The organism is Neomicrococcus lactis (assembly GCF_014200305.1).
GTDB lineage: Bacteria > Actinomycetota > Actinomycetes > Actinomycetales > Micrococcaceae > Neomicrococcus > Neomicrococcus lactis.
Window position 1 is genome coordinate 2,241,499 of the sequence record NZ_JACHBL010000001.1, and the last position, 57,671, is coordinate 2,299,169.

The 57,671-nt window shown below is 57.6% G+C and carries 54 protein-coding genes (2 of these 54 only partly in view); 30 read left to right on the plus strand and 24 right to left on the minus strand.

From position 1 onward, the window contains the following. A protein-coding gene (locus tag BKA12_RS10135; RefSeq protein WP_183643352.1) for an MATE family efflux transporter crosses the window boundary here: on the plus strand, positions 1-1,260 show its 3' portion. It extends 54 nt beyond the left edge of the window; the window shows 1,260 of its 1,314 coding nt (coding positions 55-1,314); the start codon falls outside the window, past its left edge; the stop codon is at positions 1,258-1,260. 13 nt (positions 1,261-1,273) lie between these two features. Here the strand turns inward: BKA12_RS10135 and BKA12_RS10140 are convergent, their stop codons facing one another. Further along, entirely contained in the window at positions 1,274-1,921 is a 648-nt protein-coding gene (locus BKA12_RS10140; RefSeq protein ID WP_183643355.1) for a TetR/AcrR family transcriptional regulator, read from the minus strand. 290 nt (positions 1,922-2,211) lie between these two features. Between BKA12_RS10140 and BKA12_RS10145 the strand changes: the two genes are divergently transcribed. Beyond that, a complete protein-coding gene (locus BKA12_RS10145) occupies positions 2,212-2,787 on the plus strand; it encodes a hypothetical protein (RefSeq protein WP_183643358.1) in 576 nt (191 codons plus the stop codon). 38 nt (positions 2,788-2,825) lie between these two features. Beyond that, positions 2,826-3,146, plus strand: a complete 321-nt coding sequence (locus tag BKA12_RS10150) for a hypothetical protein (RefSeq protein ID WP_338087500.1) — start codon at positions 2,826-2,828, stop codon at positions 3,144-3,146. A 95-nt stretch (positions 3,147-3,241) separates the two neighbouring features. Here the strand turns inward: BKA12_RS10150 and BKA12_RS10155 are convergent, their stop codons facing one another. Together BKA12_RS10155 and BKA12_RS10160 are read right to left on the minus strand one after the other, a co-directional pair. Beyond that, positions 3,242-3,586 (minus strand): hypothetical protein, encoded by a 345-nt coding sequence (locus BKA12_RS10155; protein ID WP_183643360.1) that lies wholly within the window; start codon positions 3,584-3,586, stop codon positions 3,242-3,244. Positions 3,587-3,643: 57 nt separating this feature from the next. Then, complete coding sequence (locus BKA12_RS10160; RefSeq protein WP_183643363.1) at positions 3,644-4,189, minus strand: CGNR zinc finger domain-containing protein; 546 nt, start codon at positions 4,187-4,189, stop codon at positions 3,644-3,646. Positions 4,190-4,283: 94 nt separating this feature from the next. Between BKA12_RS10160 and BKA12_RS10165 the strand changes: the two genes are divergently transcribed. Next, complete coding sequence (locus BKA12_RS10165; RefSeq protein ID WP_183643366.1) at positions 4,284-5,282, plus strand: EamA family transporter; 999 nt, start codon at positions 4,284-4,286, stop codon at positions 5,280-5,282. A 64-nt stretch (positions 5,283-5,346) separates the two neighbouring features. On the opposite strand, the gene BKA12_RS10170 is transcribed toward BKA12_RS10165, so the two are convergent. The 6 genes from BKA12_RS10170 to BKA12_RS10190 form a co-directional block, all read right to left on the minus strand. Then, a complete protein-coding gene (locus BKA12_RS10170; RefSeq protein ID WP_183643369.1) occupies positions 5,347-5,766 on the minus strand; it encodes an alpha/beta fold hydrolase in 420 nt (139 codons plus the stop codon). Between the two features lie 123 nt (positions 5,767-5,889). After that, positions 5,890-6,024 carry a hypothetical protein gene (locus tag BKA12_RS12540; RefSeq protein WP_276510688.1) on the minus strand — a complete coding sequence of 45 codons (135 nt, stop codon included), beginning with the start codon at positions 6,022-6,024 and terminating at the stop codon, positions 5,890-5,892. Between the two features lie 361 nt (positions 6,025-6,385). Further along, positions 6,386-7,888 (minus strand): HNH endonuclease signature motif containing protein, encoded by a 1,503-nt coding sequence (locus BKA12_RS10175; protein WP_183643372.1) that lies wholly within the window; start codon positions 7,886-7,888, stop codon positions 6,386-6,388. Positions 7,889-8,082: 194 nt separating this feature from the next. Further along, positions 8,083-10,437, minus strand: a complete 2,355-nt coding sequence (locus BKA12_RS10180; protein WP_183643376.1) for a heavy metal translocating P-type ATPase — start codon at positions 10,435-10,437, stop codon at positions 8,083-8,085. Between the two features lie 39 nt (positions 10,438-10,476). Next, positions 10,477-10,797: a heavy-metal-associated domain-containing protein gene (locus BKA12_RS10185; RefSeq protein ID WP_246361666.1), complete on the minus strand. Its 321-nt coding sequence runs from the start codon at positions 10,795-10,797 to the stop codon at positions 10,477-10,479. Between the two features lie 12 nt (positions 10,798-10,809). After that, complete coding sequence (locus tag BKA12_RS10190; protein WP_183643379.1) at positions 10,810-11,121, minus strand: metal-sensitive transcriptional regulator; 312 nt, start codon at positions 11,119-11,121, stop codon at positions 10,810-10,812. Between the two features lie 154 nt (positions 11,122-11,275). Here BKA12_RS10190 and BKA12_RS10195 point away from each other — a divergent pair, with 154 nt between their 5' ends. The 12 genes from BKA12_RS10195 (at position 11,276) to BKA12_RS10250 (ending at position 30,474) form a co-directional block, all read left to right on the plus strand. After that, positions 11,276-12,835 (plus strand): long-chain-fatty-acid--CoA ligase, encoded by a 1,560-nt coding sequence (locus BKA12_RS10195; RefSeq protein WP_183643382.1) that lies wholly within the window; start codon positions 11,276-11,278, stop codon positions 12,833-12,835. Between the two features lie 175 nt (positions 12,836-13,010). Then, a complete protein-coding gene (locus BKA12_RS10200) occupies positions 13,011-14,117 on the plus strand; it encodes a DNA cytosine methyltransferase (RefSeq protein ID WP_183643385.1) in 1,107 nt (368 codons plus the stop codon). 106 nt (positions 14,118-14,223) lie between these two features. Then, positions 14,224-17,574 carry a sacsin N-terminal ATP-binding-like domain-containing protein gene (locus tag BKA12_RS10205; protein ID WP_183643388.1) on the plus strand — a complete coding sequence of 1,117 codons (3,351 nt, stop codon included), beginning with the start codon at positions 14,224-14,226 and terminating at the stop codon, positions 17,572-17,574. Between the two features lie 2 nt (positions 17,575-17,576). After that, on the plus strand, positions 17,577-19,115 hold the full coding sequence (locus BKA12_RS10210) for an ATP-binding protein (RefSeq protein ID WP_183643391.1): 1,539 nt from the start codon (positions 17,577-17,579) through the stop codon (positions 19,113-19,115). Between the two features lie 14 nt (positions 19,116-19,129). Further along, positions 19,130-20,137 (plus strand): PD-(D/E)XK motif protein, encoded by a 1,008-nt coding sequence (locus BKA12_RS10215; protein ID WP_183643394.1) that lies wholly within the window; start codon positions 19,130-19,132, stop codon positions 20,135-20,137. Next, complete coding sequence (locus tag BKA12_RS10220) at positions 20,137-23,232, plus strand: Z1 domain-containing protein (protein ID WP_183643397.1); 3,096 nt, start codon at positions 20,137-20,139, stop codon at positions 23,230-23,232. The genes BKA12_RS10215 and BKA12_RS10220 overlap by 1 nt, the downstream gene beginning before the upstream one ends. 94 nt (positions 23,233-23,326) lie before the next feature. Next, positions 23,327-24,469: a peptidoglycan bridge formation glycyltransferase FemA/FemB family protein gene (locus BKA12_RS10225; RefSeq protein WP_183643400.1), complete on the plus strand. Its 1,143-nt coding sequence runs from the start codon at positions 23,327-23,329 to the stop codon at positions 24,467-24,469. 133 nt (positions 24,470-24,602) lie between these two features. Next, complete coding sequence (locus BKA12_RS10230; RefSeq protein ID WP_338087501.1) at positions 24,603-25,394, plus strand: NUDIX hydrolase; 792 nt, start codon at positions 24,603-24,605, stop codon at positions 25,392-25,394. After that, entirely contained in the window at positions 25,391-26,716 is a 1,326-nt protein-coding gene (nadA, locus tag BKA12_RS10235; protein WP_183643403.1) for a quinolinate synthase NadA, read from the plus strand. The genes BKA12_RS10230 and nadA overlap by 4 nt, the downstream gene beginning before the upstream one ends. Next, positions 26,713-28,362: an FAD-dependent oxidoreductase gene (locus BKA12_RS10240; protein WP_183643406.1), complete on the plus strand. Its 1,650-nt coding sequence runs from the start codon at positions 26,713-26,715 to the stop codon at positions 28,360-28,362. The genes nadA and BKA12_RS10240 overlap by 4 nt, the downstream gene beginning before the upstream one ends. Next, positions 28,362-29,234 (plus strand): carboxylating nicotinate-nucleotide diphosphorylase, encoded by an 873-nt coding sequence (gene nadC, locus BKA12_RS10245; protein ID WP_183643408.1) that lies wholly within the window; start codon positions 28,362-28,364, stop codon positions 29,232-29,234. Before BKA12_RS10240 ends, nadC begins: the two co-directional genes overlap by 1 nt. A 34-nt stretch (positions 29,235-29,268) precedes the next feature. Then, positions 29,269-30,474 (plus strand): aminotransferase class V-fold PLP-dependent enzyme, encoded by a 1,206-nt coding sequence (locus BKA12_RS10250; RefSeq protein ID WP_183643411.1) that lies wholly within the window; start codon positions 29,269-29,271, stop codon positions 30,472-30,474. Positions 30,475-30,559: 85 nt separating this feature from the next. Here the strand turns inward: BKA12_RS10250 and BKA12_RS10255 are convergent, their stop codons facing one another. Beyond that, positions 30,560-30,916, minus strand: a complete 357-nt coding sequence (locus BKA12_RS10255; RefSeq protein ID WP_183643414.1) for a hypothetical protein — start codon at positions 30,914-30,916, stop codon at positions 30,560-30,562. A 160-nt stretch (positions 30,917-31,076) separates the two neighbouring features. Here BKA12_RS10255 and BKA12_RS10260 point away from each other — a divergent pair, with 160 nt between their 5' ends. Further along, on the plus strand, positions 31,077-31,214 hold the full coding sequence (locus BKA12_RS10260) for a hypothetical protein (RefSeq protein WP_183643417.1): 138 nt from the start codon (positions 31,077-31,079) through the stop codon (positions 31,212-31,214). A 17-nt stretch (positions 31,215-31,231) separates the two neighbouring features. Here the strand turns inward: BKA12_RS10260 and BKA12_RS10265 are convergent, their stop codons facing one another. From BKA12_RS10265 to glyA, 6 genes are all read right to left on the minus strand, one after another. Continuing rightward, a complete protein-coding gene (locus tag BKA12_RS10265; protein WP_246361668.1) occupies positions 31,232-31,747 on the minus strand; it encodes a VOC family protein in 516 nt (171 codons plus the stop codon). Positions 31,748-31,821: 74 nt separating this feature from the next. Then, a complete protein-coding gene (locus tag BKA12_RS10270) occupies positions 31,822-32,457 on the minus strand; it encodes a sarcosine oxidase subunit gamma (protein WP_338087502.1) in 636 nt (211 codons plus the stop codon). Then, positions 32,447-35,359 (minus strand): 2Fe-2S iron-sulfur cluster-binding protein, encoded by a 2,913-nt coding sequence (locus tag BKA12_RS10275; RefSeq protein ID WP_183643419.1) that lies wholly within the window; start codon positions 35,357-35,359, stop codon positions 32,447-32,449. Before BKA12_RS10275 ends, BKA12_RS10270 begins: the two co-directional genes overlap by 11 nt. 1 nt (position 35,360) lies before the next feature. Next, positions 35,361-35,651 carry a sarcosine oxidase subunit delta gene (locus BKA12_RS10280; protein ID WP_183643422.1) on the minus strand — a complete coding sequence of 97 codons (291 nt, stop codon included), beginning with the start codon at positions 35,649-35,651 and terminating at the stop codon, positions 35,361-35,363. 35 nt (positions 35,652-35,686) lie between these two features. After that, the gene (locus BKA12_RS10285) at positions 35,687-36,907 is read right to left on the minus strand and encodes a sarcosine oxidase subunit beta family protein (protein ID WP_183643425.1); all 1,221 of its coding nucleotides are present in this window, start codon (positions 36,905-36,907) and stop codon (positions 35,687-35,689) included. 2 nt (positions 36,908-36,909) lie between these two features. After that, positions 36,910-38,283, minus strand: coding sequence for a serine hydroxymethyltransferase (gene glyA, locus BKA12_RS10290; protein ID WP_183643427.1), 1,374 nt, complete (start codon positions 38,281-38,283; stop codon positions 36,910-36,912). A 255-nt stretch (positions 38,284-38,538) separates the two neighbouring features. On the opposite strand from glyA, the gene BKA12_RS10295 reads away from it, so the two are divergent. Then, positions 38,539-39,198 (plus strand): GntR family transcriptional regulator, encoded by a 660-nt coding sequence (locus BKA12_RS10295; protein ID WP_183643430.1) that lies wholly within the window; start codon positions 38,539-38,541, stop codon positions 39,196-39,198. 22 nt (positions 39,199-39,220) lie between these two features. On the opposite strand, the gene BKA12_RS12655 is transcribed toward BKA12_RS10295, so the two are convergent. Next, positions 39,221-40,726: a PucR family transcriptional regulator ligand-binding domain-containing protein gene (locus BKA12_RS12655; protein WP_183643433.1), complete on the minus strand. Its 1,506-nt coding sequence runs from the start codon at positions 40,724-40,726 to the stop codon at positions 39,221-39,223. A gap of 128 nt (positions 40,727-40,854) precedes the next feature. Here BKA12_RS12655 and BKA12_RS10305 point away from each other — a divergent pair, with 128 nt between their 5' ends. The 5 genes from BKA12_RS10305 (at position 40,855) to BKA12_RS10325 (ending at position 46,880) form a co-directional block, all read left to right on the plus strand. After that, positions 40,855-42,441 (plus strand): purine-cytosine permease family protein, encoded by a 1,587-nt coding sequence (locus BKA12_RS10305; protein WP_221228078.1) that lies wholly within the window; start codon positions 40,855-40,857, stop codon positions 42,439-42,441. Next, entirely contained in the window at positions 42,434-43,222 is a 789-nt protein-coding gene (locus BKA12_RS10310; protein ID WP_183643436.1) for a creatininase, read from the plus strand. Before BKA12_RS10305 ends, BKA12_RS10310 begins: the two co-directional genes overlap by 8 nt. Positions 43,223-43,391: 169 nt before the next feature. After that, positions 43,392-44,639, plus strand: a complete 1,248-nt coding sequence (locus tag BKA12_RS10315; RefSeq protein ID WP_183643440.1) for an aminopeptidase P family protein — start codon at positions 43,392-43,394, stop codon at positions 44,637-44,639. 285 nt (positions 44,640-44,924) lie between these two features. Then, positions 44,925-46,448 carry an acetaldehyde dehydrogenase ExaC gene (gene exaC / locus BKA12_RS10320; protein ID WP_183643443.1) on the plus strand — a complete coding sequence of 508 codons (1,524 nt, stop codon included), beginning with the start codon at positions 44,925-44,927 and terminating at the stop codon, positions 46,446-46,448. Positions 46,449-46,472: 24 nt separating this feature from the next. After that, positions 46,473-46,880, plus strand: a complete 408-nt coding sequence (locus BKA12_RS10325) for a DUF779 domain-containing protein (protein ID WP_183644997.1) — start codon at positions 46,473-46,475, stop codon at positions 46,878-46,880. Positions 46,881-46,965: 85 nt separating this feature from the next. Here BKA12_RS10325 and BKA12_RS10330 read toward each other — a convergent pair whose 3' ends face one another. Further along, positions 46,966-48,162 carry an MFS transporter gene (locus tag BKA12_RS10330; RefSeq protein WP_183643446.1) on the minus strand — a complete coding sequence of 399 codons (1,197 nt, stop codon included), beginning with the start codon at positions 48,160-48,162 and terminating at the stop codon, positions 46,966-46,968. A 66-nt stretch (positions 48,163-48,228) separates the two neighbouring features. Between BKA12_RS10330 and BKA12_RS10335 the strand changes: the two genes are divergently transcribed. Then, positions 48,229-48,966, plus strand: coding sequence for an IclR family transcriptional regulator domain-containing protein (locus BKA12_RS10335; protein WP_183643449.1), 738 nt, complete (start codon positions 48,229-48,231; stop codon positions 48,964-48,966). Between the two features lie 179 nt (positions 48,967-49,145). Further along, entirely contained in the window at positions 49,146-50,498 is a 1,353-nt protein-coding gene (locus tag BKA12_RS10340) for an MFS transporter (RefSeq protein WP_183643452.1), read from the plus strand. Positions 50,499-50,644: 146 nt separating this feature from the next. Here the strand turns inward: BKA12_RS10340 and BKA12_RS10345 are convergent, their stop codons facing one another. The 3 genes from BKA12_RS10345 to BKA12_RS10355 are packed head-to-tail and all read right to left on the minus strand — an operon-like array spanning position 50,645 to position 51,860. Beyond that, a complete protein-coding gene (locus BKA12_RS10345) occupies positions 50,645-51,109 on the minus strand; it encodes an ATP-binding cassette domain-containing protein (RefSeq protein WP_183643455.1) in 465 nt (154 codons plus the stop codon). Continuing rightward, positions 51,094-51,720 carry an ABC transporter permease gene (locus BKA12_RS12660; protein ID WP_338087503.1) on the minus strand — a complete coding sequence of 209 codons (627 nt, stop codon included), beginning with the start codon at positions 51,718-51,720 and terminating at the stop codon, positions 51,094-51,096. Before BKA12_RS12660 ends, BKA12_RS10345 begins: the two co-directional genes overlap by 16 nt. After that, entirely contained in the window at positions 51,717-51,860 is a 144-nt protein-coding gene (locus BKA12_RS10355) for a hypothetical protein (RefSeq protein ID WP_183643458.1), read from the minus strand. The genes BKA12_RS12660 and BKA12_RS10355 overlap by 4 nt, the downstream gene beginning before the upstream one ends. An 81-nt stretch (positions 51,861-51,941) precedes the next feature. Between BKA12_RS10355 and BKA12_RS10360 the strand changes: the two genes are divergently transcribed. Together BKA12_RS10360 and BKA12_RS10365 are read left to right on the plus strand one after the other, a co-directional pair. After that, positions 51,942-52,139, plus strand: coding sequence for a hypothetical protein (locus tag BKA12_RS10360; RefSeq protein ID WP_183643460.1), 198 nt, complete (start codon positions 51,942-51,944; stop codon positions 52,137-52,139). 43 nt (positions 52,140-52,182) lie between these two features. Then, positions 52,183-52,815 carry a response regulator transcription factor gene (locus BKA12_RS10365; RefSeq protein ID WP_338087504.1) on the plus strand — a complete coding sequence of 211 codons (633 nt, stop codon included), beginning with the start codon at positions 52,183-52,185 and terminating at the stop codon, positions 52,813-52,815. A gap of 33 nt (positions 52,816-52,848) precedes the next feature. Here BKA12_RS10365 and BKA12_RS10370 read toward each other — a convergent pair whose 3' ends face one another. Beyond that, the gene (locus BKA12_RS10370) at positions 52,849-53,481 is read right to left on the minus strand and encodes an arsenate-mycothiol transferase ArsC (RefSeq protein WP_183643462.1); all 633 of its coding nucleotides are present in this window, start codon (positions 53,479-53,481) and stop codon (positions 52,849-52,851) included. A 150-nt stretch (positions 53,482-53,631) separates the two neighbouring features. On the opposite strand from BKA12_RS10370, the gene BKA12_RS10375 reads away from it, so the two are divergent. The 3 genes from BKA12_RS10375 to BKA12_RS10385 all read left to right on the plus strand — a co-directional run bounded on the left by BKA12_RS10375 (position 53,632) and on the right by BKA12_RS10385 (position 56,892). Beyond that, complete coding sequence (locus tag BKA12_RS10375; protein WP_183643466.1) at positions 53,632-54,870, plus strand: hypothetical protein; 1,239 nt, start codon at positions 53,632-53,634, stop codon at positions 54,868-54,870. 111 nt (positions 54,871-54,981) lie between these two features. Continuing rightward, complete coding sequence (locus BKA12_RS10380) at positions 54,982-56,193, plus strand: MFS transporter (RefSeq protein WP_338087505.1); 1,212 nt, start codon at positions 54,982-54,984, stop codon at positions 56,191-56,193. A gap of 417 nt (positions 56,194-56,610) precedes the next feature. Next, entirely contained in the window at positions 56,611-56,892 is a 282-nt protein-coding gene (locus tag BKA12_RS10385; RefSeq protein ID WP_183643469.1) for a hypothetical protein, read from the plus strand. A gap of 159 nt (positions 56,893-57,051) precedes the next feature. Here BKA12_RS10385 and BKA12_RS10390 read toward each other — a convergent pair whose 3' ends face one another. Both BKA12_RS10390 and BKA12_RS10395 read right to left on the minus strand, forming a co-directional pair. Next, complete coding sequence (locus BKA12_RS10390) at positions 57,052-57,411, minus strand: hypothetical protein (RefSeq protein WP_183643472.1); 360 nt, start codon at positions 57,409-57,411, stop codon at positions 57,052-57,054. 45 nt (positions 57,412-57,456) lie between these two features. Then, on the minus strand, positions 57,457-57,671 hold the 3' portion of the coding sequence (locus BKA12_RS10395) for a PadR family transcriptional regulator (RefSeq protein WP_183643475.1). The gene runs 121 nt beyond the window's last position; 215 of the gene's 336 nt are visible here — the last part of the coding sequence; its start codon lies beyond the right edge, outside the window; it ends in the stop codon at positions 57,457-57,459.

A 57,671-nucleotide genomic window follows, 5' to 3' on the forward strand; every position in this document is an offset into this window, starting at 1 on the left:
CTCGGCGCGCTCATCGCCGAGCCGCTCTTCCTCATGGCTGACACGGCGATTGTGGGGCACCTCGGCGTCTCCGAGCTGGCGGGCGCGGGCCTCGGCACCGCGGTAGTCCACACCACCGTGGGCCTCATGATCTTCCTCGCGTACTCCACCACCCCGGCCGTCGCGCGCCATTTCGGCGCAAAACGCCTCGCCGACGCGTACGCTTCCGGCCGCGATGGCGTCTGGCTAGCGCTCTTGCTCGGCGCAATTTTGGCGGTCCTCGGCTGGATTGCCGCGCCCTGGCTGGTTTCGCTCATGGGCGGGCACGACGACGTAGCTCACTTCGCGATCGACTACATCCGTTGGTCTATGCCCGGCTTACCGGCCATGTTGATGGTGCTCGCCGCGACGGGCGTGCTGCGCGGGCTGCAAGACACCAAGACGCCGCTATATGTGGCGACCGTGGGATTCGGCGTGAATATTCTGCTGAACCTGCTGTTTGTATATGGGCTCGGGCTGTCGGTGGCGGGCTCCGCGATGGGAACGTCCATCACGCAATGGGGCATGGCGGCCGTCTACTTGTGGATGCTGGTGCCGCGCGCGCTCAGTCACGGTGTTCCGCTCGCGCCCACGTGGCACGGGGTATTGGGCATGGCTCATGTGGGCGGTTGGCTCATGCTGCGCACGCTCTCGCTGCGTGTGGGAATCCTCGCGACCGTTTTTGTGGCCACCGTTCACGGCGCCGCGACTCTCGCCGCACACCAAGTGATTTTCACGCTGTTCACGTTCATGGCGTTTGCGCTCGATGCCTTGGCGATCGCCGCCCAAGCGCTGATTGGCAAGGAACTCGGGGCTGGCGACGTGGCGGAAGTGCGGTCGCTGACCCGCGTCATGACGCGGTGGGGTGTCTACTTCGGTGTCTTCACGGGCGTTGTCTTGGCCATCGCCGCGCCTTTTGTGGGCGGACTCTTCAGCGGTGATCCGGCCGTGCAGTCCCTTGTGACGTTGGGCGTGTGGGTGCTTGCTGCGAGTCAGCCGCTGTGTGGCGTGGTGTTTGTGCTGGACGGCGTGCTGATTGGCGCCGGAGATGCGCGGTATTTGGCCTTGGCTGGTCTCATTGCTTTGGCTGTCTATGCGCCGTTGCTGTGGCTCGCATCTTTCGCGACCGCTGGAGCCCAAGCAATCGTGGCCATTTGGCTCGCGTTCGCCTTGGGATACATGGCCGCGCGCGCAGCTACTCTATGGTTCCGGGCGCGCACTGACTCCTGGATGAAGATCTAGAGCTTGGTCTCGATCAGAGGTTCAGGCCGCTGACCATGGATCGCATGGCCAAGTCGAAGAGGCGAGTCTTACTCTCAAGTGGCTCATTGCGGAGCGCGCCGGTGGAGCACAGCGTCGACATTCCATCCACCGTGGCCCAGAGGACCAGGGTGGCGTCCGTCAGTCCGTCGTCGGGGATGTTCGTCTGGGCGATGATCTTCAGGATGAACGTAAACGGATAGCGATCCGAGGGGAGTGCCTCTTCCACGGCGTTCAATTCCGCGTTGACCTTGGGGCGCATTTCAGCGGAAAGATGGGGAAGTTCTTCGACCGTCTCCATCAGTGCCGCATACAGGCCGTCCGAATTGGTGGCGAAGTAGAAGAATCCATGTGCGGCTGCGCAAAGCTTCTCGAGTGGCGGGGCATCGGCCGGAAGTGCTTCAACTTCGGCGGACATCGCGTGGGTCATCTGAAGCAGGATCTCGGCTTTGACCGCGGCCGCGAGCCCCTCTTGGCCATCGAAGTGCCGATATGCCGCCGAAGGGGAGACTCCAATTCGCCGCGCCGCTTCGCGCAGTTTGATGGCGGAGGCGCCGCCTTCATGGGCAAGTTCGACGCCAATCCGAACCAGTTCTTCGCGAAGATTCCCATGGTGGTAGGGCTTCGTGTTGACAGGTTTCATGACACTAGCCTACGGTTAATGAATGTAAACAGTGTTTACATATGGATTGCACGCACTTTAGATATGAATCTAACCAGTGCTCTCCGGACGCTGAACGGCGTTTCGGGGGCAGCGCGGAGCAATTCATAAGCACTGTATGTACTGGAATGTCGCGACGAGCGCGGTGGTTCCACGGCGGCATGAAAGCCGACGACCCAGAGTCGGGGTTGGATCGTAGGCGCTGATCGTGGGGTTACTTGCGTTCGTTTGCGGCGTTAAAGCGTACTTCTCTTCACGCCTACACTTGATAGGTGACTTCATCCAATTCATCCGCCGCCACGTCGCGCCCCAAAGTAGATCCGGAACTCGCGGCAAGCCTCTGGAAACCACTCTTGTTGCGCGGCGCTGTAGCGCTGATTTTTGGATTGATCACGGTCTTTTGGACGACGCCGCAGCTCGCCGTCGCCTCTTACCTGCTGTGCGCTGTGATGGTGGTGAGCGGTAAGGCACTCTTCGACTTCGGTTCCGTTGACGGTGCACCCGAGGGGATGCGTCAGGCGCTGGGAATTGGTGCGTTGTTGTCGATTCTCACGGGCTTGAGCGTTGCTCTTTTACAGTCCACTTTCACTTTCGCCTGGATGGGCGGCGCGGGACTGTTTCTCGTGGGACTATGTGAGTTGTGGGGCTGGGTGAAGGCGCGCAAAACCTTCATCCCTGCACGTGAGCTGCTGATTCCAGGTCTGGTTACTGCCGGCACTGGCTTGGTCCTGATGGTCGGGAACCAACTGGACCTGCACGGCCTTTTGGGCGTTGCTGGTGGCGGACACATCATCGTGGCCGTCTTCATGATCATCGCCGGAATCTCCTACCGTTTCGACGCGAAGTAGAATATACGTATCCCACTGGTTTCAGGAGGCCTTTTTTCGTGAGCACGCAAGCCGGAGAACCCGGACAGAACAACAACAAGCGCAATTGGAAGCAGACCGTTAAGGTGCCGCTGTTGTTTTCGCTGATCTTGGGCCTCATTGCGGGCGTGGTTTCCACCATCGCTTCCACTGGCGGCTCAGAGAACCCACTTCGCCTGGACATTGGCCTGACGATGTTTGGAATCGCCTTCGTTGGATCGCTCTTGTTGATCTCGTTGATGATCATGGCCGCAAAGGAAAACCCAGAAGACTTGGGTCAGGGCTCTGGCGTTAACCGCGTCTCTGCGCGTCCGCCAAAGCGCAAGCAGACCGGGCACTAGGCTCCATTTAGCTGGGCGCCAAGCCTCAGCAGTGCAACCGCTGAGGCCTTGCAGCCACTCAGGCTGACCGCGCAGCGCGGCCAGCCTATTGGTAATTACACTTCTGGATCGATGACTTCCGTGTCATCGCGTGCGCCCCATTCGCGCAAGAACTCTTCTTGAGTCAAGTTCTCGAGGTCGTTGCGGATGAGTGCCACGAGGCTTTCTGCCTCGTCCACGCCGCCCGCGGTAATGCGCAGGATTTCTTTGTCGTCACTAATTCGGCGTACGACGGCGGTGGCTCCAGCAGCTTCAGATCCGTCGCCTCCCAGGGCTGCATCAAAAATACCGATCACCCAGCGGCCGGCTTTGCGCCACACGCCATCGGTGGCTTCCTCGAGCTCGACGTCGTAGTCATCTGACGCGTGGTGTTCTTCAATGTTGGGGACTTCGGCACTCATGGTGTCCTCCCTGATAGTCCTAAAAGCTCGAGGCGGCATTGCCTCGTTCATACATAACTAGCTTATGGCCTGACGGGCCCGATATGCGCGGACGTTTTCACGATTTCCACAATTCCCAGAATCACAGAACTTCTTGGACCGGTTACGTGAAAGATCAAGCAAGACATCGTGGCAATCCGTTGCTGCGCAGGACTTCAAGCGATCCCATTCGTCGGAGCGCACTACGTCCACGAGGGCCATGGCCGCTTCCGTGCCCAGACGATCCGACAGAGATGCATCCGGGGTGGTGGCGTGAATGTGGTAATCCCATTCGTCGTGCTTCACGAGCTGTGGGAGGGCCCGCGCAGACCGCAGGATGGCATTGATCTCGGGGACGGCGTCGTCGTCCTTTAGGTGCCAAATCTCCGTGAGGCGGCTGCGCAACTGGCGCACATCGCGAAGCTCCGATTGCGTGCCCGAGACGTAGCCCGTGAATTTCTCGCGTTTGAGGAATTCGGCGAGGTCTGCGGGCGTGAGGAGGCCGTCGATCGCGGAGGTGCCGGAATTGATGAGATTCACGAGTGACGTGAGGCTCGTGACAGTGTCTGGTGCGAATAACGGCATGCGGTTCCTCCGGTGATATCCTTACCGCAGATTATGTCATGAGTCTAAAAAATTTTGGTCATGACACGCTACGAGATTACAGGCATTTGAGGATATGAAACCGCTCACAGGAATTGGCGTCGCATTGGTGTCGGCCATCATTTTTGGTACCTCCGGCTCCTTCGCGAAGTCGCTTTTGGAGGCTGGCTGGAGCACGGGCGCCGCAGTGACGTGGCGCATGGCTGGCGCTGGATTGGTGCTGTTGATTCCGGCGATCGTGGCGCTTCACGGGCGCTGGCGCATCTTGCTGGCGAACTGGCGACCCATTCTCCTTTTCGGAGCTTTCGGCGTCGCGACGTGCCAGCTCGCGTACTTCCGCGCCGTGGAGCGGTTGAGTGTTGGCGTAGCGCTCATGCTCGAGTACCTGGCTCCCGTGATGATCGTGCTGATCTTGTGGATTCAGTACCGCAAGGCACCTCGCGCCATGACGATCATCGGCACTATCCTGGCCTTCGGCGGACTCGTGCTGGTGTTGAACCTCGGCGCATCCGAGCGCGTTGATTTTATTGGCGTGCTGTGGGGACTCGTGGCGGCCGTTGGTCTAGTGGTCTACTTCTTCGTCACTGCGAAAGAGAATGACAGGCTACCGCCGATCGTCCTCGCGACCGCCGGCCTGTTTGTGGGCGCTGCGATCATGGCTGTCGCCGGACTCTTCGGCATCATCCCCATGAAGACGTCCTTCGTGGACATCACCCTCGCGGGCGCCGTGGTTCCGTGGTGGGTTGGCTTGCTGGGATTGATCCTGATTTCGACGGCGTTCGCTTACGTCACCGGGATCATGGCCTCGCGCGCTTTGGGTTCGAAGGTTGCTTCCTTCGTCTCGCTCTTCGAGGTCGTGGCGGCCGTGCTGTGGGCCTGGCTGTTCCTTGGCGAACTGCCGTTGCCGATCCAACTTCTGGGTGGATTGCTCATCTTCGCCGGCGTGGTGCTGGTCCGTTGGGACGAACTTCGCACCGTGCCAGTTGATGACCACGTGCTACCGAGCGACTATCCAATTCCCGGCGTGCCCGCCGAGACGGGCGCCATCGAGATAGTGCGCGCGGCTGAGCAGTAAGTCGCTCGGGAGGTTTTGCGTCTAAGTAATTCAAGTGTGGCCCACATTGAGGGCCGTGGTTGAACTACTCAAGCAGAAAATCGTTGACCAGGCAGGTAACTTTTTCTGGCTGGTGATCCAGAATGAAATGCCCTGCAGAGTCCACGAATTCGAGTCGGCCGTTGCGAAGGTAGTCGTCGTAATCGGTGATCACGCTTGGCGGCATGACATCGTCCTGCTTGCCCATCACAAAGAGAGATCTTGTGGTGAGTGGGCTCTCCCGGTAAGCGCCCTTCGTGATTCCCATGCCCTCGGGGATGATGAAATTCCGGTAGAGAAGCACTGCCGCTTTCGCCCTGTCTGGTTCGCGCAATGGGGCGATATACCGTTCGACCTCCTCTGCCGTAAATGCGGAGCTTTCGAGCGGGCTCATGTTCAACAAGTACCAAGCTAGCGGTTGATTGCCCGACTGCAGCAGGTATGGGGTGAGAACGAGAATCGGCATTAGGAATTCAAACCAGCCGTGCTTGATCATCGGCGGGAACATCTTGATGGTGGATTTGATGCCGAGCGGCGGAATTGCCAGCGAGACAAATTTATTGATTCTGTCCGGGTAGTCCAGACAAAGCTACTGACGCAGCAGTGCCGAGAAGTCGTGCCCCACATAGCTGGACTTATAGAGTCCTAAAGCGTCGGCGACATGCATGCGGAGGCCGGGAAGATCAACGAAGCGGTGGGTTACGCCGATGTCGGTGGTGTTCATAGCATCAAAATACTGCAGAAATAGTACTTTGATGAGTGGATCTCTGTCCCAAATTTCGAGCTCTTTTGAGATCCACAATCAGGTATAGACCTCAAATGAAATTGATCAAGAAGTTCGACAGGTACACCGTGGCTTCTGGCCCAACGCTGTGGTTTAGCGTTGGGCCCTTCTCTTTAGTTTTCAAGATCAACAGGTTTCCTCTGCCGTCACTGGATGTGGAGGCAGGGATCTCCTAGTTGTTGTCGCGGGCAGGATAAGCCCCTTTCGGCGGCCCTCTTTGTGCGCATGGATGTGCTGTTCGTGCGCGGAATACGACTCCTTGGTTGCGGTGGTTTTCCGGACAAAATTCTTGGTGATGCGGCTAGTTCAATTCGTGGCGCGGCTCATCGTCAGCCGTGCCAGTGTCTGCGCTTTGGCCGGAGTCAGCTCCGACCAATTCGGGGTGGAAGTGGTAGTTCCGTCGTGGTTTCTGGTTTGGGTCGACGGCTTTCGGCGGAACCCAGTAGGGTACGCCTCTACTCATGTCGATCTTCCATGGGGTGTCGTGGACGAGTTTGTGGTGGAAGTGGCAGACGAGGACACCGTTTTCGATGGTGGTTGGTCCGTCTTTGCTCCATTCTTGGACGTGGTGGGCTTCGCAACCATCGGCCGGAACCGTGCAACCGGGTGCTGTGCATCCGAGGTCTCTTGCGTAGAGGATCTTCCGTTGCTCTGTGGTGAAGAGTCTTTGTGGTGCGCCGACGTCGAGGACTCGTCCTTCACCATTCAGAACTATTGGCAAAAGGTCTGCGTTGCAAGCAATGCGTCGGATGAGTCCTGGATCGATCGGTCCGACCTGCGCCGAATGCGATTGGAACGTCCTCGCCGAAGCAAGCCGACCCTGCAAGGTCTCTACATCGATGGTGACCATGACTTGAGGGCGTAAACCACCGTTCCATGGGAGCTTGTTCGTGGACAGACCAGCTTGAATAGTGCGCATGAGACCGTCCGCGAGCTTCTGCGGACGAGTACGAGTGTCCCGTAGTTCCTCAGCGACACCGTCGTCGTCGGTTTGGTGAGAAACGGCGTCGTCGAAAAGCGTGTCCGATCCACCGCTGTCACCGCTTGTGGTCTTAATGCGTGGGTTCGCTTCAAAGGAGGAGCCTGCGACAAGGGTCGTCCACTGCTCGTCATCAAGATAGAACTCGCCATGATTCAGCCCGTATTTGCGGCCGATCAGGTGGAGTCCTTGAAACTGCTTGGCCAGCTCCGATGTTGGCTGCACGTTCTTGGTGTTCAACCGGTTCAACCAGTTCTTTCCCACTGTCGTCACTAACGGTGCTCCGCCTTGATGCTGCGCCTGCACGAGAGCGGCTTCCATATCCCGCCTCACCTGAGCTGTATCCGAGTCAGGTGTGGCGTTGGAGAGGACTGTGGCCTTATCGAGCTCACGGATCATCGTTGAGGCGGTCGAGAGGCTGGTGCCACCACTGTTGAATAACTCGGCCACTGCCGGGTACTTGGGCTCAACAGCCTGACCGTATTCGTCCGTGCCGGATTGGAGCGCATCGGCCAGGGCCACGCGTCGTCGGATCTCGGACTTCGTCACGCCAAGCCGCTCAGCCAAACGCTCTTCGGGGGTTTTCGTGCGCAATCGCGTACCCACACCAGCAGCTTCAGCGTCCTGCACCGCACGAACAAACGCCGCAGCGGCATGAACCTGAAATCGCGTGAGAAACCGGGATATGGCCTCGACAGCGTCGGCATAATCAGCCCACTGATCGTCACTCATTGTGGTCAGCTGGGTGTCACTGAGGGAGTCGAACTCAGTCCGCAAAGAGCCTGAGTAGGTGAGCATTCGTTGGAGTAGTGGCGTGGTGGTCATGCGATCAGCCCCCGTAGGCTCCGGATCGAATTGATAACTCCATCCTATCGAAGATACAAACGAAGCACCACGAAATACGCGAATTTGTGGATAAGTATTTTTCCTTCACCCACAGTTATAGATGAGATATTCGGTTATCAACAGGGTGTGCAAAAACAGAGCTTCGCCGTCGTAGTGTGAGGTATAAGCGAGCCCTAGCTGCGCCCGAAACTGCGCAGCCGAAGCGAATTCAGCACCACCAGAACTGAGCTGGCAGCCATGGCGGCGCCGGCGATCATCGGGTTGAGCAGCCCGAAGGCGGCGATCGGGATGCCCAGCGTGTTGTAGGCAAAGGCCCAGAACAGGTTGGTTTTGATGGTCGAAAGCGTCTTGCGGGAGAGCGCGATGGACTGCCCAACCTGGCCAACGCTATTGCCCATCAAGGTGATGTCCGCGGCCTCGATGGCGACGTCGGTTCCAGATCCCATGGCAATGCCGAGATCGGCCTTGGCAAGGGCGGGGGCGTCGTTGACGCCGTCACCCACCATGGCAACCACGGAACCTTGCGACTGAAGCTTCTTGACGGCTTCAACCTTGCCTTCAGGCAGGACGTCGGCAAAGACGTCCTCGGGGGAGATGCCCACTTCGGCCGCAACCTTTTCAGCCACGGCACGGTTGTCGCCCGTCAAGAGCACGGGACGCAGTCCCATTCCCTTGAGCTCGGCGATAGCAGCCGCCGACGATGACTTGATGGTGTCCTGCAAGCTGACATAGCCCAGCGCCTTGCCGCTCACGGCAATGGCAACCACGGTCTCGCCGTGTTGCTGCGCTTGCGTGAAGGACTCCAGCTGATCCTTGCCGAAGATGATGCCTTGCTGCATCAAGAACAACGGCCGGCCCACCAGAACATCGACTCCGTCAGGAGCGGACGAATGCCAACGAGCAGGCGTCAAAACACGTGACTTCACCCCGCCGCCCGCGGATGACTCGAAGGTCTGCGGGGTGGGGAAGTCCTCGAGCTCGCCGGAAGCGCGCAAAGACTGCGAGTGCGCCACGATGGCCGTGGCGATCGGGTGCTCAGATCCCTGCTCAGCAGCGGCCGCAAGGGCCACGAGCTTCGCCTTGGAAGCACCCCCAAAAGCGGTCACAGAAGACACGGATAGCTTGCCCTCGGTGATGGTGCCGGTCTTGTCCAGCAAGACGGTGTTCACGGTGCGGGTGTCCTCAAGAACCTCGGGTCCGCGAATCAAAATGCCCAGCTGAGCGCCGCGGCCAGTACCCACCAAAAGGCCGATAGGGGTCGCCAGGCCCAGCGCACAAGGGCATGCAATCACCAGAACGGACACTGCAGCCACGAATGCCGGTTCAAGCTGACCGCCGATCATCCACCACAGCACAAAGGTCAGCAGAGCAATACCGATGACCACGGGAACGAAGATGCCGGAGATGCGGTCCGCGAGACGGGCGATCTTGGACTTGCCAGACTGCGCTTCGGAAACGAGGCGACCCATCGAGGCCAACGTCGTATCCGCGCCAACGCGCGTAGCGCGTACCAACAGACGCCCCGAGGTGTTCATGGTGGCACCCGTGACGGTGTCATCTGGACCCACCTCGACGGGCACGGATTCGCCGGTCACGAGCGACGTATCCACGGCAGAGTTGCCCTCCACCACATAGCCGTCCGTCGCGATTTTCTCGCCCGGGCGAACCACAATCATGTCGCCAGGAACCAGCGAGGCAGCAGGAATTCGCACTTCGGCGCCATCACGCACAACCGTGGCTTCCTTGGCACCAAGATCTAGCAAAGCACGCAAAGCATCACCTGCACGGCTCTTCGCGCGCGCCTCAAGATAACGTCCCAACAAGAGGAACGTCGTGATCACGCCGGCGGTCTCGAAGTACAGCTGGTGACCGGACATGTCCATGGCCATGCCAAAGTGCGCGTGAGCGGTCATGCCTGGATCGCGCAGCAATTGCCACAAAGAGAACAAGTACGCCGCGGCAACACCCAAAGACACCAAGGTGTCCATCGTGGACGCGCCATGGCGAGCGTTGATCAACGTTGCTCGGTGAAACGGCCAAGCAGACCAGAGCACCACGGGAGTGGCCAGCGCCAGTGCCCACCAACCCCAGTTTGCAAACTGCATTCCGGGAATCATGGAGATAATGAACAGCGGGATGGTGAAGACAATCGCCGCAATCAAGCGCGGCTTCAAGTATTCAGCGGTGCCCCGCTTGCCCATGTGGTTGATGTGATCGTGCTCAGAGGCACCGGCGTGATCGGTTTCGCCGTCGGAACCAGCAGTATCCGCGGGGTGCTCGCCGTGGTGAGCTGCGGCGTCGTGCGCGGAATGCAAAGGAGCTTTGACGGACGCTTGATAGCCTGCGGCCTCAACAGTCTGGATCAACTGCTCATCCGTCACCCCCTCAGGAACCGTCACCCGCGCGGATTCGAGCGGCAGATTCACTGTCGCTTCCACGCCGGGCAACTTCCCGAGCTTGCGTTCCACTCGATTGACGCAGGATGCACAAGTCATCCCTTGAATATCGAGATCGACGACGCGTTCCATGATGTCCTAACTGCGAAAGAGGTGACGGGTGAAGAGGATTTAGCTGTTGTTGGAGACGAGCGTGTAGCCGGCTTCTGCGACAGCCTCGCCCACAGCCGTCTCGTCAATGGGCTTGGAGCTGGTGATGGTTGCAGTGGAAATTCCGCCGGCGTTCAGGTCAACATCGACCTTCTCGACGCCTTCGATAGCAGAGATTTCCTCGGTGACAGACGAAACGCAGTGACCGCAGGTCATGCCATCGATGCTGACTTTGAGGGTTTCGCTCATGGTGTTCTCCTTAGTGGTTTCCACGGAAGCCGAGCCTTCTTGGGGGGAGCAGCAGCCGCAGGATGAATTGTTGGTGACTGGAAGGTTGGTCATTTTTCTCCTAAGTTATCGAAGCAAACGGCCAATAGCCGCGGTCGCCTCGTCTATTTTTTCCGTAAGGGGGGACATGTCGCCGGATTTGCCGGCTTCTTGCGCGGCGTTCACCACACAGTGCCCAATGTGATCATTGACGAGGCCCAAGGACACCTTGTGAAGGGCCGCATTGATAGCGGACATCTGCGTCAAGATATCAATGCAGTATTTGTCCTCTTCCACCATGCGCGCGACGCCGCGGACTTGGCCCTCAATGCGGCTGAGGCGCTTGAGGAGGGCATCCTTGTTTTCGCTATATCCGTAGGTGGAGGTCTCATCGTGCATGCCTGCAATATACCCCTACCTGGTATTGGTTTCAAGGCTCGCTCATTAATTACGACGGCGAAGCCATGGGACTGAGTTTCTTGACGGGAAACTCAGTCCCATGGAACCCTTGAGGGTGACCCGCCTCACACCACCGCTAACGATTGGAACACCAATGACTGTTTCCCCGAATGAGTCATTCTCAACCATCTCCGTAGCAGCGATTCCCGCCGAGTCTGCGAAGCGCTACCCGAATGACATCGCCATCATCATCGGCGATGAAGAGATCACGTTCCACGATCTTTGGGAGCAGACCAAGAGTTACGCGGGCGCTTTGAAAGCTCGCGGCGTGGGACCTGGCGTTCCCGTGGCGGTGTTGATTCCTAATGTGCCGGACTTCGCTCGCGTCTACTACGCGATCTTGGCGCTCGGTGGCATTGTGGTTCCCATCCATGCCTTGTTGCGTGCCCGCGAAATTGAATACGTCCTTCGCGACAGCGGCGCCAAGACGCTGATCTGTGCTGCCCCACTCTTGGAGCAAGGCGCGGCCGGCGCCGAAGCCGCAGAAGCCGAGGTTCTCACGGTGATGGAGCCGGAAGATGGTGCCCAGTTCACTCGAGTCGAAGCGCTCGCCGCAGAAGCTGAGCCCATCAGAACCTATGAACCGTGCCGCCCAGATCAGACGGCCACCATTCTCTACACCTCCGGCACCACCGGTCAGCCAAAGGGTGCTCTTGGCAATCATTTTGCGCTTGTAGAGCAGACCTCCACGGTCTTGACCAGTACTTTCGATATGCGTCGCGGTGACAAGATTTTCGGCGGTCTTCCGCTCTTTCACACCTTCGGCCAGACCGTAGTGCTCAATGCTGGCCTCCGCGCCGGCTGCACAGTAGTCCTTTGCCCACGCTTCACGGGAGAGGCCGCGCTGGACTTGATGGAAAAGCATGACATGGACCTGTTCTTCGGCGTCCCCACGATGTACATGGCGATGGTTGCCGAGAGCAAAACCAACCCGAAGCGCTCCAAGAAGCTTCGTTACGGCGTTTCCGGCGGCGCGGCTCTGCCAGTTGCCGTCCACGAAAAGTTCAAGGACAGCTTCGGCGCCAATATTCACGAAGGCTACGGCCTCACCGAAACTTCGCCGGTGGCAAGCTTCAATCACGTGGGAATCGAACCGCGACCAGGAACCATCGGCACGCCTGTGTGGGGCGTGGAAATGGGCATTGCCCGTCCGGAAGTCACGGATGCCATTGAATTGTTGCCTGTTGGTGAGCTCGGTGAGATCGTGATCCGCGGTCACAACCTCTTCCAGGGCTACCTCAACCGTCCTGAAGCCACGGCCGAAGCCGTGGTCGATGGCTGGTTCCGCACCGGCGACTTGGGAACCGCGGACGAGGACGGCTACTTCACGATTGTGGACCGCAAGAAGGACATGATCCTGCGCAACGGCTACAACGTCTACCCGCGCGAAGTCGAGGAAGTGCTGTCCAAGCACCCGGAGATCGTGAGCGTTGCGGTCTACGGCGTCCCTCACGAGATCCAAGGGCAAGAAATTGTTGCGGCCGTGGTGGTATCTCAAGGCAGCGCTGTCACCTCTGAGGAAATCCTTGCGTACGCGAAAGAACAATTGGCCGCCTACAAGTACCCGCGCATCATCGAGATCATGCCGGAGCTGCCACTCGGTCCTAGCGGCAAGATCCTCAAGCGCGAGCTGACTGCCCGTTACTCAGAGTAAGTGGGCAGCGGCGCCGTCGTACTCTCGCCTTCCCAGCCCATGAGTCCTCCTGCAAAATTCAATTTTGAAGCACGTGCTTGGGGCTTGGTGGGCAAGTGTTCTCTGATTCGACACGATGCGTCCACAGCACCCTGATTCGGCGAGCCATAGGTCTACGCCAGATAGACTACTTTGCATGTCAGACGCGCTAACTCTCATTGATTTGTTCGCTGGTGCTGGCGGTATGACACAAGGGTTTCACGAAACGGGACGCTTTAAAACTGTTGCAGCTGTTGAAATGGATCAACACGCGGCGGCCACGTACTCACTGAATCATGAAGTCGATCAACTTTTCGCGGGAAGCATCGAAGATTGGCTTGAAGGCTCGAACGTTCCTCAGGTGGACGTCGTAATAGGCGGTCCGCCGTGTCAAGGGTTTTCGGCGCTGGGAAAGCAAGACGTTCTTGATGAACGAAACTTTCTTTGGAAAAAATATGCCGAAACAATCGTTCTTGCGAAGCCAAAATTTTTTGTGCTCGAAAACGTCAGGCAGTTTCTGAAGTCTCCGCAATTCTCGGACTTTGAAGCGGCAACGCTGCCTGGAAACCTTCTTCAAGACTATGAATTACAGCCCTACCTACTGAATGCCGCAGATTTTGGTGCCTATCAATCCCGAACTCGGACCATTGTCATCGGAAGATTGCGAGAATTGCCCGAAGTGACAATGCCGATGGGTGATTTCGTGGGCTCACATCGTACGGTCGATGATGCATTTGCAGATATCGAGCCTTCAGTATCGAGGACTAGTTTCCCGGATGTCGCATTCGACTTCAATAACCGAGAGGTCCCTGGACCATTTCGAACATCTGATCTGCATGTAACGAGGAACTACACGTCACTTTCGCTAAGCAGATTCGAGCGGATACCAGCTGGCGGTAATAGATTCAACATCCCATTTGAACTCCTTTCCGAGTGTTGGAAGAAACATAAGTCCGGATCCGGTGACGTAATGGGCCGTCTTTATTGGGACAAACCATCTGTAACCATTCGCACTGAGTTCTTCAAGCCTGAAAAGGGTCGGTATCTTCATCCCGATCCATCCGTGCATAGGGCAATCACACATTTTGAAGCAGCGAGGTTGCAGGGGTTCCCTGATTGGTATCAGTGGGCTGGAACGAAGGTTTCCATCGCACGTCAAATAGGCAATGCTGTGCCTGTGCAACTCGCGCGTGCGTTAGGGGACATTGTCGCCAATCAGTTCGCGGAAAGTGAATCGAGATCCGATGAAAAGAGTGCAGCTTAAAGGCTTTCTTCTGAATCGGTGCTGAACAAAAATCTATTTCTATGAAGTCACTAGTTGATATTCGACAACTTTTGCGGTTACTTTGAACCATGAACTTGGGAGTAATGTGAGCGTCTCAGACTGGGGTGGATCCGAGAGCCAACTTGGGATCTTCGTTGAAGATCAGTCGCGTCAAATCCTGGCTGCCTATGATGCCAAGCCGGACTTAGTTCGAGAACACAGCAATATTGAACTTGCCATCAGTCAGAGTGGATATGGTCGCAAGCAGCTGAACGAGCTTATTCAGAACGCGGCAGATGCTGTCGACGAATTCGACGGACGTATACGTATGGTTCTTTCGGGCGATAGTTTGTATTGTGCAAACAACGGCTCGCCTTTAACTGCTGAAGGATATGCAACTCTCGTTTCATCCCATTCCTCGGAAAAAAGAGACGATCAGATCGGCCGTTTTGGGCTTGGATTTAAATCCGTTGTTCAGATTTCAAATTCACCGAAAATGTATAGCCGTAGCGGCTCTGTTGGCTGGGACCGAGAGCGTAGCGCTGAAAAGCTTAGATCCATATGCCCGGGATTGGAGGCGTACCCAATTCTCCGCTTGGGCTATACGCTGGACCCGATTCAGGATGCTGCAACGGATTCGATTCTTGCTGAGCTGATGACATGGGCAACAACTGTAGTTAAGTTGCCTCTCAACCAACAATCCGCGTGGCTAAGTAAAGCTATTGAAGATTTTCCGCATGAGTTTCTCTTGTTCTCACCGAGCATTGCGTCGCTCGAATTTGACGATAGAAACGCCGGGAATATTACGACCTGGACGGCGCAACGAACTGGGGCAAACGTTGTTCTAACCAATGGTGACGTTAGAGAAGAGTGGCGTTTCTTCCAGCATGAGCACGTAGTGAGCCCCCAAGCCGCAATCGAGGCTGGTTCTATTGCGGCACGTGAGACCGTGAAAGTATCTTGGGCCGTGCCCATGGAGGGTACCCAACGACGTACTCGCGGTTCATTCTGGAATTTCTTTCCGACTGACCACCAAACATCTCTCCGGGGCATTGTTAATGCTGCCTTCAAGATGAATGAAGACCGTCATAGCATTCTCTCGACCATGTACAACCGAGAGATTCTGGAACGAGCGCTTCCAACAATCGTGATGGGAGCTCTTCCCAATCTGCAAAGTGAAAAAGACCCAGCAAGTTTTCTAGATCTTTTACCCGCACGTGGCCGTGAGAGCCTTTCCTGGGCAGATGCAACTATCAACGAGCCAATTTTCAAGGCACTGTCCGTTGCAAGTTGTCTACCTGATCGAAACGGACAACTTCGATTTATCTCTGACCTAATTATTCCTCCGGATCTGGATGAAGCCACACGACTCGAATCGATGTGGGACGAAGCTGTGAGTAAGGATAGGCCTTGGCTGCATGCAGCAGCGCTGAAGACAAAAGAACGCAAATTGATGGTTCGGCGTTTGCTTGCCTTGGCAAATAAGGGCCGCGCATCTGTTGAAGAATGGCTCGAGGAAGTAACTCGCTCTAAGGAATTTAGCGACATCGAGAAGGCACTCAAAATGGCTGTCGAAATCGATAAGCATTACGAGATGCATCGGGCCGCAATGCGGCGGAGCCGGATTGTCCCCATGCAAGATGGAACACTTCAGGCTCCAATTACAACAAAAGTCTTTTTGCCAATCGACGACGAAGATCGGGGAACAAATGTCGTCGCCTATGACTTTGTTCATTTTGGTGAGGCGGGACGCCTGCTTAAGCAGCTAGATCTACAAGCTCTGGATGATCGGGGCAAGGTCGACCGGATCGCTCGAAAAGTTTCCGATGACTATAGTGACCCCACTATCGCGGAGTCTTTATGGAGGACTTCGCGGTCCATTCCCATGGCTGAATTCATTTCGATCATCAATAACCGCTTAGATCCAACGCGGCTTCTAGCACGGTCAAAAAGTGGCACTTGGGCGCCACTTTCAGACTTGTGGTTTGCGGGCGATCTAATTCCAAGCAATAGCATCGGCGACGAACACTTAGTTGTAGACGACCTGTTTCATCGGCAGGACCGAGAAATACTCAGGAATCTTGGTGTACTAAGTAAACTCGCCGAGCCCACGAAAGTCGATTCCGGGCCCGACTACATGGCGTGGAAGCAGAGCGAAGCCAAGCGCATCTCGGAAGAGTCAAAGAACTCGCCTGTTCCTGTGTCTGAGGCATCTCTTCGATTCTCACCGGCAAGGGCAACTAAGGGATTGCATTTGCTTGCGGGCGCCTCGAGAGGCACCCGATCGAGGGTGACGCAAATTTTGCTGGGCCTTGAGCACTTTAAGGCCACCGTGGAATCTAGCTCGCAATTTTCGAAGCCTACTAGTCTTGAAGGTCCAGACCTCTGGTGGATTCGCAATTTTGGCGTTCTACAAACGAGGTTAGATCTTGTAGATGTCAAATATTGTGTGGGAAATGTTGAGGATATTCCTTCAGGATTCCTTCCAAATCCTGGACCCGAGAATGCCGAAAAGTTGGGGCTCCCGACTCAGTTCAACCAAGTAAATTGGAGTTTCGTTCTTCCGCTGGCCGAAGAGCGCCTTCAGCTTGGGAGGATTCACGAGTTGTACGCGATCTTGGCCAGCCATGGCGCTAGAAGGCCAGTCGAAATACTTGTTGAGAACCAGGTAGGCGAAAAATCGAGACAGCGGTCCGAATTTGTGTCCGTCACGGGAGACAAAGAGACCTTTAATTTCCTGAAGAATGTCATGGAATCGCCGGCGATCTATTTGGAGAGCACCGAAGCGGTCGATGCGCTACGTGACATGTGGAAGTTGCCGGAGGTAAAGGCTGAATTCTTTGATTCCATCAGATCTAGTCAGATTGAAGGCAAAACAGAGCAAACGATAGAAGATCTTTTTCCGCAGCTTCACCTGGCGGAGTCGAAAGTTCGGCGCACGTATAAGTGCATTCCATGCTCCACCCTTGAAGCTGTCCGGGCTAATTCTCTTAATTCCCATATTGAGACTAAAGTCTCGGAGTTTTTGAAGGAAGGCAGTACCTTTTATTACCAGTCGGAGATACCGACAAGAAAACTTCTGAACTATCTCTTGCAGGCTTTCGAAAGCAACAAGAAAGCGTTCGATGTCGAACAAGCGATGAAGCGTATCGCTAAGGCGCAAATTCAAGAAGCGAAGAACGGCAAGGGAAAGCAACAAGCTGCAGCCGACAAGCAGAAGTCGCTGAAGACCCATGCTAGCGGTTTCATTCCAATGGACGTCGAGCGCGATCTTGGAGAGCAGCTCCAACTAATTAAACACGCAATTCTGAGTCACCTCGATACCGCTGAAGCGAGCGTATTTGACGTTCGTCTGAGCTTTGAAGTTGATAATTCCAAAGGTATTTCAGAAGAAATCGTGGCAAAGGTCCGGGAACATGCTAGCCGGCTAGGCGGACAAGCAACTTTCGAAGGATAGCCATGGTCTTAAGACCCGAAACAGACGTTGGTACTCGTGAGTATGTAAAGCCTGACCCGTCAACTCTGGCCGCAATCGGGGTTCACCACAGCTTCTCAAGCGCTCTCGCGGACTTGGTCGATAATTCAATTGATGCTGGTGCAACGCATGTACGCATACGTTTTCTAGAGCAGCTTGGTTCGATCATAGGGCTGCAAATCATCGACAACGGAAAGGGTATGAACTCTGATGAGATAAGACGTGCCATGACTTTCGGAGCAAGACGAGATTATGGGTCCGAGGACCTGGGATATTTCGGTTTGGGGTTGAAAGCGGCGTCATTGTCTCAATCTGAATCTTTTGCCGTGTTCTCAAGACAAGAGTGGTCGTCTGCCGTAGGTCGCTTTATGGACCACTCTGTGAGTGAAGATTTCTCTGTCGGAGTTCTTTCCTCGGATATTGCGTTGGCCAATATTGAAGATACCAAAGGTATTGAAATTTCGAGCGGGACGATTGTTGAGTGGCATCAGCTGAAGGATTCCTTGAACTCAACTGAGAGTGACGTGGTCGCCGAATGGAAGTCAACAAAGATTCGTGAAATTCGCCATCATTTGGGTCTTACCTTTCATAGACTTCTGGAAGATGGCGTCCTGTCAATAGGAGTTGACAGTTTCGACGTTGATCGCAAGTTGGCGCTCCCGGCTTTGTCGATCGAGGCAATTGATCCGTTCAAGAACTCGATCCATAGGGGTGGTTATCCTCGAACGTACGTGGCAAATCTCCCGGACGGCGCATCGTTTAGTTGCGAAGGGCATATCTTTCCACCGAAGCTCAATACGACTGAGTTCGATCTGTACGGGGAGCCAGGAGAGCGCAGACAAGGGTTCTACCTTTATCGGCGGAACCGTCTGATCGCCACGGGCGATAACTGGGCTGGGTTACGCATTCCCGACGGCGAGTTGGGACTCGGAAGAGTCAAGCTTGAGCTGGACGAAGCGACGGAAAAGTACGTTGCCCTGAATCCTGAAAAAATTGAGCCCGTGTTTACAAAGGAGTTCAGTGCGGCCTTGCGGCTTAGCCACTCGACAGATGGTGAGAACCTCCCTTTCACGGACTTTTTTGACGACCTCCGTCGCTTGCAACGTGACAGTCGGCGAAGTTCACGGAAACCGATTAGTTTGGTTGAACCGGGACTTGGAATCAACCCGGGCGTGATAGATCAGCTCAAAGAGTTTCAGGATTTCGCCGACTACGATCCGATATCTATACGTTTTGTCACTCTGGGTGACTACGAATTCTTTCGGGCTGACCGAATCAACAGGAGAATTGACCTTAACGTCAATATTGTCCGGACCCTATCGGGTCGAGACGGAAGACTAACGAATTCCGATGGACAACTAATTAAGATTCTGCTCTATTTTCTTCTACAAGATGACTTCAAGATTGAGCAGAGATGGGATGCTATTCGAATCGAACGGCATCGTTTGATTAACTCGTCCCTAATATCTGCGTTCTTTGACGACTTTGGTTCTGAGGAGAGCTCAAATGACCTGGGTGACTAAGGTAAGGCGTACAGATGTCACAAAGTAATGCTCCCGCCAATGGAGATGGTCAAAGGCTTGCACCCGAAACTGTTGATCGGTTTTTTGGATCCGCAGATATAGTTCCGATTCCCGTGCTGAATGAGCCGTACTGCGAACTTAGGTTCCATCCCGATCCCCAAATCATGGAGTTACGTGTATCGACGAACGACTCACCACCGGAACTCGTTGGCCTCGAGAATATTAATGTTGATCAGTTCTATAACGATTCTGAGCGGACCTATTGCCTGCGCGTGAATGCGAAAGACATCCGCTTTCTTGCGTATTCGTTTGTGGCAGACGTCGTGGATTCAATTGCTCAAGGACACACTTTGGGTGAGGCGATCGGGAAATCCATCGAGGGCTATCAGCAACTGGTGAAGAGGCAAAGACGATTAAGTGACGAGAAGCAGACCGGCTTGATTGGCGAATTGCTGTTTCTCCAGTTTTTGTGTGGTCATAGCGAGAGTGCGGCACTTGACGCCTGGCTTGGGCCTTCTGCTGAACAGCATGACTTTTCCTTTCTTGACTTCGACGTCGAAGTCAAGACGACTAAATCTGAACGTCGAGTACACAGAATCTCGACGGCCACACAGCTGGAACCGAGCGTTGGTCGTGTGCTTTGGTTTCTTTCAGTGCAGATCACTGCAGCTGGCAGTTCGTCCAATGGTTTCAGCTTGGATCAACTGATTTCCCAGGTCGGGGACCTGTTGGGTTCCAGGCGGGAGCGATTCTTGTCGTACCTTCGAAAGCTGGGGTGGGACGAGTCAGAATTGCATTCTTATCCTGAGAAGTATGTTCTCCGAACGGCTCCAGCGTTCTATCTCGTTGATGAGCGCTTCCCGGCTTTACGGGCATCGTCACTCAAAGTTCAAGTTGAGGGTTTCCAACATCTGTCGGAGATTTCTTATCGAACTGATATTTCCCATTTGATTCCGTCTGAGCCGCCTTCCAGCGTCTCGGAGTTTAGCAATGTAGCAAGTGCGCTACTGAGGAGATGGTAATGAGCGAACTACGAAATTTGAGCGAAGCCGTATCCGCTGCGCTTGGTAAAGGTGGTCAGAGCCGGCCGAAGACGCTGTTGAGTCGCGTCAATCTTGAATTGGAAGACATTGGCGAAGAGGAAATAACAATTTCGCAGTTGGTGGACTATTTAGTTTCGACTGAAGACCCGAACGATCGTGGGCTGGTCGACTTTCGTTTGGCCCTTGCTAACTGGGATCAAACTTCGGATGCCAGTTGGCTTCGGGACATTCCTGAGGAAGCGCTGGTTCCAAAGGGTGAGAAACGACGCTCATTCGTGCTTGCGAAGCTGGGGTTTACAGAGGATAGCTTTCAGAGTCTCAACCGGGCGTATCCAATTATGAATGCCGGTGTGATCGTCTCAAATCCAAATGATGATGGGCGATGGCCGTGGTACGACGAGAAGCGCCGAGAACGGGACCAATACTGGAGCGTTTATAAGGATGTGCTCAAGAGTCGTGGATTTGATGCCGAGTCTATCGCTGTACTTGACGAGTCAACTACGGAAATTGTGAGTCGCTTTGCAGACCCAACCTGGGAAGACATGTACCAGTCGAAAGGCTTGGTTGTCGGTCACGTTCAAAGCGGAAAGACTGCAAATTTCACGGGAACCGTGGCAAAGGCAATCGACGCGGGTTACAGGCTAGTCATCATTCTCACTGGAACTCTCGAACTGCTCAGAGGTCAGACGCAGCGTCGACTCGATAAGGAGTTGGTGGGTTTTGAAAACATAGTCGGTGGCATTGATCTTACGGACGAAGTTCTGGCGCGCGAGAATATTGACTATATAGCGAACCACGATGCTGATTGGTTGGCTGGCGACAAGTTTGTAAAGTTCGGATATGACCCAGAAAGTGTCGCTGGAGTCCCACACATCATTCGGCTTACCAAGAGCACGGACGACTACAAGGCGCTAAAGGCTGGGCTAAGCGCCTTGGATTACCGGACCAATCTGAGAAGTGATCAGAAGATTTACCACCCCGATAATCTGTGGGACACCCCCGTTCGATTGGTTGTGGTGAAAAAGAACGCAATTGTTCTCAAGAAGTTGATTAAGGATCTAAAGCAAATTCGGGGTAATACTCAGGACTACCCTGCCCTGATAATCGACGATGAGGCAGACCAGGCCGGAATCAACACAAAGAAGCCGCCAGTGTCGCTTACTCGCGAAGAACAGTCAGAAGAGCAAACGCGAACCCGTGAACGGACGGCAATTAACAAGTTGCTTTCTGAACTCCTAACAATCCTTCCGCGTGCGCAATACGTTGGTTATACAGCGACGCCAATTGCAAATGTCTTTGTTGATCCGACAGACGTCGACGACATATACCCAAAGGACTTCATTTTTAGTCTTGAGCCACCCAAAACCTATATGGGTGGTAAATCGTTCCATGACTCACATCGCGTAATGGACCCGGATGAGGAAAAGACGGCTTCGAACAGTAATGAAGCCGCCTACGTCCGTGACATTAATTCGATGCCGGATCAACCGGAGGATCGTCGTCATGAGATGCAAAAGGCGTTGGACTCATTTGTCTTATCAGGGGCGATTAAGTTGTGGAGGAAAGGTCGCGGAGCCTCCGGCGACTTCAAGCACCATACGATGCTATTTCACGAGTCTGTGCGTCAAGACGAGCATGCTGCGCTGGCTAGGGAAGTGGAAGTGCTGTGGAAGAGATCGGACTATTCAGGGTTTGAGGGATACGACCGTCTCTCGTTGCTCTGGGATAGCGACTACGTAGAAACTATGATCGGGCTAGCCTCGAGAAGTGATTCAGAGAAACCTGACCCGAAGACGCATCTAATTCCTCGGTCTTTTGATGATGTTGCGGTTTATCTTCCGGAAGTCGTGCAGCTGATTGAGCAAGGACACAGTCCCGTCGTAGTCGTTAACGGTGACAAAGACAGCGAGTATACCCAGGAAGGCGCAGACTTTCAGAAGGGCCCAGTTTGGAAGATCCTTATCGGTGGCGCCAAGCTTTCGAGAGGTTACACAATTGAGGGTCTTACGGTGACCTGGTACTCACGCCGCGCGTTGGCGTCGGATACGTTGATGCAAATGGGTCGCTGGTTCGGATACCGGCCGGGGTATCGCGACTTGGTTCGCTTGTTTATTGGTAGGAATGTGCCAATCTCCACTAACAGCGCCAAGACTTATGATCTGTTCGAAGCTTTTGAGTCAATTGTTCAAGACGAGGAACGTTTTAGAGAGCAGTTACGTCAATTTGCAGAGGTTGATGAATTCGGGATGCCTCAAGTGAGGCCAATCGAAATTCCGCCACTGGTCTTCCAAAGCATGCCATGGCTGAGGCCAACTGCAAGAAATCGGATGTACAACGCCGAGATCGTTCAGTACGCGGGGGGCTCCCGCTTCAAAGACTTCTTCTTCATTCCTTCACGAGACCCGGCTGTGTCAAAGAACAAAGAAAATTTGATTGCTATGACGCCAATATTGCGGAGGCTAACAGAGGAAGAGCAATTTCACTATAAGACGGAAAGGAATAACGAATCCTCCTATATGGGAATGACGGGGATGGTTCCCGCTGAGCTGCTAGTTAGTTCCCTCGCAAATTTTTCATGGAGTGAACCTGATTACTTCAAAGCCGATCTCGAATTTGTTAGAAGCGCAATCCAGAAAGGTGACATCACGCACTTCAAGGTCGTAATGCATGTGCCGTCAAAGGACCGCTTCTTGAAGGAAATAGATTTGCCAGGTTTGACAGGGTCAGAGTTCCCCATTGTGCGTCGAAAGCGGCGTGAAGAGCGCAGAGATTTCTCCGGCTCTTCGCGTTGGACCAGACAGCCGCTGGAGCGGCAGTTTACTTTGAAGAAAGCGAGCTCAGATACTTCCCCGCGCACTATTGGTGCGGTCATCCTCACCTTGGCGGCTGACCAGTGGGTGGGCGGAATAAGCGACTCTTCTCCAGAAAATCTGGGTCCTGACCCGGTGAATCCAGAAGACATCGCAACACTGTTTTCGTGGGCGCTTCCGCATGATGCTGCTCCCAAAGGAAAAGCAGGCTTTCGGGTTCGAGTTCCGGAGCATCCTGATGCTCCTACGGTTGAAATTCGATGACCGTTTCGGGTCGTCAAATAATCTCATGAAGCGGTGAAACTACGCCCAATGCTCTGAACAGGTTGGGCGTGGTCAATGTTGGTAGTGTTGAGGCGTGAGTGCTTCTACTGTTTCTGTGCGTCCGATTACCGCTTCCGAACACCGCGCTCACCTCGAGCAGTACCCGCAGGCATCGTTCCTGCAGTTGCCCGCATGGGCCGAGGTGAAGAAGGAATGGACCGCCGAGTACCTCGGATGGTTCCGCGATTCTGCCTTGGTGGGTTCTGCGCTGGTTCTGCACCGTCCCACGCCCGTGGTGAAGTACACGCTCGCTTACATTCCTGAGGGCCCCGTGTTCAATTGGGAGAGCGAGGATTTCAACGAGTTCCTCAAGCCGATGATCGCGCACCTTAAGAAGAACCGCGTCTTCATGATCAAGATGGGTGCACCGCTCATTCGCCGCGTTTGGAAGGCTGCGGACGTGCGTAAGGCGCTCTCGCAGGGTTCCGCCGCTCTCATTTCCGAATTGCCGGAGGCTTCCGCATCCGCGCGCGCCGATTTCGTAGCCGCTTCCTTGCGCGCTAACGGCTGGCGGAAAGAAGAAGCTGGCGAAGATTTCACCGTGGGCCAGCCAGAATTTCAGGCTCGGATTCCACTTAAGGACGACGACGGAGCTCAACTGGACGTCGACGGCGTTTTGGCGCAAATGAACCAAAATGCGCGACGCGAAACGCGTAAGGCCGCCTCGGGTCCGTTGGATGTGACTGTGGGTTCCTATGAGGACATTGAGCGCTTCCACACCTTGTACCGTGAGACCGCCGAGCGTGACAACTTTACGGGCCGCCCGCAGTCCTACTTTGAGACCATGTTCACCGCACTGAACAACCACAAGCCGGGAACGTGCACTGTCTACGTAGCCTCTCATGAAGGCGTGGACTTGGCGGCAGCCGTTCGCGTGCACTCCGGCGAAGGCGCTTGGTACGTCTACGGTGCGTCATCCGCCGTGGAGCGCAAGCTGTTTGCTCCGAAGGCTCTCATGCACCGCATGATCAGCGATTCCGTGGCCGAAGGCTGCTCCTTCTTGGACCAGGGCGGCGTGTCCGGAACCCTGTCCAAGGAACACCACTTGGCCGGCCTGACCTTGTTTAAGACCACCCTGGGCTGCGATGTTGTGCAGACCGTGGGCGAATGGGACCTCACCCTGAACAAGTTCTTCACCACCGCGTACGAGTTCTACATGAAGAAGCGCGGGAAGTAGCCCCAACATTTCTAACGGATGACATCACGATGTTGTCATTTCGGCGCTTCGGCGTATCGTTAGTTTTTGTCAAATTGACTCTAACTAAATTTAGAGTCTAGGAAACGCAAGCTTACGGAGCGAGGTGACCAGCGTGAGCCTTTTCGGAGAACCCTTGAACACGGGCGGCGGCGGCCTTAACGCCAACGTCTCGGAGCGTGCCACGCTTCAGCCGAGCTTGGCGATTTCCACCGTGATCTTCGCGCTGAAGCCTGATGCCAACGGCAAAGTGTCCATCTGGATGCCGCTGGTCAGGCGCACCCGCGAACCGTTCAAAGGTCAGTGGGCTCTTCCTGGCGGACCGTTGCATTCGGACGAATCGCTTGAAGACGCCGCGCGAAGGAACCTTCAGGAAACCACGGGCATCGAGCCTGCCTACCTTGAACAGCTCTACGCTTTCGGTGGCCTGCAGCGAAGCCACAAGAAGGAAATCGGCGCGCAACGCGTGGTCTCGATCGTCTACTGGGCACTCGTGAAAGGCGACACTGCCGAGTTCGAAGAGCGCCACAACGTCCAATGGCAACCAGCTGACGCACAAGGCTCTTCCAACGGCCAAGATGCAATTCAAGGCAGCCCGCTAGACCTCGCCTTCGATCACCGCGAGATCGTGGACTACGCGCTCTGGCGCTTGCGCAACAAGATCGAATACTCCCAAGTGGGCTACCACTTCTTGGGTGAACTTTTCACCCTCGCCCAACTCCGCGAAGTCCATGAAGCAGTCCTGAACAAGACGCTGGACAAAGCAAACTTCCGTCGCGACATCCTCGCGAACAAAGATCTCGAAGAAACTGAGCATTTCCTCGAAGGCGGTCGTCACCGCCCACCCAAGCTCTACCGCTACACCGGTCCACGAGGACTCGGATCCCCCTCCAGGAGCACGTCATGACGTCAGTCGCCACCACCATCAAGCTCATCTCCCGCGAAGACGCGGAGAATGCGGAACGCCAGCGCAAAAACGCCGGCTCCTTCGCGCCGCAAACCTGTTCCACGGAACTCAAAGACGGCCCGTGGGAATTCGATGCGCTCGCCGAAAAGCTCGGCATGCCTGCTTACGGTCCGGGCGCCTCGATGGCTGACATCGCGCCGAAGGATTCCCCACGGCAAGGCGCGCTCCCGCAAGAGTACAAAAACGCAACGGACGAAGAACTGGACCGCCGCATTCTGAAGGCTAAGGAAGTGCTGGGGGACGGCGTCGTCGTGCTGGGGCATTTCTATCAGCGCGATGAAGTGGTGAAGTATGCGGACTTCGTGGGCGACTCCTTCCAGCTCGCAAATGCCGCACTGACTAAGCCTGATGCGAAGGCGATTGTCTTTTGCGGCGTGCATTTCATGGCCGAGACCGCGGACATTCTTTCCGCACCGGAGCAGGCCGTGATCCTGCCGAACCTTGCGGCCGGCTGCTCCATGGCTGACATGGCGGACATTGATTCCGTCGAGGCGGCCTGGGCGGAACTTGAGGCGCAGTTCGGCACCGAGCCGGACGCGGACGGCAAGGTCCCCGTCATCCCCGTGACCTACATGAATTCCAGTGCCGCGCTCAAGGGATTCTGTGGCGAGCACGGCGGAATTGTTTGCACCTCATCCAACGCGGAAATGGTCCTGACATGGGCGTTTGAGCGCGCGCAGCGCGTGCTGTTCTTCCCGGACCAGCACTTGGGCCGCAACACCGCCAAGGCTATGGGCGTGCCGCTCGAGCAGATGCCGATGTGGAATCCGCGCTTGACGCTCGGTGGAAATACGGCCGAGATTCTGCAGGATTCGCGCGTCATTCTGTGGCACGGCTTCTGCAGCGTGCACAAGCGCTTCAACATGGCCCAGATCGAGAGGGCGCGCGGGGAATTCCCGGAGGTCCGCGTGATCGTGCACCCCGAGTGCCCCATGGAAGTGGTGGACGCCGCGGACGAATACGGCTCCACGGACTATATTCGCAAGGCCATCGCGGCTGCGGACAAGCCCACCACGTTCGCGATCGGCACCGAGATCAACCTCGTCAATCGCCTCGCGAACGAGTACCCGCAGCACAACATCTTCTGCCTCGATCCAGTGATTTGCCCGTGCTCCACGATGTACCGCATCCACCCCGGCTACCTCGCGTGGGTGCTCGAGGGCTTGGTTGAGGGGGAAGTGCGCAATCAAATCACGGTGGATCCGAAGGTCGCTCAGACCGCGAAGATCGCGCTTGAGCGCATGTTGGCGGCTAAACCGTGAGCATTCTGGTGGTGGGGAGCGGGGTCGCGGGGCTCACCGCCGCGATTTCCGCTGCGCAGCGTGGCGCCGAGGTCACCCTGTTGACCAAGGGCGCGCTCACGGATTCCAATTCCATGCTGGCGCAGGGTGGTTACGCGTCCGTGTTGGGCCCGAACGAGCGCACGCCCGGCGATTCCGTGGAGTCCCACGTGCAGGACACCCTCGCGGCTGGTTCCTTCCATGGTTCGGCTGAGGCGGTTCGCGTGCTGTGCGCGCAGGGCGCCGAGTCCGTCGCGGAGTTGATCGCGCGCGGTGTGCCCTTCGATCGCGACGCCGTGGGCCGGCTTCTGCTCACCGTCGAGGCTGCGCACAGTTTCCCGCGCGTCCTCCACGTGGGCGGCGATGCGTCCGGCCGCGGCCTGACCACCGCCCTCCTTGCGTTCGCGAAATCCTTGGCTGACGAGGGGCGATTACGCGTCATTGAACACGCGGCCGTGACCTCGTTGGTGCTGGATTCCGGCGCCGTGACCGGGCTTGAGTACGTTTCCTCGGATGGATTACGACGACGCCAGCGCGCCTCCTCCGTCATCCTTGCGACCGGCGGTGCCGGGCAACTGTTCGCCCACACCACCAACCCGGCCGTGGCGACCGGCGACGGCGTGCTCCTTGCCGCGCGTGCCGGGGCGGTGTTGAAGGACGTCGAGTTTTATCAGTTCCACCCGACCGTCTTGCAGGTTGCCCGTGCGGATGGCGGCTTCGATTCGCAGCTCGTGTCCGAGGCAGTTCGTGGCGAAGGCGCCGTGATTCGTGACGCTTCCGGCCGCGCTTTTGTCAGTGACTATCACCCGAGTGGCGACCTCGCTCCGCGCGATGCCGTCTCGCGCGCGCTGGCCCTGCATCAGCGCGAAAACGCATCCGGTCAGGCGTATTTGGACGCCACGGGAATTGCGGCCGAGCGTGGCAGGGACTTCTTGGCCCGACGCTTCCCGAGCCTCGACGCTATGACGCGCGCCGCTGGGTTCGACTGGGCCCGCGAGCTCTTGCCTATCAGCCCGGCCGCGCATTACTGGATGGGTGGAGTCGCCACTGATCTGCACGGCGCCACGAGCGTCCCGGGTCTCTATGCCGTGGGTGAGGTGGCCTTCACGGGCGTTCACGGCGCCAACCGACTGGCCTCGAATTCGCTACTCGAAGGCGCGGTCTTTGCGAACCATGCGGTGGCGCATGCCTTGTCCCGCGGGGAAAGCTGGACCGCTTCGCCTGCAGATTTCGGCGAAGAGCACCTGGAAGTTTGCGTTCCCGAAGCTCCCGAAGTTCCAGAAACATCTGCCGTACCTTTACGCGCTCTACTTTCACCCGCGATACTTTCACGAACCGATGTGCAGCAGGCCATGGAACAGGACGCGGGCATCATTCGCGACGCCGCCGGACTCAATCGCTTGCGCCACCACCTCTCATCCAACCGCGCGGCGGACGAGGAAACTCACGATCTCAAGACGCTCGGTCTTCTTCTGACCGAATCCGCCGCTGCTCGTCGCGAATCACTCGGCGCTCACTATCGCCAAGACTCCGTCAGTGGAGGCAGTGAGCCGCGCGGCGGCGTCGTACTCAAAATGGAAAACCGCACGTCAACGGCGGAATTAGCAACCGCTGGAAGGATGGCATAGTGGCCACCGAACCCATCCCCTTCTCGCCCGCGGCCGTCCGCCGCGTCCTGGAATTCGCGTACGCGGAGGACGCGCCGAGCGGCGACCTGACCTCCCTCTTGCTCATCCCCGCCGACGCGCGCGCCACCGCAGAACTGCGCGCCCGCGAGGCCGGAGTCATGTCCGGCGGGCCCGTGATTTCCGCGGGGTTCTTGATGCACGACGCCGCCGCTGACGTCTCGCTCCTAGTTCCAGAAGGCGCCGCTTTCGACGCTGGAACCGTATTGGCTCGAGTGAGCGGGAACGCTCGCGCGCTGCTGACCGCCGAGCGCGTGGTCCTCAACTTGGTGCAGCGCATGAGTGCGATTGCCCAGCTGACCTCGGAATATGTGGCGCTGACCGCGGGAACTGCCGCAAGGATTGTGGATACGCGGAAGACCACGCCGGGACTACGCGAGCTCGAGCGTTATGCCGTGCGATGCGGCGGTGGGCGGAATCATCGATTCAGCCTGTCTGATGCAGTGATGGCCAAGGACAATCACCTCGCCGTGCTGACCGGGGGAGATGCTTCGAAGCTGACCTCAGTGCTGAAGGACGCGCGCGCTCAGCTGGGGCACACCACGCATTTTGAGGTGGAAGTGGACTCTTTGGAGCAGATTCCGTTTGTACTGGATGCCGGCGTGGACACCATCATGTTGGACAACTTCTCGTTGGATGATCTGCGGGCCGGGGTGGCTTTGATTGGGGACCGCGCTGTGGCGGAGGCAAGTGGCGGCGTGAACCTTTCCACCGTGGCTGATATTGCGGCTACCGGCGTTGATGTCATCTCCGTCGGCGCGCTCACGCACTCGGTGTCCAACTTGGATATTGGGCTTGACGTGGTGATTTCGTGATTGTGTTTGGATCCTCAGTGCGGGGCATGATCCCGTGATTTACCTCGACGCGGCGGCCACCACGCCCGTGCGGCGCGAAGTTCTCGAGGCCATGTGGCCGTATCTGACGGGGGAGTTCGGTAACGCGTCCTCGCATCATGAACTCGGGGCGCGGGCCAAGGATGCTCTGGAAGACGCGCGTGCTTCGGTGGCGTCAGTGTTGGGATGCAGGCCCTCGGAAGTGGTGTTCACTTCCGGTGGGACTGAATCCGACAACCTGGCCGTCAAGGGGCTCGTGTTGCCGATGATCGCTGGCGCTACTCCTGCCGCAGCAGCGGAAACCGCACGAGTTCATGTGGCGGTGTCCTCGATTGAGCACGCAGCCGTGCTGGAGTCTGCCCGGTATCTTCAACGGTGGCATGGCGTGGACGTGACCGAGTTGCCCGTGAACTCCGGGGGACTGGTGAGCGTCGAGGAACTTGACGCGTATTTGTCCGCGAAATCGGCGGCAGGTTACTCAAAAGGCCTTGTCAGCATCATGTATGCCAACAACGAGGTGGGCACGGTGCAGGACATTTCTGCGCTGTCTGCGGTGGCTCATCATTATGGTGCGCTCTTCCATACGGATGCAGTGCAGGCCGCCGGGTGGCTTTCGCTGGATGTGTCCCAGCTCGGCGTCGACGCCTTGAGCATCTCCGGCCACAAGCTCGGGGCGCCCAAGGGATGCGGTGTCCTGTTTGCTTCTCGCGCGGTGACTCTTGAGCCAATCATCAATGGCGGCGGCCAAGAGCGTGGGCTGCGTTCTGGCACCGAGGGCGTTGCGAATGCGGTGGGCATCGCGACTGCGTTGACGCTTGCTGAAACGGAACGTGAGGCTACTTCACGTCGCATGACGGAGCTGCGGAACGGGTTCTTGTCACGCGTCCGCGAACTCGTTCCGAGTGTGGTTCTTACTGGACTCGAACCAGCTGAGGGCAACCGACTGCCGAACAACGCTTCATTGATCCTCCCGGGATTCAACGGAGAGTCCGTGTTGTTGGAACTCGAGCGTCGAGGCGTTATCTGCTCTTCGGGTTCGGCGTGCGCAGCAGGCTCCACAGATCCCAGCCACGTGCTGATCGCCATGGGAATTTCTGAAGACGATGCTCGCACCGCCATCCGCTTCAGCCTGCCCTCAACTATCACCGCCGAAGACCTCGAGCGCGCTGCGACCTTGCTCTCGCAGTCGATAGTTCATTTAGCGAATCTGCGCTTGAGATGACGAACTCTTCATGGCGAAAGGAAGATGGGGCATGGGCGGATTACGTAGTGACCGGGCACCGGTCTGTGCGCGACGGCCGAAATTCTCACCTTTTGTCTAATAGACGTGAAGTCTCAAAAGTGTAGGGCCGGATCATATCCACCCTACAGTTGGGGGAAGTTATGAAAGTTCTGAGAAAGTCGTTGCTTTGAGTGGTAGCAGCCGGTTCGTTGGTCGCTTGTAGCACGCCCGTCAATGCTTCTTGGCGGGGCGTATCGCTGGAGATCACGGAAAAGGACGCCACATCAAATGTTCCAGTCACGGTCATTACATTGAAAGTATTAGTAACGGCATCACTGGCGGGATTGGCATTAGTAACGGCATCACTGGCGGGATTGGCATTAGTAACGGCATCACTGGCGGGATTGGCATGGATCGTGGCGAGCTCAGCTATATAAAGCACTCGGCATCGTCTAGCCAGACCGCTGTTGCTCAACTCAAAGCGCGGCAGACCATCAACATCATGGGTATTCCGACTGGTCGAGATGTCGGCATACGTCTAAACGTCAATTGGTCAGGCGGGTCAACCACCTCATGTGGTTCATAGAGTCTAGGGGATTTCCATGCAAATTTGGCAGTACTTGGTCATAGTCATATCGGTACTGATCGTCGCCTTTTTAGCGTTGATTATTCGCCAGTTCATCGTCGGCTGGAAAACACCCGCCGACGAGCGCACCGTGGAGAAGTCCAAAGAACTCTGACCGGGTCCGTTTCCGTTTTAGCTCGAAGCGTTGCCCTCAACCCAAGCGCTCATGTCCATGTAGACGATTTCCCACACGTGGCCGTCTGGGTCCGAAACGGCAGCGGAGTACATGCCGGGTGCCCCAGACTTCGCTTCACGGTAGATGGCGCCGCCGTTTTCGGGGGCATTCTTGACGAACGTATCTACTTCTTCGGAGGATTCCGCACTGAGCGCGTTCAGCATTTGCTTGCTACCTTCACCGAAAGACGCTTTGTCCCCGTTGAGGGACATCACGAAAATTTCATCCGAGAGCATCCACGAGGTGGCGTTCTCGTCAGAGAACATGTCATTCTTCTGGAAACCGAGGGACTGGTAGAAGGCATCAGTTTTAGCAGCGTCGCGGCGTGGCAGGTAGGCCGGTCCGGGTTGCGGAATCGTCACTAGACTTGCGGATTCGTTGGTCAACCAGCAACGAATCCGCAAGTACACCGACGATTGCAGGATGAAGTGCGGCGCCGGGCGCTGAAGACAGCCGAAAACCGGTGGAGACACGCAAAAGGGCATAAGAAAGGGAGCGCGTGCACCCCACAGCGACACGCGCTCCCTAGTTTTAGGAGTGAGAAACGCTAGGACGCGTACTCACGCATTCCATCAAGCAACCAGCCGGCGATGTGCACGGTGAAGGATGCGCGTGGAATGACCTGCCAGGTGTTCTCTTCCGTGCGGGAGAGAATGATGCCCGTGTTTTCAAGCAACGTCTGGACGGTGTGGCCAACAGGGAAGGCAGAATCGTGAAGATCCAGCTGGATGGTCTTCTCGAGAACTTCGCGAGAAGACTCACCGGAGAGCTCCAAGATGGTGCGGTTGGCGGAGAGTTCCACCACCTGACCGGACAAAGAACCCAGTGCAGCTTCCAAGCGAGAGAACAACAGTTCCTCGCCAGGAGCGGCATCAGGCGCAATGACCAAGAACTCGTCAGGGGAAAGCCACACTACGGAACCTCCCGAAGGAAGAGCCACGCGAGAGCCCACGGTGGTGGGCAAAGCGGCACCGAGGACGCCTTCGAAAGCCGAACGAGCGTCGTCGTTCGCGGCACGAAGACCCACCTGCTGCGAGAAAGGCACCTCCTTGAGCGCCACGGCTGCAGAGGAACCCGCAACCATGCGGTCCGCCAAGTGAGCGGCGGGGCTCACTCGGTAAGCGAGAACATCAGCGGACGGTTGTACTTGATGCGGGGCGAGGGAAACGGTTTCAGCCGTCACGGCGAGCTCCTTCAGGATCGAAGAGTACGGTGTTGCCAACTTCGACGTCTGCGAAGCGGCCTTCGAACGAGGCCACCAATTGGGTGCCAATCAGGTTGAGCCCGTCCTTGAGAAGCGCGAGGCCGAACGAGCGGCCCAGTGCTTGGGAGTGGTAAGAAGAGGTCACGTGGCCCACCATCGGGATCGGCGCGGACGGGAGGCCCGTGCCGTCGTAGTCGCCGAGGTCTTCCTTGCGGACAATCTGCGTGCCTTCCGGCAAGCGGAGAGACTTGTCCAGTGGCAGCACGGAAACGAGCTGTTTGCGGACGGTGTCCGTGTGGGAGAGGCGAGAGAAGGAACGCTTTCCAACGAATTCCTTGTTCTTGCCAACAATCCAATCCATGTTGAGGTCCTGAGGCGTGACGGTGCCGTCCGTGTCTTGGCCAACAATCGGGTAAGCCTTTTCAGCGCGCAGCACGTGCATGGTCTCGGTGCCGTAAGGGGTGATGTTGAATTCCTCGCCTGCTGCGAAGATGTCTTCCCACACCTTGAGGCCGTAGGCCGTTGGCACGTTGACTTCGAAGGCGAGTTCGCCGGAGAAGGTGATGCGGCAAATGCGGGCTGGGATGCCGTTTGCCAGCACGGTCTCCTTGAACTCCATGAAGCCGAAGCCTTCCTTGGAGACGTCCAGATCCGGTGCCACCTTCGCGATGACGTCGCGGGACTTCGGGCCCACCACGGCCGTGGTTGCCCACTGCTCCGTGACGGATGAGAAGAAGACATCCAACTCTGGCCACTCGGTCTGGGACCATTCCTCGAGCCAGTCCAGCACCTTCGCGGCGCCGCCCGTGGTGGTGGTCATGAAGAAGCGGTCCTCGGCCAAGCGGAGGGTGACGCCGTCATCAAAGACCATGCCGTCAGGGGAGCACATGATGCCGTAACGGCCCTTGCCTACTGGCAACTTGAGGAACGGGTTGGTGTACATGCGGTTGAGGAATTCAGCCGCATCCTTGCCGCGGATCTCAATCTTGCCGAGCGTGGAGGCGTCCATCATGGCCACGGATTCGCGAGCGGCGATGCATTCGCGCGCCACTGCCTGATCCATGTCCTCGGACCCCTGAGGGTAGAACCACGGGCGCTTCCACTGTCCCACGTCCTCGAACTTCGCGCCGTGTGCCACGTGCCACGAGTGAGCGGCGGTGGTGCGGGCTGGATCGTAGAGCTCGCCAATGCTGCGGCCGGCGAGGGCCGCGAATGCCACTGGCGTGAAAGGTGCGCGGAAGGTGGTGGTGCCGAAGAGGCCCGGTGCCACTGGCTTTGGTTTGGCTTCTACTGCCTCGCCGCCGTCGTTGATGGAGCCGGATTCGGCGCCGCCCGTGGAGTCCTGACCTGGCTGGCCGCCGGCGATCGCGCGAGCGTCCTCGCCCTTGAGCAAACGAGTCAGGATACCGATGGTGTTAACGCCACCGATCTTGCCCTGATCCACACCCGTAGAAATCGAGGTGTAACGCTTGACGTGCTCAACAGAGAGCATGCCAGCGCCCGTTGCGCGCAGAATATCCTTCGCCGTGTTGTCACGCTGCGGATCCACGAAGTGCTGATCCCATTCACCGCTTGGTGAGGCGACGGTCCACAGTTGCAGGGTGGTTCCGGCAATGCGGGCACGTTCTTCAATAGAGGACGACGACGCAGCTCCCGTCTCGCCCACAGCCTTACCTTCTGCGATGCTCGCTTCGAGCGAGTAGGTTCCGTTGACAGCGCCGGCGAGGGTTTGGTTCTTGACGGTGGGCTCAGGGATGAAGCCTGCGAGCTCGTTGTTCCAGTGCATGACGCCCTGGCGCTGGCTGTGCAGGTTCACCGTTGGGCTCCAGCCGCCGGAGACAGCAACGAGGTCAGCTGCAACTTCGCGAACGTCGCCCGTGATGTCGCCGAGTTCGTTGATTGGGGCAATGCTGACGCCCGTGACGCGGTTGCCGTCAGACTTGACGTCCACGACGGCTTCGCCTTCGCGAGCGTCAACCACGGTGACCGTAGCGCCCGCGGACTCGAGAGCCTTGCCGGTTGCCTGAGCGGAATCGTTGGTGGTGAAGACTACCGCGTTCTTGCCCGGGAGGACGCCGTAGCGGTTGATGTAGGTGCGCACTGCGGAAGCGAGCATGACGCCGGGGACATCATTGTTCGCGAACACAATCTGGCGTTCCATGGCACCCACGGCGAGCACCACGCGCTTGGCGGTGATGTGCCACAAGCGCTGGCGGGAAGCGTTCGGGTTCTGGGAAACGCGCTTTTCCAGTGCGATCACGAAGTTGTTGTCATAAGAGCCGAAAGCCGACGTGCGGGTCAGCACCGTGACGTTTGCGGCTGCTTCAAGTTCAGCAGAAACGGTTGCAAGATAGTCAGCGGCGGACTGGCCGTTGACGGTCTCATCAGCGTTAGCCGAGAGGAGATCGCCACCGAGGGCGAAGTCCTGCTCCAGAAGCATAACGCGCTGGCCGGTCTTGGCGGCTGCGCTCGCAGCTGCCAGACCTGCAGGACCGGCGCCGATGACCAGGACGTCGGTGAAGACGTGCTTCTTGTCATATTCAGCCGTGTCTTTGCGCTGGTCCAGATCGCCGAGGCCATCCTGGAAGACCAGCTCCATGCCGTCCTTGAGCTCCAGCGAGGTGGCGGGAAGCATGGATTCGTTGTGCTCGCCCTTGACCATGACGAAGGCGTTTGGCTCTTCGACGCCAGCGGACAAGACGCCACGGGGGCGGCCCAAGTAGATCGAGTTGCCAACTCGAACCTGGCCGGAAGCGAGGAATGCGGAAGCTACGGTGTCACCCTCGAAGCCCGTGAATGGCTGGCCGTCGATGGTGAAGGAGAGGGATGCGTCGCGGTTGACAACGCCGCCGCTTGCCAAGCGGTTGTTCTGAGCTGTCATGTCAGGCTCCTGCAGGGGTTGAAGTGGGGCGAGGTTCTCCGGCCTTGTAGACCGCGGAGATCTCGTACGTGCGGGTGTCGCGGATCGCGTTGAACCACTTGCGGCAGCCAGCAGAGTGGCTCCAGCGTTCGGCGTATTCGCCCTTAGGGTTGTCGCGGTAGAACAGGTACTCGGCCCATTCCTTATCGCTCAAAGCGTGTGGATCCTCGGGGTAGGCGATATGTGCCTGTCCGCCGTAGTGGAATTCCGTCTCATTGCGTGGCCCACAAAATGGGCACTCGATGATCAGCATGATTGCTCCTGTTAATCCTTAGTCAGTGACCACTATTAGTGGGCAACGGCTGCTGCGCCGTGCTCGTCGATGAGGTTGCCGGTTTCGAAACGCTCCAGGCCGAACGCGGAGTTCGTCTCGTGAGCAGAATCGTTTGCAATGGTGTGCGCGTACGCCCAACCAGCGCCCGGGACGCCCTTGAAGCCGCCCGTACCCCAACCACAGTTGATGTACATGTTGTCGATCGGCGTCTTGCCCATGATTGGCGAAGCGTCCATGGTGACGTCCACAATGCCGCCCCACGTGCGGAGCAAGTGAGCACGAGAGAAAGCTGGGAAGAGTTCCACAGCAGCGGACATCTGGTGTTCAATCACGTGGAAGGAACCACGCTGACCATAGCCGTTGAACGTGTCAACGCCTGCACCCATCACGAGTTCGCCCTTGTGAGCCTGAGAAACGTAGACGTGCACGTGGTTGGACATCACCACCGTTGGGTGGATGATTTCGTGCAGCTCGGAGACCAAAGCCTGGAGCGGGTGAGACTGGATCGGCACGCGGAAGCCCGCCATGTCAGCCAATACCGAGGTGTGGCCGGCGGCGCACAGCGCTACCTTGCCAGCGTTGATGTTTCCGCGCGTGGTCTTAACGCCGGTGACCTTGTCGCCATCCTTGATGAAGCCGGTGACTTCGCAGTTCTGGATGAGGTCCACGCCGAGCTCGGAAGCGCGGCGAGCGTAGCCCCAAGCCACCCAGTCGTGCTTCGCGATACCAGCGCGTGGCTGGTAGGTGGCGCCCATGACGGGGTAGCGGATGTCGTCGTTGATGTTGATGATCGGGCAGAGTTCCTTGACCTGCTTGGGGTCAATCCACTCGGCGTCCACACCGTTGAGGCGGTTGGCCTCCACGCGGCGCACGGAGTCGCGCACGTCCTGAAGGGTGTGGGCTAAGTTCATCACGCCGCGCTGGGAGAAGAACATGTTGTAGCCGAGTTCTTCTTCGAGACCTTCCCACAACTTGAGGGAGTGCTCGTAGATCGCTGCGGATTCGTCCCACAGGTAGTTGGAGCGGATGATGGTGGTGTTTCGGGCCATGTTGCCGCCGGCGAGCCAACCCTTTTCCAGGACGGCAATGTTGGTGATGCCGTGGTTCTTGGCCAGGTAGTAAGCAGTCGCGAGACCGTGTCCGCCGCCACCGATGATGATGACGTCGTAGCTGTCCTTCGGCTCAGGGTTGCTCCACAAGAAGTCCGGGTGTTCCGGAAGATGACGCTGGTCCATCTTTAGCCTTTCGTGAGATGTGGGTACAGAGGGAAACGCTGAGCGAGTTCGCGCACGCGGGTACGAAGAGATTCGAGATCGTTCGTCGCGTCGCTAGCGGCATTGCCGTTGTCTTCGTTGGCGGCGGCGCGCTGAGCACCAATCACCAATGCTTGGGCAATGATGTCGGCGACTTCACTGAAAGCGTCGTCGTCGAAACCACGGGTTGCAAGCGCCGGCGTACCGATGCGCAATCCCGAGGAAACCATAGGTGGACGGGGATCGAACGGCACCGCGTTGCGGTTGACCGTGATGCCAACCTCATGCAAGAGGTCTTCGCCCTGCTGTCCGTCAAGCGCGGAGTGGCGCAAGTCCACCAAGTTCAAGTGCACATCCGTGCCTCCGGTGAGCACGGAGATGCCGGCATCTTGGACATCCTGCTGGCTCAAGCGCTCAGCGAGAATCTTGGAGCCGCGCAACGTGCGCTCCTGGCGATCCTTGAAGCCGTCGCTCAAGGCAACGCCGAAGGCCACAGCCTTTGCAGCGATCACGTGCTCAAGCGGGCCACCCTGCTGGCCTGGGAATACGGCCGAGTTGATCTTCTTAGCGATGTCAGCATCATTCGTGAGGATCACGCCGCCACGAGGACCGCCGAGGGTCTTGTGGGTTGTGGTAGAAGTAACGTGTGCGTGAGGCACTGGGTTGGGGTGCAAGCCGGCAGCAACAAGACCTGCGAAGTGGGACATATCCACCATGAGGTAGGCGCCTACTGAGTCAGCGATTTCGCGGAAGCGAGCGAAGTCCAACTGGCGTGGGTATGCGGACCAGCCGGCGATGATGAGCTTTGGCTGGCTCTCCTGGGCGATGCGCTCTACTTCGTCCATATCAATGACGTGGGTATCTTCGCTCACGCCGTATGCAGCAACGTTGTACAAACGTCCGGAGAAGTTGATCTTCATGCCGTGCGTCAAGTGACCGCCGTGTGCCAAGTTGAGGCCCAAGATGGTGTCGCCTGGCTTGATGAGCGCGTGCATGACAGATGCGTTAGCCTGCGCTCCGGAGTGTGGCTGAACGTTAGCGAACTCAGCGCCGAAGAGCTGCTTCAAACGCTCGATAGCAATGGTTTCAACCTGGTCTACGTATTCGCAGCCACCGTAGTAGCGCTTGCCCGGGTACCCTTCGGCGTACTTGTTAGTCAGAACGCTTCCTTGCGCCTGCATCACGGCAACGGGTGCGAAATTTTCCGAGGCGATCATTTCCAGGGTGTCTTGCTGGCGCTTGAGTTCGAGGTCGATCAGCTCAGAAATCTGTGGATCAAGCTGAACGAGGTCTTCATTGAGCACGTTGGCCAGAGTCGCGGTGTTGCTCTCGGCCCGTTCGGTGAACTGCTGGGTCATGAGTTTTCCCTTTGATCGTGGTGGAAATTTAGGGGATAGTCACGTCGACGATTCGTCGTCAACTGATATATCAACTGTGAGATAATAGTATGGTGGAGGTCACACTGGGTCAATACCCGATGTGCCGAAACTGAAATATGACGACGCTCACACACGAAAGCTGCGGCCGGAAAGCGAGCCAGCGTCGTCGTAATTGACGGTGGGGTAACCCTTGAAACTACTGGCAACGAGAAACGAAGTGGGGAGGGATTTTCTATGAATTCCACCGAAGAAACGGGTGGGTATGTGTCGCTAGCTGAGCGTGCCTACGAGATCTTGCGGGACCGACTCGTCATGCTGGAAATTCCTCCAGGCGCACCCATCAACGAGGGTGCGCTCGCGGCGGAGTTGGGGATTGGGCGCACGCCTATTCGAGAGTCTTTGAAGAAACTCGAAGTTGATCACTTGGTAGTGTCCTATCCGCGGCGCGGCACCTTCGCTACCGCTGTGGACATCAAAGACCTCGCCTCCATTTCAGATGTGCGCCGCGCGTTGGAACCGTTGGCCGCAGCTCGGGCCGCAACCAACGCGCCGTCCGCAATCCGTCAGAAGCTACTGGAGAAAGCGGAACAGATCGAATCCCTAGATGTTGACGCGATGTCCAACCGCGATCTTCTCGAATATGACCTCGCCGTGCATCGGCTCATCTACAGCGCCGTGGACAATCCGCATATGGAAGAGCCGCTCGTGCGCTTGGACAATCTAGTGACACGCATCTGGGTGATGGTCTTTGACCGATTGCCGTCGGTGGGAGAGCACGTTCGAGAGCACTCAACGTTGCTTCGCACCATTGTGGCCGGCGACGCAGATAAGGCTGAGCAGCTTGTCCGGGATCACGTGCAAAATTTCGAAATGGCGATGCGCAGGGCGCTTTAGTTCTTAGTCACGCAGCAATTCGCTAAAGGTTTGTTCGCTGTTGAAACATCCGCACGGCCATGTGTAGCCCTAGCAAATCCGCGTCATGCCGGGGATCGCCTTCGAGAAGTTCGAAAATCTTGGCGAGGCGCTTGTGCATGGTTTGCCGTTCGATGTGGAGAAGCGCCGCAGTTTCCGTGGTGTTGCAAGCGCAGTCGAGCCACATGGCAAGAGTCTCGATGAGTTGAGTTCCATGCTTTTCATCCCAGAGCCGCAAGGGCTCGATCTGGGCGTGAAGGAATCCGCGAGAGAAGTACTGGTTTTCCAGATGCTGAAGGGCGCGCACTGAATAGTGACTCATGGCGTCTAGGAGGCCGGCATTGCTAAAGCTCTCGTCATCGAGGATTGCTAATGCGTCCACGTAGGACAAGTGAGCGAAAGTCTGATTCCAGCTCAAGGACCCCACGACGGCGCGCGAGGGAATCTTGGTTGCGATTGCATTCAATGTGGCGGCGAACTTTTCGCGAGCTGCACGTGTCCCCTCTGCGGGTAGAGCAAAAACGCCAATCAAGTCAGTGCCGACGCTATCCATGGCCCCGTGTCCTAGTACTTTGCGGACGGCCGTGTAGAGGCTGGTGTTGAGCATTCCCGTGTTGAACGGCCGCACCACAAAAGTGATGAATGGTCCCACTGGAACGTTTGCGCGGCCCCACAAACTCGCGAGCGTGGCGTAAAGCGCGTCGTCAATGATGGCGCGAATAAGGCGTTGCTCCGCCGCGTGCGACGGCGAGGGGCGCAGCAAGTGCGCAAGCGCAATCGAGAGAACTTCAGCCGTCCTGGAGGCTGCGGATTGGAGTAGTTCAACAGGTTGCGTAGTGGCGGTGAGTTCCAGTCTTGCGGTGATATTTCCGGCAATGACGACGACGGCGTCCGCGCGCCGTAGTTCTTTGATCGCCCCATCCGTGGTGCCGGCACCGATCCTCGATGATGATTGGGCGAGGATTTCTCCCGAGTGGTCGTAGAGAACTGCATCTGACTTGAGGGTTTGAGCAATGACATCCATGATGAGGGTCAGGTCGGGGTGGAGGGAACTGGAAATGAGCTCAGAGAGTTTCCGGGAGAGCTCATCCACCACCACGTGCATGCGGGCTTGCTTATTCACAATCATGGAGTTGATGTGTTCGGCGATATCCACGAAAGGTGCTGCCGCGCGCAGTTCCAGAAGGGAAACGTGTGCCTGGTGTGCTGATTCCACTAAGCGCGTGCGTGCGCTTTCCGTCCAATTCACCGTTTCCACGGCGACAGCAGCGATGCCCCGTTTTGCGAGCGAGTGCAGGTAATTGCTGAGCGCCTCCGCGGATGCCTTGCGAATAGCGGTGCCCGCTGTGAGTAGGAGTTCGCCTCCATGGAGTAGCTCGGCGATATCCGCTACTTCGGAGGAGTGCACCCATCGGATCTCAATCTCAGCGAGTTCTTGGGTCGACATGGAATGGAGTGGATGGGCTGCTTCAAAAGCGGGCCAATTGAGCACATCAACAAGAGAGATCACGGTACTGAGGTTACTTTCTGTCTACTGTTATTGCTCTAACAATAGGCTAAATGTATATAGAGTGTGGGGTGCGTCACTCACTAGTCTCGAAGAGTCATCCCCTTACCTCCCACGCGAAATGAGTCAATATGAAGACTGTGGCGACGGATTCAGAGAAGGCCACCGGCGAAGTTGAAGACATGCTTCAACCGGTGCCGGAGTCTTCCCGCACTACCAAGCTTTCGGGCCAATTCTGGATCTGGGCGGGCGCCAACGTTGCCCCCATCAACTGGATCCTAGGAGCTCTCGGCATTCAGCTGGGCCTTGGCTTCTCGGACACCATCATTGTCCTAGTGCTTGGAAACATAATCGGCATGCTGGGCTTCGGCTTCTTCGTCCTTTTGGGACAGAAGACTGGTGCCACCGGCATGATCCTCGCTCGCGGCGCCTTCGGCCGCCGTGGCGCCTACTTGCCGGCAGCGATTCAGGCGGTCATCGCCATCGGCTGGTCGGCAGTCAATACCTGGGTCATCTTGGACCTCGTCATGGCTCTGTTCGGCCTCGTTGGTTGGGTAGATCCTGAAGCGCAGAACTTGGTCTGGCGCATCGCCACAGCGGCGGTCATTATGGCCATCCAGGTTGCTATTTGCTACCGCGGTTACCGCGCAATCGCTCTCTTTGAGCGCATCACCATGCCGCCAACCATCGTTGTTTTGGTGATCATGTCCATCATCGCGTGGACGCAGCTTCCTATCGACTGGTCCTACGCGGGTCCTGCTGGCCAGGAGCTCACCGGAATGCCCCGTATTGCCGCCATGTCTTCCATCATGACCGCCATAGGCATTGGTTGGGGTATCGGTTGGTTCACCTACGCTCCCGATTACTCACGCTTTGTCTCTCGCAAGGTGGCTAAGTCCAAGCTCTACCTGGTGTCAGTCTTGGGCCAGTTCCTTCCTGTGGTCTGGCTTGGCGTCTTGGGTGCTTCGTTGGCCACCCGCAATGGACATGCTGACCCAGGCGAGCTCATTGTGTACAACTTCGGTGCCATGGCTATTCCAGTCATCCTTCTGGTGATCCACGGGCCTATCGCCACCAACATCATCAACCTCTACACCTTCACGGTGGCCACACAGTCACTCGATATTCGGGTATCTCGTAAGAAGATCTCCATCCTCGTGGGCTTCTTGTCCATGGCTGCTGTCATTGGCTTCCTCTTTGCCTCAGATTTCGCTCACTTGCTCCACAACTGGATCATCGCGATCGCGGCATGGGTGGCCACGTGGGGCGGCATCATGGCCGTTCACTACTTCATCTTTGAACGCAAGCACAAGAACTACAACTACTTGTTCTTCCCGCCGGGGGACACCAGCCTCAAAGCAGTCAACCCGGTAGCTTTCATCTCCTTCTTCGCAGGCATCATCATGACGTGGATGTGCATGTATGGATCCACCGAGGCACTCCAGGGGCCTATCGCACGTGCGGTTGGAGGCATCGATTTCAGCTGGCTTGGTGGAACTGTCACCGCTGCGGGCCTCTATTACTTTCTAGGGCGTCGCCGCTGGAAGGAACGCCTTCACGAAGGTGTGCCGGTGGGAATCCGTGACAACATGACGGCTCAAGATGCTCTGCACCTCCATGGTGACGCGACGGACGATTCACTCAACGATGAAGAAGTCGTTCCAACTGAGACCATCCTGGTCGAAGAGCCAGTGGTTGGAGCTGCGAAGCATGACTAAGCAGATCTTCTTGGACCAGCTGGACGCGCATTCGCTGCGCGAACGGCTCGCGAACGAAAAGCTCACGCTTATCATCCCGGTGGGTTCACTCGAGCAGCACGGTCCACACTTGCCTCTCGGTACCGATGCAATCCTGTCCACCAAGATTGCGGAAGGTGTGGCTCGGGAGCTCGGAGCGCTTGTGGCGCCGGCCTTTGCTTACGGATATAAATCACAGCAAAAGTCGGGTGGTGGAAACCATCTGATTGGCACCTCCAGCTTGTCTGCAGCCACGGTCATTGCTCAGACCAAGGACCTGGTGACCTCTTACCTCAAGCAAGGGTTTGAGCACATCATCTTCCTGAATGGTCACTACGAGAACTATCAGTTCTTATATGAGGGCATTGACCTCGCGATGGAGTCTCTTAGTAGAGAACAGTTGGGGGACCGCTTTGGCCTCTTGTTGTCCTACTGGGACTACGTCGGCGAAGAAACCCTGGCGCAGGTATATCCGCAGGGCTTCCCCGGCTGGGACATTGAGCACGGTGGGGTTCTGGAAACGGCGCTCATGCTGCACTTGTCACCCAACTCGGTGGACATGTCCCGAGCCCCCGTGGGCCCCGCAGCTGTCCTACCCAAATTCGATCGCCTGCCTGTGGTTGCAGCGCGCACCCCGCGGTCCGGTTGCCTCTCGGCTCCGGACGGGGCAAGCGCTGAGAAGGGGAAATTGTTGTACGACGACGTCGTGTCAGCTATTTCCTCCGACCTCGCCTTCGAGCTCCACGAAGCAGTGGCGCTCTGACGCTCCTCTTGTTCCGCACGCAGTCGTAGAGAAGCCGACTCCGCTGTGCGGAACGAGGGCGTCGAAGAAATATCACCGAAACCCCTTGACCAATACCTCCAATCATGTTGTGATAATCGCAACACCGTAGTAAAAATTGCAACATCTACTCAACTCATAGGAGAGTGAAATGACCACCATCCCAGCATCGTCCATCGCCGAACTCGAGCGCACCAAAGTTCTTCACAACGGTGAAAAGGTTTCCTTGACCTTCTCCGACGCTGAAATGGAGCGCCGGCTCAACGGTCTGCGCAAGATCATGGAGGATAAGGGCCTCGAAGCCACCGTGCTCACCTCATACCACGGCATCAAGTACTACTCGGACTTCCTCTTCACCACCTTCGGCCGCGCCTACGCACTCGTGGTTACCCCACAGGATTCCGTCTCCGTGACCGCCAACATCGACGCCGGCATGCCATGGCGCCGCTCCTACGGTGACAACTTGGTTTACACCGACTGGAAGCGTGACAACTACCAGTTCGCGATCGCTGAGGCTTTGGCACAGCGCGCTATCACCCCGAAGCGCCTCGGCATCGAGTCCGACTTCCTCACCTTGGACCAGCACGCAAAGTTGCAGGCACAGTTCCCAGGTGTTGAGTTGGTTGACATTTCCAAGGAAGCCATGCGCCAGCGCATGATCAAGTCCGCCGAGGAAATTGAGGTCATCAAGCACGGTGCACGCATCGGCGACTTGGGTGGCGAGGCCATCAAGGCTGCTATTCGCGAAGGCATCACCGAGTACGAAGTTGCTCTCATCGGCACCGAGGCCATGACGCACGAGATCGCTCGCACGTTCCCAGATTCGGAAATCCGCGACACCTGGGTATGGTTCCAGTCCGGCATCAATACGGACGGCGCTCACAACTGGGCCACCACCCGTAAGTTGCAGAAGGGCGACATCCTCTCCCTCAACTGCTTCCCAATGACCTCCGGCTACTACACCGCTCTTGAGCGCACCATGTTCTTGGGCCAGCCGGACGAGCGTTCCCTTGAATTGTGGAACATCAACGTTGAGGTACACCGCGCAGGTCTCGAGCTCATCAAGCCAGGCGCTGTCTGCAAGGACATCTCGGCTGAACTCAACGAGATCTACATCGGTTACGGATTGCTCCCGAACCGCACCTTCGGCTACGGACACTCCTTCGGTGTTCTCTCGCACTACTACGGCCGCGAAGCGGGCCTGGAGTTGCGCGAAGACATCGACACCGTGTTGGAGCCGGGCATGGTGGTCTCCATGGAACCAATGATCACGGTCATGGACGGCGAGCCAGGCGCCGGTGGCTACCGTGAGCACGACATCCTCGTTGTCGGCGAAGACGGCGCAGAGAACATCACGAAGTTCGGCTTCGGTCCGGAGCACAACATCATCGATGCCTAATTAAGAGGCTCCGCTGGGCCCCTGCCTTACGCATCTCTTTCGGGAGATCCGTGAAGCGGGGGCTCTTTGGTTTGGGGAAATCCCTTCGGAAATCGTCATATTTGGGGCACTTTCCGAATCTTGGTCGACGAACGGTAGTGAACGCGCGCCAAGCGGTGAACTTTCTGAGTTTCGGTTGAGAGTTTGAGGATTTCCTGTTGCGTGGGATGAAATGTGACTAGGCTCACACTTACGTGGTGGTGCCAGCGAACGGAGCGCCGGCCGCGACGACGCAAAGGAGCAAACGTGACCGTTTACGCAAACCCTGGAACTGAGGGTTCGGTCGTTACCTTCAAGAGCCGCTACGAGCACTACATTGGCGGCGAATGGAAGGCCCCTATCAAGGGACAGTACTTCGAGAATGTGTCCCCTATTAACGGCAAGGTGTTCTGCGAAGTTGGCCGCGGTACTCCTGAGGATATTGAAGCCGCGCTTGATGCCGCCCACGCAGCCGCACCAGCATGGGGCAAGACGAGCCCCGCTGAACGCGCCGTCATCCTCAACAAGATCGCCGACCGCATGGAAGAGAATCTTGAGCTCATCGCCGTCGCAGAATCTTGGGACAACGGCAAGGCCGTCCGTGAAACTCTGAACGCGGACATTCCACTAGCGATTGATCACTTCCGTTACTTTGCCGGCGCCATTCGCGCTCAAGAGGGCTCGCTCTCGCAGCTCGATGACAACACCACGGCCTACCACTATCACGAGCCACTCGGCGTCGTGGGCCAGATCATCCCTTGGAACTTCCCCATTCTGATGGCCGTCTGGAAGCTCGCACCGGCGCTCGCGGCAGGCAACGCCGTGGTCCTCAAGCCAGCAGAACAGACGCCCGCCAGCATTCTTGTCCTCTTCGAAATTATTGGCGATCTGCTCCCGCCGGGTGTCGTCAATGTGGTGAATGGCTTTGGCCTCGAGGCCGGAAAGCCGCTCGCTTCCAACAAGCGCATCCGCAAGATCGCGTTCACAGGCGAAACCACCACGGGCCGACTCATCATGCAGTACGCCTCGGAGAACCTCATCCCGGTCACCCTCGAATTGGGCGGCAAGAGCCCTAACCTCTTCTTCGAAGACATCATGTCCGCAGACGACGCCTTCTATGACAAGGCTCAAGAAGGTTTCACGCTCTTCGCGCTCAATCAGGGCGAAGTTTGCACGTGCCCATCCCGCGCGCTGATTCAGGAGTCCATCGCGGACAAGTTCTTGGAGGCTGTGGTGGCTCGCACGCAGGCCATCAAGCAGGGTAACCCGCTGGACACGGACACCATGATGGGTGCTCAGGCGTCCAATGATCAGCTCGAAAAGATCCTTTCCTATATGGATATTGGACGCCAAGAAGGTGCTCAGGTGTTGACCGGTGGCGGTCGCGCCGAACTCGGTGGCGACCTTGAAGGTGGCTACTACGTGCAGCCCACCATTTTCCGCGGCCAGAACAAAATGCGCATTTTCCAGGAAGAGATCTTCGGCCCTGTGGTCTCCGTGACGACGTTCAAGGACTACGCGGACGCAATCTCCATTGCCAACGACACCCTCTATGGTTTGGGCGCTGGCGTCTGGAGCCGCAATGGCAACGTTGCGTATCGTGCTGGCCGTGACATTCAGGCCGGCCGTGTGTGGGTCAACCAGTATCACGCGTACCCTGCACACTCGGCGTTCGGTGGCTACAAGTCCTCGGGCATTGGCCGTGAGAACCACCTCATGATGCTCAATCACTACCAGCAGACCAAGAACCTTTTGGTCTCCTACTCAGAAGACAAGCTCGGTTTCTTCTAAACCGAAAAATTGAGGGAGGGCATGATGACAACACGTGTTGAGGCTCGGCCGGAGATTGCAGGCGAGGAAGTCTCGCGCGTGGCGCTCACGCCCGCAGCCGTGGAGCTTCTGCAGAAACTCTGGGGGATCCACGGCCCCCTCATGTTCCACCAGTCGGGCGGTTGCTGCGACGGTTCCGCACCTATGTGTTTCCCGGATGGAGACTTCAAGACGGGGGATTCGGACGTGCTGTTGGGCACGTTCGAGCTTCCGTCGCCGGAAGGCGATTCCGTCTTGGGGAACATTGGGTTTTGGATGTCCCGCGAGCAGTTCGAGTACTGGAAACACACTCACCTCACAGTGGATGTGGTCAATGGTCGCGGCGCCGGCTTCTCCGTTGAGGCGCCGGAAGGAAAGCGATTCTTGATTCGCAGTACGATCATGGACGCCTGATAGGGCCGTATAAGTACGACGACGCAGCTCACCTCCGTACACCAGCTTTCGGTGCGCGGAGGTGCTGTTGTGTCAGGGGTTGGGTTTAGTCGGCCGTGCGGGGGAGTGCCGTGCGCGAGTTGAGTGCGACGGCAACGATGGAGCCTGAAAGCAGTACGGCCAGAAGGCCGAGTTGCCACCATGGTGAAAGCCAAATACCTACAAACGCCAGAATGGCGGGGCCCAAGAAGCCAATGTAAGCAAGGGTGTAGTACTTGCCGTTGTAGCTGCCCAGCTGACCCACGGGAGCTAGTCGCTGGGTTTCCAAAAGGCCGGACACCATGAGAGTTCCGTATGCGCAGCCCAGCACAGTGGACGCGAGGAGCCCCAGCGCCGGACTTTCGAGCCACATAGCGAGTGCGAATACCCCTAAACCAAGGGCTGACGTGCTCATTCCCACTAACAGAGCGCGTGCACTGGTGGGGGTGTCCAGCTTTCGGGCCAAGGGCTGAATGAGGACACCGAAGCCTTGTACGAGTGCCACACATGCGGTGGCGTAAAGCAAACGGTTCACGCCGTAGTTGGCCATGAAGGCGGGAACCACCGCGAAGCCGGTGGTCACGGAGCCGAAAACCCATGGGGCTGCCGGTCCCACCACGCGCCCGAAGCGACGCTTTGAGAGCGCCACGTCCTTGGTGGGAAGCGCGGCGTGAGCGGCCTGGCGATGCGGGTGCAAAGTTTCCGGGAGCGCCCGGATGACCGCAAGCATGACCAAGCTGAGTGCAATGTGAACCGCGTATGGAAGCACCTGCGGCAAGGGGGCGAAATACGCAAGTAGCCCCGCCACGATGGCCCCCAGCATGAATCCGCTCGCTGAATACAGCGAACCGCGCTGTGTCCCGGTGCTGAAGGCGGCGTCGTCGTACGGTGCTTGTGAAAGTTCCTTCACCCAACTGGTGGTCACAGCCATCGCGAGTCCCGTGGCGACTCCCGCGACGAAACGGCCTACGAAGAGCAGCCACAACCAAGCCGAGCCGCCGATCATGAGGACGCTTGCGACCACCGCCAAAACGAGGGCGAGGCGCGTGAGTCCGGCTCGGCCGCGCTGATCCGACAGCGATCCGCCGCGCAAGAGCGCGGGGATCAAACCTAAAACGTAAATGCCGAGCATGGCGGTGACGGCCAGCTCGCTGATGCCATGTTCTTGGCGGTATAGCGCCAAGAGGGACGCGAATTGGTTGGCGCCCCAGCCCACCATCAACAGCGATAGCGCGGCGCCTAACCAATATTTTCTGGCAATCATGTGACCATCTTGTCAGTGAGTTGTTGTGAAATCCGCACCAACGTTCCGTAGATGTGAGGAGCCCTTGTGAGTGAAGAAGCCGCAGCGGCGGGAAAGGCGACGCGCGAAGGGTCTTCCGTGATCGCGAATGTTTTTGAAGTGCTCAAGTGCTTCACGGTGGACCAGACGTTGTTGGGCGTCACGGAAATCGCCGCGCGGGTGGGACTGCACAAGTCCAGCGTGTCCCGCATTTTGTCCACGCTCGAGCTCTTGGAAATCGTGGAGCGGGACGAGGAAAGCCGGAAGTTCCGGCTGGGACTGGGACTCATTAGTGTCGCAGGACCGTTGCTCGCGGGCCTTGATATTCGCCGATTGGCGTTGCCGTTTATGCGCGAACTCGCGGAGGAAACTCAGGAGTCCGTGGCGCTCCAGGTGTGGTCTGGCTCGGAGTCTGTGACCGTAGAGCAGGTTCCTTCGCCGCAGCAGATCAAGCACATGGCAGCACTCGGTACGCGCTATTCCACGTATGAAAGTGCGTCAGTGCAAGTGTTGGAATCGCATGCGAATCCAACCAAGGCGCGCTCCAAGGCCACGCTCAAAGAGCTGGCCGAGCAGGGCTATCTCGCTAACTACGGACGCACTTCACCGGACGAGGTGGGTGTCTCCGCGCCGGTCTTTGACCATCGCGGGGAAGTGGTGGGTGCCATCATCATGTTGGCTCCGCGATACCGCGTGCCGGAGGAGCGCGTGGCAGATTTGGGGCGGGCCACACGCGACTGCGCGGCTCGGATTTCCGCGCGAATGGGTGCCCCGGGAAAGGCGTAATGCGGGGCTGCCGCAGATTAATATTTGCCGATCTATTGACGTTCAGACGCAACCGTGTTGTGATTTACGCAACAAAATTGTTCCTTCTGGATCCCCCACTGCTGCAGCACGAGGGCAATTTCGTTAAGACACAGGCAACCGGATAACGGTCGCCATACTCTGACGTCAAGGACAGGCACATGTCTTCTAATTCACCTGCGAATCACGCTCAGGACCTCGGACCTACGCTGAGCGGTCAAGCGCGACCACGCCCTGAAGGCATCGGCAAAGACGCCCGCCGCCGGGTGGTAACAGCATCCTTCATTGGAAACTTCGTGGAATGGTTCGATTACGCCGCCTACGGCTACCTCGCCACCACCATCGCTGTGGTCTTCTTCCCAGAACAAGACCGCCAGCTGGCACTTCTCTCTACCTTTGCATTATTTGCGATCTCGTTCTTGGTCCGCCCATTGGGTGGCTTCATTTGGGGCCACTTGGGCGACCGCATTGGACGCCGCAACGCGCTGAGCTGGTCCATTCTCATCATGTCTTTCGCGACCTTCTGCGTGGGACTACTCCCCGGCTATGCGGTGTTGGGCTTCGGCGCCCCGCTGTTGTTGTTGCTCCTACGATTGGTGCAGGGCTTCTCCGCTTCCGGCGAGTACGCGGGAGCGTCGGCGTTCCTCGTGGAATACGCGCCGGCTAACAAGCGTGGACTGTATGCCGCCGTCGTACCGGCTTCTACAGCTGCCGGCCTGCTTTTGGGCTCCTTGTTTGCCGCTGCGTTGACCGGACTATTGGACGCGCAAGCGCTCCAGGACTGGGGTTGGCGTATTCCGTTCCTCTTGGCTGCGCCGATGGGGCTCATCGGCCGCTACATCAGGACCAAGCTTGAGGACACCCCGGCCTTCCGCGAGCTGACCCTCGAGGACGAGGCCGTGAAGGCTCCCGCGATGGATCTGTTCAAGAACTACTGGCGTCCGCTGCTGCTCGCGGTGGGTGCGGTATTGCTGAACGCCGTGGGCTTCTACGTGATTCTGTCCTACATGCCTACCTACTTGTCAGAGGTCATGGGGCTGAATCAGACGCTGTCCTTCATCGCCACCACTGTGGCCCTGTTGACGTACATCGGCTTCATCCTGCTGACCGGCATGCTGTCCGACCGCTTTGGTCGCAAGAAGGTCCTCATGGCCGCATCCGTGCTGTTCATTCTCTTCACCGTCCCAGCGTTCGCACTGTTGGATTCCGATTCCTTCGCAGTGATCTTGCTGATCCAGATTGCTCTCGGCGCCATGCTCACGCTCAACGATGGAACGCTCCCATCCTTCCTCGCGGAAATGTTCCCCACGCGCGTCCGCTACTCCGGCTTCGCGGTGAGCTTCAACTTGGCGAACGCGATCTTCGGCGGCACCGCGCCGTTCGTAGCCACGTTGCTGATTCAGGTCACCGGCAACAACCTCGCTCCGGCCTGGTACCTCGTGGGTGCCGCGGCGATCTCGCTGATTGCGGTCGCCCTCGCGAAGGAGACCTCGAAGGACGCGCTGCGTCACTAGCGTTTCCCATTTGTTAACGGCAGAAGCCGGGTTGCTTGGAGATTCTCACAACACATCTCCAAGCAACCCGGCTTCAGCTTTTCCTCTTGAATACGACGACGCGGCTTGCGTCCTGCAATACCCCTTGCGGCTAGTGGCCCTTGCGTTTAGTGGCGGCGCAGCGCGGGATCCGACTCGTCGAAGATCTGCCCGCCCTGCAAGTGCAGGCAACGCTCGGCACGAGCTGCAACCCCTGAATCATGCGTGACCGCGATGATCGTGAGGGCTTCGGCGTTGGAAATCGCGCGGCCTTCCAGTGCGGTGTTGACGTTCTCGTAGGCGTTGAGCGTGGGGATCAAGTTGAAGTCTTGGAAGACAAACCCGATGTAATCCCGGCGCACCCTGGTCAGCTGACCGCTCGATGACTTGGTCAGTTGGTGAGTGCCAAGCTGGATGGTTCCTTCGTCCGGCGTATCGAGAGCGCCAAGGAACTGAAACAGCGTCGACTTTCCGCCGCCCGTGGGTCCCTGAATCGTAGCGAACTCGCCCGGCGGCACCTCGAGGTTGAGGTTCTTGAGGACCACCAGGTTCTCGCCGCGGCCAACCGCCGAAGGCACTAGTGGCCAAGCCACTGAGGATGGCTAGGCCACTCGCGAGCAAGACGATCCACAAGGACACCGGAGCGTGGAGCACAATGTCCTGGGCCTGACTTGCTGCGTTGCCAAAGGCCCTGACCCATGGGGCCGCCAGTCGGCATTCCAGCTGGAGCACCCTGTCCGCCAGCCGGCGTCGTCGTAGTCCCCCCAGCGCTGATCGTGGGACCAAGCGCGTTGATGATCGCCACCGCACCGAGCCCCAGGGCGAGTCCGGCGATGCCGCCAATGATGGACTGAATCATGGATTCGCCTGCCACCTGAGCTACCACTCGGTTGTTAGACCAGCCGAGTGCCTTCAGCGTTCCGAACTCACGGGTGCGGCGCGCTACGCCGGAGCTCGTGAGCAACATAGCGATCAAGAGTGCCACAGCGAGGACCGCGATCGAGAGCAACGTGCCGAGGTTGGAAATCAACGAGGATGCGCTCGCGAGCGCGCTGGAAACCTGCGACGCCAACTCCGACTGCGTGCTGATCGTGCTGTCTGGGACGGCGCTTTCCAGCGCGGTGACTTTTCCGGGCCCACCCATGCGGCCTAACGGTTCGGGACTCGCGGCCTTTGCGTTGGCCTGCGCACTGGGGTAGTTCACGATCGCGCCAAGAGTATTTGGTATCCCTCACGGAGCGAGCCCAGCGTGCTGACCAGACCCGCGAAGCCGAGGCACGTCGTCGTATGGCAGTGGGACGCCTCCGCTGCTGCAGCCTGATCTCGGCGAACTGAATGGCTCATTGGAGCGCATGCGCCTAGCGGGCCTCGATGCTCACGTGACCATTCGCGGTCAACTTTCTGACGTGGTGGGTGCCACCGATTATGTCGCTTTCCGTGGCTAACCCGGTGTCTGTAACGGCTCCGGAACGCGATGCTGAAACCGGCGGCGGCTTTGGGCTCGTGGGGCTACGCGGGCGCGCGGCGGCGATCGGCGGAACCGTCTGGACAGACACCACGCCCGGCTATTTCTGGCTGTATGCGCAGTTAGCCATGACGCCATCTGCGGCGGTGACGCCTTGACCAGAGTTTTGGTGGTGGATGATCAGTCGCTCATCCGCCAAGGGTGACGGACGTTCTTGGATCCCACCCGGATATTGAGGTGGTGGGGGAGGCTGTTGACGACGCCCAGGCCGTAGCGTGCGTCCAGAGTCTTCGCCCGAGCGTGGTCCTCATGGACATTCGCATGCCGCTCGTTGACGGTATCGAGGCGACCCGCCGGATATTCGAGGACCCCAACAACGCTGACGTACGCGACCTCATTCTGACCACGTTCGAGGAAGACGAAAACGTGGTTTCCCCCATTCGCGCGGGAGCCAGCGGATTTATCGGCAAGGGCGCTGAGCTTGAGGACATTGTCAAGGCAGTTTTAGCGGTGTACGACGGCGACGCTCTGCTGTCGCCCGTCGCCACCCGGGCGTTGATCACCCGTTATGTCGCTGAAGTTCCGCGAAACTCCTCCGCAGGTACACCGCATTTTCCCGAGCTAGAGCAGCTGACGGTTCGTGAACAAGAAGTGTTGGTGCTCGTGGCGAGGGGATTCTCCAACACGGACATTGCAGAGCATCTGCAGATCTCGCCGTACACCTCGAAGACGCACGTCAATCGCATCATGGATAAGGTGCAGGCGCATGATCGCGCTCAGTTGGTGGTCCTGGCGTATGAGTCAGGTCTCCTGACGCCGGGCCAGCAGAACTAGCCCGGCGGATTTCAGGAATTGGTGCTTTAGTCGCTAGGCCGCCGCGTGGCGGGCGCTCGTGGAGAGCTCCTTGGTGAACTCGTCGACGTGGCGTTCGATCAGATCGACGATCTCCCGAACTTCCTCGACAGACTTTTCTGCAAGGAGCGGGATGTCCCACTCGATGTAGGTGGTGTCTGGCCGCTGCTCGATCTGGTCCAAGCAACCCATGGCGACTACGTATTCGGCGGCGTCATGGACGTCAGTGTCGAGGGGCTTGGGGAACATGCCGCTCAAGTCGATGCCGCGCTCCTGAAGGACTTCCACGGCACGGTGATGCAAGTGGCCGCCCGGGTTGACGCCGCCGGAGCGCGTCCCGACAGCGCCTTCTGTCCGGCGTCCCATGAGGGCGGCTGCAATTTGCGAGCGTCCGGTGTTGGACGGGCACACGAACAATACACGCGGCTTGTCGCCCTGGATGAGTCCATGCGAAATAGCCAGTGCGTGGAGGCGCTGATCCGCGAAGTGCTCCGTGGTGGTGAAAAGGTGAGTCTTGACTTTACTTTGGGCGTCGAGCGTCGCGAACGAGTAGTTGACGACATCGGCAATTTTCTCGGGGCTGAAGAGCTTTCCGTACTTCTCGGTCAGGTGTTCAGCAATGCGTGGCAGCATGCGTCGTGTTTCCATGGCCACTCCTTTTGAGTCGAGTCCCTATTTGAACCTCAGTTGAACAGAAGCTGAACTTTAGGTTAACAAGCATAATGACGCCGCTGTGATTTGTAACTAGTTCAGAGTGATTTTTTAGGCCATCGCAGGGGTTCCAGTACTTTGGGAAGTATGCCCCCTAGATATGAAGAGAAGGCACCCAAGCCGAGCGGCGGCGTCGTACTCCTTTCTGAAAATGACGGAAACGTAGCGCGCCAAACGCAAGCCCAAAAGCTCAATACCCTGAACCACAAGTACTTGGTGCGCGTGGAATCCCGCGCCACCTGGTCCGGAATTGTGGCCGCGGTGCTGGCGGGCGGCTTCGCTTTTCTCGCGTTCCAGGGGTACCGACCGCCGCTGTCTGGAGACAATTCGGTGGCCGTGTATGCGGCAATTCTGTCTGCGATTGCCTCGGCGCTCGCGTTCTTCATGGGGTTTCTCTTCGCAACGCAGCAAGCGCTGAAGTGGCTCTCGGAACGACCATTGCCGCGCCGGATTCTCGACGCTCTGGCGCTCATGGCCATGCACGGATCCATCGCGATGATGGGATCCTTGGCACTGTTTCGGATGTTCCAAGCGTCTTTCGTGGGCCTGACTGTTGATGCCATCGCGGGATCGGCCATGGTGGCTGGCGCTGCGGCTATGGCTGCGTACTTGTCCTACTCTTCGGGCGCCAAGATCAGCACGGCAAGCCTGTCAGTGCTGTTGGCTTCTTATATCGCCGCGGGCGTTGTGGTGAGCATGCTGTACGCCGAAAATCCCTTCTGGTGGCACTCGATGTTCAGTGAACTGGGCACGGGGCAGGCAGGCGCCACCAGCTATTGGACGTTCAACACCACGCTGGTGACTTCAGGAATTCTGCTCGCGCTGCTCGCCGACTTCATCACGCGTGAACTCAAGGACTGGAGCGAAGTGAAATGGCTGGCCAAGCGAGAGCTGATTGATTTTTCGCCGGCTCTGCCCGTGCGGTTCTTGAGGCGAATGGAGACGCGGTTTGTGCGGCCGCGCGTCTCGATTGTGCGCGGATGCCTCATTGGAATCGGCGTGTGCTTGGTGGGGATCGGACTGGCTCCCGTGCACACCATGACTGACCTGCACACAGCGTTTGTATGGGTGGCCGCGTTCTTGATTGTTTTCATGATGCTCGGGGTGCCGGTGTGGATGCCGTATTTCCCGGGAGTGTTCTACATCATGAGTTTTGGTGCGGTGCTGGTCTTGGTGGGCGCTTCATACCTGTGGTTTGGGCTGGGGTACTACAACCTCACGGCCCTTGAACTGGTGGCGGCAGGCGTGTTGTTTGGATGGTTGGTGGTCTTGATCCGCAACATTGACGCCGTGATGAGCGAGCCTGAATCAGAGCACACGGCGTAGGTCTTTCGTGGGATTGAGATGTCACAATCCGTAGCCCGCGACGGCGGCGAGTGACCAGGATGTGAGTTGCAACCGAAGTTGTGACATGGTGCAAAGGTGACCAATCTATTCGTGAAGCAACCTCTCGCCGGGCGCATCGCTGCGCTTGTTGGCATCTTCATGCTTGCGCTGGCGCTTCGAGCCGCCGCTCTGGTGGTGGCGCCACTGCTTCCCGAAGCCGGCCCTGCTCTCGGTTTCAATTCGGCATCCACGGGTCTCTTGGCGATGCTCGCGCCCGGAACCTTCGCGGTGTTTGGGTTCTTCGCTCCGGCGCTCATTAAACGGTTGGGGCTGGAACGCGCTCTGGCTGTCTCCATCACGCTGGCTGTAGTGGGTCAGGTGCTGCGCGTCTTCATGCCAAACGTGTGGTCTTTCTTGGCGCTGTCCATTGTGGCGCTCGCAGGATACGGAATCGGCAACGTGGTGCTTCCGCCTCTCATCAAGAAGTACTACCCGGACCGATTGGCACTGGTCACGGCAATCTACGTAACGCTCATATCTATTGGTACCGCCGTCAGCCCTTTGTTTGCCGTACCCATTGCCCAAGCCACTAACTGGCAGTTCTCCATGGCTATTTGGGCACTCTTGAGTCTGGTGGTTGCCGTACCGTGGGCCATTCAGTTGGTTCAGGATCGTCGCGTTGAAAGACTCACCGGCAAGAAGCGACCGGACGATCCCTTCGCAACCTCAGCCACCCCCGCAAAGATCAATCCGTTCCGCTCGCCCGTTGCGTGGGGACTGGCCATCTTTTTGGCTGGAAACTCGGCCCAAACGTACGTGTACTTCACGTGGATCCCGTTGTATCTCGTGGAGCACGGCTTCACGCCGGGGGAGGCTGGCACTGCGCTCGCGTACTTCGCGATCCTCGCACTGCCGGTCAGCTTGCTGGTGCCATTGTGGTTGCCGAAACTCAAAAAGCCCTTCAACGCCATCTTGCTCTTCACGGTTCTCTGGATTGTGGGTCACGCCGGAATGTACTTCTCGCCTGAGAATGGCACGTGGTTGTGGATCACGTTCTCCGGTTTGGGCCAGGCGACCTTCGCTACTGCGCTTCTCATGATCAATTTGCGCTCGCGGACAACCCGAGGCGCGAGTGTTTTGGGTGGCTTTAGTCAGGGACTCGGTTACGCGGGAGCCTGTGCGGCGCCCTTCCTGTTCGGCATCATTCACGACGCCACCGGCGGCTGGGGCGCTTCCTTCGCGACCCTCGGCGTGTGCGTGGTGGTCATGCTCGTCGGAGCCACGATGATCAGCCCCAAGCGCTACATTGAGGATGTCTCATAGGTGCATTCAAAGGCACTTCCGTCAATAGACTTTCGTCGGGATCTAGCGGTCCTTCTTTAATACGTTCGGGTCCACTGATTTAGATGTTCGAATACAATTGAGTCGAATTTCGCATGGATTCATTTACTCATCGCAAGAGTGTAAATAGGCTGGCCGTGATCAGCAATTGTTGATCAAGACAGACACTTTGTTGAGTGGAAAAATGAAAAGACATTCGTAAAAGCCGCGGTTTCCGCGTCTCTTGTTGGTGCTCTGGCCTTCACTGGAGCCAGTAGCGCACAGGCGTCCGTCGGGGTCCCAGCTACTGCAACCGTCGCAATCCAGGCGAGCACTTCGACTCCTATCGCGGCAACTAGCTCGCTCTCGACAGCGTCAACGCTTGCTCTTGGTGGCGCAAGCTCGTCCAGCGGCAATTTGGTGACTCTTCCACCGGCGGATAAGTCCGGTCAGGCTTCCATCCAAGCTCTACCAGTGTTGGCTATTCGAGTTGCGGTCCGCGCAGCACTTGAGGCAATCAAGCGAATTTCTTATGCCACTTACACGCGCGTCATCGGAGCCGTGAAGGTTGGAAAGACTCACTTCGTGAACTACCTCAACAACACCCTGAAGCCATGGCTCAAGGCTCGCGGGATCGCCATTCTTGATGGCGTTTCAGGAGCGGTGGTGTTCGAAGTTATCCGGTGGATCATCGGCTTCTAAGTCAGCAGACGATATTTGGAAGAGGCTGGGGCGTTGCTCATGACGAGCGACGCCCCAGCCTCTCTCCTTGGCAATGAGTTCCTATAAACAACGAGCGAAAACATGAGGCTCAGTGAATGCAGTCTGAGGTTCGTAGTGCATGCGCGAGTCACCAGCGATCTAGCGCTTTCCTGTTTGGGTGTAGCGGACGAATTCGATGAGAATGCCCGCAGCCAAAAGTCCCAAGACAATGAGAGGTTTCCACCAGCCATATTGTTCGATTGGCATCGCGAAGAGCGCAATCACCGCCAGCACCATGGCAGTGAGCATGAACGGAAGACGTGGCTTACCTCGATTCTCCGGCATGAGTTGCGCTGCGTAGGTACCAGGTTCGCCAAATTCCCTCACCAGTGCCTCATATTCTTCAAGACTTTGATTCTCTGCCGGCCACCCAATGCTCTCCATGGCAGATGCCACTAAGTCCTCACTTGCTCCGCGAGCGCGAAGGGCGGCTTTTAAGCTGGTCTGGTAGCTGATCATGAGTGAATCCCTAAAAGTCGAGAGCGAATTCAAAGACGTGAAGGCCTAGGCCGCCGTGGAAGTCAGCATCTTCAGACTTAATGAGATGTCTTTCCAAGCTTGCTCAGCGAGCTCAACTTGACTTCGTCCTTCATCCGTTAGCATGAGGATTTTGCGCGCCGGACCTGTGTTTGAGGTATCCCACGAATGACGTAGTAGGCCTTCGTCTTCCATCCGCGCCAGCACTGGGTACAGCGTGCCACCTTTGATATTTCCGAATC

Bases quoted from the DNA above. Each gene is read 5' to 3' on its own strand.
- BKA12_RS10140 (WP_183643355.1), bottom strand. From the start codon at position 1,921: ATGAAACCTGTCAACACGAAGCCCTACCACCATGGGAATCTTCGCGAA.
- BKA12_RS10155 (WP_183643360.1), bottom strand. From the start codon at position 3,586: ATGAGTGCCGAAGTCCCCAACATTGAAGAACACCACGCGTCAGATGAC.
- BKA12_RS10160 (WP_183643363.1), bottom strand. From the start codon at position 4,189: ATGCCGTTATTCGCACCAGACACTGTCACGAGCCTCACGTCACTCGTG.
- BKA12_RS10165 (WP_183643366.1), top strand. From the start codon at position 4,284: ATGAAACCGCTCACAGGAATTGGCGTCGCATTGGTGTCGGCCATCATT.
- BKA12_RS10170 (WP_183643369.1), bottom strand. From the start codon at position 5,766: ATGCCGATTCTCGTTCTCACCCCATACCTGCTGCAGTCGGGCAATCAA.
- BKA12_RS12540 (WP_276510688.1), bottom strand. From the start codon at position 6,024: ATGAACACCACCGACATCGGCGTAACCCACCGCTTCGTTGATCTTCCC.
- BKA12_RS10175 (WP_183643372.1), bottom strand. From the start codon at position 7,888: ATGACCACCACGCCACTACTCCAACGAATGCTCACCTACTCAGGCTCT.
- BKA12_RS10180 (WP_183643376.1), bottom strand. From the start codon at position 10,437: ATGGAACGCGTCGTCGATCTCGATATTCAAGGGATGACTTGTGCATCC.
- BKA12_RS10185 (WP_246361666.1), bottom strand. From the start codon at position 10,797: ATGACCAACCTTCCAGTCACCAACAATTCATCCTGCGGCTGCTGCTCC.
- BKA12_RS10190 (WP_183643379.1), bottom strand. From the start codon at position 11,121: ATGCACGATGAGACCTCCACCTACGGATATAGCGAAAACAAGGATGCC.
- BKA12_RS10195 (WP_183643382.1), top strand. From the start codon at position 11,276: ATGACTGTTTCCCCGAATGAGTCATTCTCAACCATCTCCGTAGCAGCG.
- BKA12_RS10200 (WP_183643385.1), top strand. From the start codon at position 13,011: ATGTCAGACGCGCTAACTCTCATTGATTTGTTCGCTGGTGCTGGCGGT.
- BKA12_RS10210 (WP_183643391.1), top strand. From the start codon at position 17,577: ATGGTCTTAAGACCCGAAACAGACGTTGGTACTCGTGAGTATGTAAAG.
- BKA12_RS10215 (WP_183643394.1), top strand. From the start codon at position 19,130: ATGTCACAAAGTAATGCTCCCGCCAATGGAGATGGTCAAAGGCTTGCA.
- BKA12_RS10220 (WP_183643397.1), top strand. From the start codon at position 20,137: ATGAGCGAACTACGAAATTTGAGCGAAGCCGTATCCGCTGCGCTTGGT.
- nadA (WP_183643403.1), top strand. From the start codon at position 25,391: ATGACGTCAGTCGCCACCACCATCAAGCTCATCTCCCGCGAAGACGCG.
- BKA12_RS10260 (WP_183643417.1), top strand. From the start codon at position 31,077: ATGCAAATTTGGCAGTACTTGGTCATAGTCATATCGGTACTGATCGTC.
- BKA12_RS10275 (WP_183643419.1), bottom strand. From the start codon at position 35,359: ATGACAGCTCAGAACAACCGCTTGGCAAGCGGCGGCGTTGTCAACCGC.
- BKA12_RS10280 (WP_183643422.1), bottom strand. From the start codon at position 35,651: ATGCTGATCATCGAGTGCCCATTTTGTGGGCCACGCAATGAGACGGAA.
- BKA12_RS10285 (WP_183643425.1), bottom strand. From the start codon at position 36,907: ATGGACCAGCGTCATCTTCCGGAACACCCGGACTTCTTGTGGAGCAAC.
- glyA (WP_183643427.1), bottom strand. From the start codon at position 38,283: ATGACCCAGCAGTTCACCGAACGGGCCGAGAGCAACACCGCGACTCTG.
- BKA12_RS10295 (WP_183643430.1), top strand. From the start codon at position 38,539: ATGAATTCCACCGAAGAAACGGGTGGGTATGTGTCGCTAGCTGAGCGT.
- BKA12_RS10305 (WP_221228078.1), top strand. From the start codon at position 40,855: ATGAAGACTGTGGCGACGGATTCAGAGAAGGCCACCGGCGAAGTTGAA.
- BKA12_RS10310 (WP_183643436.1), top strand. From the start codon at position 42,434: ATGACTAAGCAGATCTTCTTGGACCAGCTGGACGCGCATTCGCTGCGC.
- BKA12_RS10315 (WP_183643440.1), top strand. From the start codon at position 43,392: ATGACCACCATCCCAGCATCGTCCATCGCCGAACTCGAGCGCACCAAA.
- BKA12_RS10325 (WP_183644997.1), top strand. From the start codon at position 46,473: ATGACAACACGTGTTGAGGCTCGGCCGGAGATTGCAGGCGAGGAAGTC.
- BKA12_RS10330 (WP_183643446.1), bottom strand. From the start codon at position 48,162: ATGATTGCCAGAAAATATTGGTTAGGCGCCGCGCTATCGCTGTTGATG.
- BKA12_RS10340 (WP_183643452.1), top strand. From the start codon at position 49,146: ATGTCTTCTAATTCACCTGCGAATCACGCTCAGGACCTCGGACCTACG.
- BKA12_RS10355 (WP_183643458.1), bottom strand. From the start codon at position 51,860: ATGAGCCATTCAGTTCGCCGAGATCAGGCTGCAGCAGCGGAGGCGTCC.
- BKA12_RS10360 (WP_183643460.1), top strand. From the start codon at position 51,942: ATGTCGCTTTCCGTGGCTAACCCGGTGTCTGTAACGGCTCCGGAACGC.
- BKA12_RS10370 (WP_183643462.1), bottom strand. From the start codon at position 53,481: ATGGAAACACGACGCATGCTGCCACGCATTGCTGAACACCTGACCGAG.
- BKA12_RS10375 (WP_183643466.1), top strand. From the start codon at position 53,632: ATGCCCCCTAGATATGAAGAGAAGGCACCCAAGCCGAGCGGCGGCGTC.
- BKA12_RS10390 (WP_183643472.1), bottom strand. From the start codon at position 57,411: ATGATCAGCTACCAGACCAGCTTAAAAGCCGCCCTTCGCGCTCGCGGA.